Annotated in this window: 56 protein-coding genes (1 of these 56 running past the window's edge); 47 read left to right on the top strand and 9 right to left on the bottom strand. The window is 48.3% G+C overall.

Annotated features, from left to right (window positions below):
• From BUB16_RS16210 to BUB16_RS16190, 5 genes are all read left to right on the top strand, one after another.
• On the top strand, window positions 1-25 hold the final stretch of the coding sequence (locus BUB16_RS16210) for an RNA polymerase sigma-70 factor (RefSeq protein ID WP_084088363.1). 557 nt of this gene lie to the left of the window's left edge; 25 of the gene's 582 nt are visible here — the last part of the coding sequence; its start codon lies off the left edge, out of view; the stop codon is at window positions 23-25.
• Window positions 22-1,023, top strand: a complete 1,002-nt coding sequence (locus BUB16_RS16205) for a FecR family protein (protein ID WP_073066949.1) — start codon at window positions 22-24, stop codon at window positions 1,021-1,023. The genes BUB16_RS16210 and BUB16_RS16205 overlap by 4 nt, the downstream gene beginning before the upstream one ends.
• A gap of 180 nt (window positions 1,024-1,203) precedes the next feature.
• Window positions 1,204-4,008, top strand: coding sequence for a carboxypeptidase-like regulatory domain-containing protein (locus tag BUB16_RS16200; RefSeq protein ID WP_073066947.1), 2,805 nt, complete (start codon window positions 1,204-1,206; stop codon window positions 4,006-4,008).
• Between the two features lie 616 nt (window positions 4,009-4,624).
• Window positions 4,625-6,103: a hypothetical protein gene (locus BUB16_RS16195; RefSeq protein WP_139240344.1), complete on the top strand. Its 1,479-nt coding sequence runs from the start codon at window positions 4,625-4,627 to the stop codon at window positions 6,101-6,103.
• 556 nt (window positions 6,104-6,659) lie between these two features.
• A complete protein-coding gene (locus BUB16_RS16190; RefSeq protein ID WP_139240343.1) occupies window positions 6,660-7,202 on the top strand; it encodes an acyl-CoA thioesterase in 543 nt (180 codons plus the stop codon).
• A 243-nt stretch (window positions 7,203-7,445) separates the two neighbouring features.
• On the opposite strand, the gene BUB16_RS16185 is transcribed toward BUB16_RS16190, so the two are convergent.
• Both BUB16_RS16185 and BUB16_RS16180 read right to left on the bottom strand, forming a co-directional pair.
• Window positions 7,446-8,489 (bottom strand): porin, encoded by a 1,044-nt coding sequence (locus BUB16_RS16185; protein ID WP_073066941.1) that lies wholly within the window; start codon window positions 8,487-8,489, stop codon window positions 7,446-7,448.
• Window positions 8,490-8,660: 171 nt separating this feature from the next.
• Complete coding sequence (locus BUB16_RS16180) at window positions 8,661-9,035, bottom strand: hypothetical protein (RefSeq protein WP_073066938.1); 375 nt, start codon at window positions 9,033-9,035, stop codon at window positions 8,661-8,663.
• Between the two features lie 448 nt (window positions 9,036-9,483).
• On the opposite strand from BUB16_RS16180, the gene BUB16_RS16175 reads away from it, so the two are divergent.
• The 10 genes from BUB16_RS16175 to BUB16_RS16130 all read left to right on the top strand — a co-directional run bounded on the left by BUB16_RS16175 (window position 9,484) and on the right by BUB16_RS16130 (window position 19,267).
• Window positions 9,484-9,933 carry a response regulator gene (locus BUB16_RS16175; protein ID WP_073066934.1) on the top strand — a complete coding sequence of 150 codons (450 nt, stop codon included), beginning with the start codon at window positions 9,484-9,486 and terminating at the stop codon, window positions 9,931-9,933.
• Window positions 9,934-9,947: 14 nt separating this feature from the next.
• On the top strand, window positions 9,948-10,445 hold the full coding sequence (locus BUB16_RS16170; RefSeq protein WP_073066930.1) for a chemotaxis protein CheX: 498 nt from the start codon (window positions 9,948-9,950) through the stop codon (window positions 10,443-10,445).
• Between the two features lie 13 nt (window positions 10,446-10,458).
• A complete protein-coding gene (locus BUB16_RS16165; RefSeq protein WP_073066927.1) occupies window positions 10,459-12,921 on the top strand; it encodes a chemotaxis protein CheA in 2,463 nt (820 codons plus the stop codon).
• Between the two features lie 163 nt (window positions 12,922-13,084).
• Window positions 13,085-13,879, top strand: a complete 795-nt coding sequence (locus BUB16_RS16160) for a CheR family methyltransferase (protein ID WP_073066925.1) — start codon at window positions 13,085-13,087, stop codon at window positions 13,877-13,879.
• 17 nt (window positions 13,880-13,896) lie between these two features.
• Window positions 13,897-14,376, top strand: coding sequence for a chemotaxis protein CheD (locus BUB16_RS16155; protein WP_073066922.1), 480 nt, complete (start codon window positions 13,897-13,899; stop codon window positions 14,374-14,376).
• An 80-nt stretch (window positions 14,377-14,456) separates the two neighbouring features.
• Window positions 14,457-14,996 carry a chemotaxis protein CheX gene (locus BUB16_RS16150; protein WP_073066918.1) on the top strand — a complete coding sequence of 180 codons (540 nt, stop codon included), beginning with the start codon at window positions 14,457-14,459 and terminating at the stop codon, window positions 14,994-14,996.
• Complete coding sequence (locus BUB16_RS16145; RefSeq protein WP_073066915.1) at window positions 14,993-16,042, top strand: protein-glutamate methylesterase/protein-glutamine glutaminase; 1,050 nt, start codon at window positions 14,993-14,995, stop codon at window positions 16,040-16,042. Before BUB16_RS16150 ends, BUB16_RS16145 begins: the two co-directional genes overlap by 4 nt.
• A gap of 29 nt (window positions 16,043-16,071) precedes the next feature.
• On the top strand, window positions 16,072-16,443 hold the full coding sequence (locus BUB16_RS16140) for a response regulator (protein WP_073066913.1): 372 nt from the start codon (window positions 16,072-16,074) through the stop codon (window positions 16,441-16,443).
• Between the two features lie 220 nt (window positions 16,444-16,663).
• Window positions 16,664-17,185, top strand: coding sequence for a chemotaxis protein CheW (locus BUB16_RS16135; RefSeq protein ID WP_073066910.1), 522 nt, complete (start codon window positions 16,664-16,666; stop codon window positions 17,183-17,185).
• Window positions 17,186-17,230: 45 nt separating this feature from the next.
• The gene (locus BUB16_RS16130; RefSeq protein WP_084088361.1) at window positions 17,231-19,267 is read left to right on the top strand and encodes a methyl-accepting chemotaxis protein; all 2,037 of its coding nucleotides are present in this window, start codon (window positions 17,231-17,233) and stop codon (window positions 19,265-19,267) included.
• Window positions 19,268-19,821: 554 nt separating this feature from the next.
• Here BUB16_RS16130 and BUB16_RS16125 read toward each other — a convergent pair.
• The gene (locus tag BUB16_RS16125) at window positions 19,822-20,787 is read right to left on the bottom strand and encodes a sensor histidine kinase (protein ID WP_073066903.1); all 966 of its coding nucleotides are present in this window, start codon (window positions 20,785-20,787) and stop codon (window positions 19,822-19,824) included.
• Between the two features lie 409 nt (window positions 20,788-21,196).
• On the opposite strand from BUB16_RS16125, the gene BUB16_RS16120 reads away from it, so the two are divergent.
• The 21 genes from BUB16_RS16120 (at window position 21,197) to fliR (ending at window position 39,642) form a co-directional block, all read left to right on the top strand.
• Entirely contained in the window at window positions 21,197-21,541 is a 345-nt protein-coding gene (locus BUB16_RS16120; protein WP_084088360.1) for a flagellar basal body rod protein FlgB, read from the top strand.
• Window positions 21,542-21,552: 11 nt separating this feature from the next.
• Complete coding sequence (gene flgC, locus BUB16_RS16115; protein WP_073066900.1) at window positions 21,553-22,050, top strand: flagellar basal body rod protein FlgC; 498 nt, start codon at window positions 21,553-21,555, stop codon at window positions 22,048-22,050.
• A 56-nt stretch (window positions 22,051-22,106) separates the two neighbouring features.
• Window positions 22,107-22,430 carry a flagellar hook-basal body complex protein FliE gene (gene fliE, locus BUB16_RS16110; protein WP_073066895.1) on the top strand — a complete coding sequence of 108 codons (324 nt, stop codon included), beginning with the start codon at window positions 22,107-22,109 and terminating at the stop codon, window positions 22,428-22,430.
• Between the two features lie 9 nt (window positions 22,431-22,439).
• The gene (gene fliF, locus BUB16_RS16105) at window positions 22,440-24,080 is read left to right on the top strand and encodes a flagellar basal-body MS-ring/collar protein FliF (RefSeq protein ID WP_073066891.1); all 1,641 of its coding nucleotides are present in this window, start codon (window positions 22,440-22,442) and stop codon (window positions 24,078-24,080) included.
• Window positions 24,080-25,117: a flagellar motor switch protein FliG gene (fliG, locus tag BUB16_RS16100; RefSeq protein ID WP_073066888.1), complete on the top strand. Its 1,038-nt coding sequence runs from the start codon at window positions 24,080-24,082 to the stop codon at window positions 25,115-25,117. Before fliF ends, fliG begins: the two co-directional genes overlap by 1 nt.
• 7 nt (window positions 25,118-25,124) lie before the next feature.
• Complete coding sequence (locus BUB16_RS16095) at window positions 25,125-25,832, top strand: FliH/SctL family protein (protein WP_073066885.1); 708 nt, start codon at window positions 25,125-25,127, stop codon at window positions 25,830-25,832.
• Window positions 25,829-27,157 carry a FliI/YscN family ATPase gene (locus BUB16_RS16090; RefSeq protein ID WP_084088359.1) on the top strand — a complete coding sequence of 443 codons (1,329 nt, stop codon included), beginning with the start codon at window positions 25,829-25,831 and terminating at the stop codon, window positions 27,155-27,157. The genes BUB16_RS16095 and BUB16_RS16090 overlap by 4 nt, the downstream gene beginning before the upstream one ends.
• Window positions 27,158-27,174: 17 nt before the next feature.
• A complete protein-coding gene (fliJ, locus tag BUB16_RS16085) occupies window positions 27,175-27,609 on the top strand; it encodes a flagellar export protein FliJ (protein WP_073066883.1) in 435 nt (144 codons plus the stop codon).
• Complete coding sequence (locus BUB16_RS16080) at window positions 27,609-28,193, top strand: hypothetical protein (RefSeq protein WP_073066880.1); 585 nt, start codon at window positions 27,609-27,611, stop codon at window positions 28,191-28,193. Before fliJ ends, BUB16_RS16080 begins: the two co-directional genes overlap by 1 nt.
• Window position 28,194: 1 nt before the next feature.
• Window positions 28,195-30,390 carry a hypothetical protein gene (locus BUB16_RS16075; protein WP_073066876.1) on the top strand — a complete coding sequence of 732 codons (2,196 nt, stop codon included), beginning with the start codon at window positions 28,195-28,197 and terminating at the stop codon, window positions 30,388-30,390.
• Between the two features lie 23 nt (window positions 30,391-30,413).
• Window positions 30,414-31,094, top strand: coding sequence for a flagellar hook assembly protein FlgD (locus BUB16_RS16070; protein WP_073066873.1), 681 nt, complete (start codon window positions 30,414-30,416; stop codon window positions 31,092-31,094).
• 127 nt (window positions 31,095-31,221) lie between these two features.
• Entirely contained in the window at window positions 31,222-32,850 is a 1,629-nt protein-coding gene (flgF, locus tag BUB16_RS16065) for a flagellar basal-body rod protein FlgF (protein WP_084088358.1), read from the top strand.
• A gap of 243 nt (window positions 32,851-33,093) precedes the next feature.
• Window positions 33,094-33,978 (top strand): motility protein A, encoded by an 885-nt coding sequence (locus tag BUB16_RS16060; protein ID WP_073066867.1) that lies wholly within the window; start codon window positions 33,094-33,096, stop codon window positions 33,976-33,978.
• Window positions 33,936-34,673: an OmpA/MotB family protein gene (locus BUB16_RS16055; RefSeq protein WP_073066863.1), complete on the top strand. Its 738-nt coding sequence runs from the start codon at window positions 33,936-33,938 to the stop codon at window positions 34,671-34,673. Before BUB16_RS16060 ends, BUB16_RS16055 begins: the two co-directional genes overlap by 43 nt.
• Before the next feature lie 45 nt (window positions 34,674-34,718).
• Complete coding sequence (locus BUB16_RS16050; RefSeq protein ID WP_073066860.1) at window positions 34,719-35,213, top strand: flagellar basal body-associated FliL family protein; 495 nt, start codon at window positions 34,719-34,721, stop codon at window positions 35,211-35,213.
• A gap of 28 nt (window positions 35,214-35,241) precedes the next feature.
• A complete protein-coding gene (locus BUB16_RS16045) occupies window positions 35,242-36,177 on the top strand; it encodes a flagellar motor switch protein FliM (protein WP_073066857.1) in 936 nt (311 codons plus the stop codon).
• A gap of 7 nt (window positions 36,178-36,184) precedes the next feature.
• The gene (gene fliN / locus BUB16_RS16040; RefSeq protein WP_073066853.1) at window positions 36,185-37,195 is read left to right on the top strand and encodes a flagellar motor switch protein FliN; all 1,011 of its coding nucleotides are present in this window, start codon (window positions 36,185-36,187) and stop codon (window positions 37,193-37,195) included.
• Window positions 37,170-37,742, top strand: a complete 573-nt coding sequence (locus BUB16_RS16035) for a flagellar biosynthetic protein FliO (protein ID WP_139240342.1) — start codon at window positions 37,170-37,172, stop codon at window positions 37,740-37,742. The genes fliN and BUB16_RS16035 overlap by 26 nt, the downstream gene beginning before the upstream one ends.
• Window positions 37,739-38,542, top strand: coding sequence for a flagellar type III secretion system pore protein FliP (gene fliP, locus BUB16_RS16030; RefSeq protein ID WP_139240341.1), 804 nt, complete (start codon window positions 37,739-37,741; stop codon window positions 38,540-38,542). The genes BUB16_RS16035 and fliP overlap by 4 nt, the downstream gene beginning before the upstream one ends.
• Window positions 38,543-38,553: 11 nt before the next feature.
• Window positions 38,554-38,826 carry a flagellar biosynthetic protein FliQ gene (locus BUB16_RS16025; RefSeq protein WP_073066843.1) on the top strand — a complete coding sequence of 91 codons (273 nt, stop codon included), beginning with the start codon at window positions 38,554-38,556 and terminating at the stop codon, window positions 38,824-38,826.
• Window positions 38,827-38,862: 36 nt separating this feature from the next.
• Complete coding sequence (gene fliR / locus BUB16_RS16020; protein ID WP_073066842.1) at window positions 38,863-39,642, top strand: flagellar biosynthetic protein FliR; 780 nt, start codon at window positions 38,863-38,865, stop codon at window positions 39,640-39,642.
• 304 nt (window positions 39,643-39,946) lie between these two features.
• On the opposite strand, the gene BUB16_RS16015 is transcribed toward fliR, so the two are convergent.
• From BUB16_RS16015 to flhB, 5 genes are all read right to left on the bottom strand, one after another.
• Window positions 39,947-40,714 (bottom strand): sigma-70 family RNA polymerase sigma factor, encoded by a 768-nt coding sequence (locus BUB16_RS16015; protein WP_084088357.1) that lies wholly within the window; start codon window positions 40,712-40,714, stop codon window positions 39,947-39,949.
• Entirely contained in the window at window positions 40,711-40,944 is a 234-nt protein-coding gene (locus tag BUB16_RS16010) for a hypothetical protein (RefSeq protein WP_139240340.1), read from the bottom strand. Before BUB16_RS16010 ends, BUB16_RS16015 begins: the two co-directional genes overlap by 4 nt.
• A gap of 136 nt (window positions 40,945-41,080) precedes the next feature.
• Entirely contained in the window at window positions 41,081-42,559 is a 1,479-nt protein-coding gene (locus tag BUB16_RS16005; protein ID WP_073066836.1) for a hypothetical protein, read from the bottom strand.
• On the bottom strand, window positions 42,556-44,658 hold the full coding sequence (flhA, locus tag BUB16_RS16000) for a flagellar biosynthesis protein FlhA (RefSeq protein ID WP_073066833.1): 2,103 nt from the start codon (window positions 44,656-44,658) through the stop codon (window positions 42,556-42,558). Before flhA ends, BUB16_RS16005 begins: the two co-directional genes overlap by 4 nt.
• 11 nt (window positions 44,659-44,669) lie before the next feature.
• Window positions 44,670-45,743, bottom strand: coding sequence for a flagellar biosynthesis protein FlhB (flhB, locus tag BUB16_RS15995; protein WP_073067035.1), 1,074 nt, complete (start codon window positions 45,741-45,743; stop codon window positions 44,670-44,672).
• A 61-nt stretch (window positions 45,744-45,804) separates the two neighbouring features.
• On the opposite strand from flhB, the gene BUB16_RS15990 reads away from it, so the two are divergent.
• The 11 genes from BUB16_RS15990 (at window position 45,805) to BUB16_RS15940 (ending at window position 55,039) form a co-directional block, all read left to right on the top strand.
• Window positions 45,805-46,059 (top strand): hypothetical protein, encoded by a 255-nt coding sequence (locus BUB16_RS15990; protein WP_170864434.1) that lies wholly within the window; start codon window positions 45,805-45,807, stop codon window positions 46,057-46,059.
• Between the two features lie 14 nt (window positions 46,060-46,073).
• Complete coding sequence (locus BUB16_RS15985) at window positions 46,074-46,814, top strand: flagellar hook-basal body protein (protein ID WP_170864433.1); 741 nt, start codon at window positions 46,074-46,076, stop codon at window positions 46,812-46,814.
• A 21-nt stretch (window positions 46,815-46,835) separates the two neighbouring features.
• A complete protein-coding gene (flgG, locus tag BUB16_RS15980) occupies window positions 46,836-47,627 on the top strand; it encodes a flagellar basal-body rod protein FlgG (RefSeq protein WP_073066824.1) in 792 nt (263 codons plus the stop codon).
• Between the two features lie 15 nt (window positions 47,628-47,642).
• Complete coding sequence (flgA, locus tag BUB16_RS15975; protein WP_084088355.1) at window positions 47,643-48,431, top strand: flagellar basal body P-ring formation chaperone FlgA; 789 nt, start codon at window positions 47,643-47,645, stop codon at window positions 48,429-48,431.
• Window positions 48,413-49,039 (top strand): flagellar basal body L-ring protein FlgH, encoded by a 627-nt coding sequence (locus BUB16_RS15970; protein WP_073066818.1) that lies wholly within the window; start codon window positions 48,413-48,415, stop codon window positions 49,037-49,039. Before flgA ends, BUB16_RS15970 begins: the two co-directional genes overlap by 19 nt.
• 10 nt (window positions 49,040-49,049) lie before the next feature.
• Window positions 49,050-50,189 carry a flagellar basal body P-ring protein FlgI gene (gene flgI / locus BUB16_RS15965; RefSeq protein WP_073067034.1) on the top strand — a complete coding sequence of 380 codons (1,140 nt, stop codon included), beginning with the start codon at window positions 49,050-49,052 and terminating at the stop codon, window positions 50,187-50,189.
• A 165-nt stretch (window positions 50,190-50,354) separates the two neighbouring features.
• A complete protein-coding gene (locus BUB16_RS15960; RefSeq protein WP_073066815.1) occupies window positions 50,355-50,675 on the top strand; it encodes a hypothetical protein in 321 nt (106 codons plus the stop codon).
• A 34-nt stretch (window positions 50,676-50,709) separates the two neighbouring features.
• Window positions 50,710-51,225, top strand: a complete 516-nt coding sequence (gene flgN / locus BUB16_RS15955; protein ID WP_170864431.1) for a flagellar export chaperone FlgN — start codon at window positions 50,710-50,712, stop codon at window positions 51,223-51,225.
• Between the two features lie 3 nt (window positions 51,226-51,228).
• Window positions 51,229-52,599, top strand: coding sequence for a flagellar hook-associated protein FlgK (gene flgK / locus BUB16_RS15950; protein WP_073066809.1), 1,371 nt, complete (start codon window positions 51,229-51,231; stop codon window positions 52,597-52,599).
• Between the two features lie 7 nt (window positions 52,600-52,606).
• A complete protein-coding gene (flgL, locus tag BUB16_RS15945) occupies window positions 52,607-53,494 on the top strand; it encodes a flagellar hook-associated protein FlgL (protein ID WP_084088353.1) in 888 nt (295 codons plus the stop codon).
• Window positions 53,495-53,686: 192 nt separating this feature from the next.
• A complete protein-coding gene (locus BUB16_RS15940) occupies window positions 53,687-55,039 on the top strand; it encodes a tetratricopeptide repeat protein (RefSeq protein WP_073066803.1) in 1,353 nt (450 codons plus the stop codon).
• 277 nt (window positions 55,040-55,316) lie between these two features.
• On the opposite strand, the gene BUB16_RS15935 is transcribed toward BUB16_RS15940, so the two are convergent.
• Window positions 55,317-56,759, bottom strand: a complete 1,443-nt coding sequence (locus BUB16_RS15935; RefSeq protein ID WP_073066800.1) for a sigma-54-dependent transcriptional regulator — start codon at window positions 56,757-56,759, stop codon at window positions 55,317-55,319.
• Between the last annotated feature and the right edge of the window lie 912 nt (window positions 56,760-57,671).

The following is a 57,671-nucleotide window of genomic DNA, read 5'->3' as shown; positions in this document are numbered from 1 at the left end:
GCAGGTAAACGACAAAAAGTTATGAGTGATACATCCGAAAATAATAATGATACTTCAGACCGACGAGATTTTTTCTTGCAATTTTCACCGGACCGAAGAGATCGCATAAAGGAAATTTGGGATCTGGCCGGACAGGCTGAGCCGCAATCTCCGGGTACTGACCTTACCGGTGACGAAGTGGAAGAGGCATTGTCAGAGGTACAGCAGCGTATCGGTGAGAGCCGTCAACCCCCCTCTCCCTCTGTTTCCACTGATAAGAATCATAGCACAAACAGAGAACCTTCTTCTTCGTCATCGGCCTCCTCCCAATGGCGATTGTGGCTGGCCGCTGCTGTTGTTTTGCTGGTGTTTGGAGCGGGGCTTCTGCTAACGCCGAAAACCGTTACAGCACCGCGGGGAGAAATAGCAAGCGTTACCTTGCCCGACGGGTCTACCGTTGAACTGAATAGCGGTAGTCAAATCAGCTACAGCCACTTTTTTAGCTATACAAACAGAACGATCGATCTGGAAGGCGAAGCTTTTTTCTCGGTATCGGAGGGTGAGGATCCTTTTATTGTCCGGGGGAATAAAGCCATCGTTCGCGTGACAGGCACTGAATTCAATGTTCGTTCCTGGAGTGAGGAGTTATTGCAGGAGACCGAAGTGACGGTTGCGGAGGGAACGGTGGACTTTTACCCGGCGGAGCTGCCGGAACAGTCTGTGACGGTCGGGCAGGGGGAACTGAGCCGGTGGGCCGTGAAAATGGAACAACCCACAGCGCCCGAAACCGTTTCCATAGATAAAATGCTCGGATGGCGTCAACAGAAACTGATGTTCAACGAAAAGCCCCTGCTGGTGATTTTTCAGGAGCTGGAGCGGCGCTTTGACGTGAACATTCAGCTTTATGATACCACAATGGCCAGCGAAACGCTGACGGCCTTTTATGCCCGCCCGGAGAATGTGGAATCGGTCATCAAAGACATTTGCCGGGTCAAGGGATTGCGATATGCCGAAACAGCCAATGGATACAGCGTATATAAATAAGAAGACCGTTAGCCGGCATGTTTCACCCCGAATACGAGTATCCGGGTTGCGAAATTGGTCGGTATATGACGTTGAATCCTTTCGGATGCCGGTGAACGAGAATGCAGGTTGGTTGCCCCTGATATGTTCACGTAAAAGCAAAATAGTATAGTTCAACTCATAAAATCGGAGAAGGAAAATATGCGATATAAGCTAACGCGCAGGATATGCGGTCTGCTACTGCCGCTCCTGGTTCTGTCTGCTGCCTCCCTGAAGGTACAGGCGCAGGAACACCCATCAGAACAGTATTCCTTCACCTTCCGGGGCGCCTCGCTGTCCCAAGCCCTGGAAGCGGTAGCTGAGAAAACCGAAACTGATATGGTTTACGATCCTGCGATCGTAGAGGGCATCAGCGTCTATAGCCGGGTAGAGGATCAGACGGTCCCGCAGATACTGCGTGATGTCCTGGGAGCAACTTCACTCGATTTTATCACACTTTCGTCGGGCACGATTGTGATTGTACGAAAAGTGAGTGATGATCCTTCCTACGGCTCCTACTCCGGTAAAATTGTAGACAGCTACACCGGCGAACCGCTCCCGGGCGCTACGGTCAGGCTGGCGAATGCTTCGGGGGGGACCAGTACCGGGAAAAGCGGCCGGTTTGTGCTCGATAACCTGGTGTCCGGCTCCTATAGTATCATCTTCAGTTATGTGGGGTACGAAGCCGTATATAAAACCATCGAAATCGGTCCCCGGCAGGATTACCGCGAAGAAGTTGAAATGGAGCCCAAGTCGGTCGACTTTCTGCCCATCGTGGTAACGGGACACCTGCCGCAGGTGTCATCTAAAAGCACGGATAACGGGCAGAGTGTAGACCCCGGCAACGAGTGGACGACGACTGGACGTATGGAGGATGCCATCCGGAGCCTGAATCTGTTTTCGGGCGTGCAGTATGGCTCGCCGATGATGGACTTTCACTTGCAGGGGGGACAGCGGGGAGAGCACCGGATTATGCTCGATAATGTGCCCGTATACAATCCGTACAGTTTCGGACAGATGTTTAGTGCTTTTAGTCCTTATGCGATAAGCAAGGTGCAGCTCTATAAAGCGGGCTATGGTACGCCTGAAGGCAGCCAGATAGCCGGATTGATAAACCTGCAGCACGATGTCACGGGCATTGATGACCGGGATCTGACGTTCCAGGCCGATCCGCTGAGTTTAAATCTCCGCGGAAATCTCTATTGGTCGGATGATGAAGAAGAATCATCGTTCAAGGTGATGGGCGCCGCGCGTTCCAACTACTGGAATGTATACCGGGAACCGAACCTCGAAAATACTCTCCGGCGGTGGGACGACCTGGACCCGCTGATGACCAATCTCCTTGTTAATGAGGAAAACGACGCCGCTCTCTATGAACCGTTAGAACATAATTCAGATGTCCGTTTTTATGATGTGCATCTGGCTTCGGAATACGAAATCGATTCATACAAAACGCTTTCATCCTCGTTTTACGTGGGCGAAAATGATGTCAGTACGGATATGCTGCGGCAGGCCCTTCCCTCCAATGATATCCCGGAATACCTCTATGCACAGGATGCCTATCACTGGAACAATTTTATGGGACAGGCCACCTACAGCCAGCTTGTCTCGCCCCGGCTGGATATGAGTACCCAGCTTAGTTTCAGTTCCAACCAGTTTAACCATCGCTACCTGTTGGGTACCAATAGTAATCCAACTATTCCTGTATATAGTGGTTTGTTAAATGCAGCGCCGGCACAGGAGGTGTATGAGGATTTTAAGCGAGCCAGTGAAAATAACCTGGTGCCGAATCAGCGCAGCCGTAACAGTATAAAGCATCTTATATATCGCACGGACGGCACCTATAGCTTTACACCGCAACTTAATTTCGAAGCCGGGGTCCAGTTCGACTATGTCAAATCAGAGGTTAACCTGTCCGACCTGTTTTATCTGCCCACGCTTTCCGACCAGCAGTCATCCCTGTTGAGCAGCTACCTGAAAGGCAACTGGGTGAGCGGGGAATACTGGAAATTTAGCCTGGGCAGCCGGCTGACGTATGTCAATACGGCCGGCCGCTTTTATACCGAGCCCCGTGGAAGTATTCAGTTTGATAAACCCGACTCCGGAATCGGGTACTGGTCGGTCAAGTTTTCGGGGGGCGTCTACCGGCAGTTTATCAACCAGTTTGAAATTACCAACCCGGGTCCCACTTCCCTGGTCCCCTCCTTCACGATCTGGTCGCACGCCAGCTTGTCTGCCATGCCTGAAGCCTGGCATATCAGCAATTCCTTCCACTTCGAGCCGTCCGATCATACCACCCTGAACCTGGAATGGTTTTATAAATGGCAGCCGACGACCTATACGGTTTCTTACGAAAACCTGTTGGAGGACGAGACGATCGATCGTTCGGGGATGGGCGCCTTTGCGCAGACCACGGAAATGGAAAACCTCGGCGTCGGGCTTCGCCTGCACCAGTCGATAGCCAACAGGAAGGGCAAGGTTATCCTGGGCTACGATTTTAACCACAACCGCATCAACCTCGATAACCAGTTCGGTCGCGTTCTGCCGGCTTCCTGGAGCGAACCCCATCGCTTCCAGTTGCGCACCCTCTGGCATATTTTCCCGGAATTAACGGCTGTGGCACAATGGCAAAGCATATTGGGACGATCATGGGGATTCCGTCAGTCCTATTACAATTATCTGCTTTATGAGGGCAGTAATCGTTTTGGGGAGTATGATTTCACCCACCCGGAAGACGACCGGCTTGCGCCCTTCCACCAGTTTGACTTGTCGTTTGTTTACAGCCCCTCCCTCAGTATGATGGATATGGAGCTGCGCCTGGATCTGATTAACCTGCTCGACCGCCGCAATACAATTGACTGGAGACTGCAGCCGATACACGGAGAAGAAGAGGGGGATCAATATGAAATTAAAAAACGGAGCATGCCGGGCTTTCATCCCTCTATTAGTATCCAGTTTAATATGTAAGCGAGACGTCCATTTTTTGTAGCCAAAAAATAGACGAAAAAAGCGCTGGGGAATAGCAAGATCTTGTACTTGATAAACCTTTTCCTCAGGGATGGCTCTTCCACAGGAGTTATTTTTCCCAAAGGATTTCCCGCTATTCCCCAGACCCCGGTTTTTGTTCTATCATGAACTTGCTGGCAGCGCGGCCAGCGGAGCTGAAACTGTTTGAACTAATAAACGTCGCCGCCTGAAAAAACTCAGTGTCCGGCGGCCGTATTGGCTCCGGAGAAAAATATAAACTCGCCCGATACGGTGAGGTTCAGTCAGGCAATAATTTCTCCTTTCCCCGCCCTCGCCGCCACTGCCGCACACTGCTCTCTTCATAAATCCCCGAGCGCGATAGTTACCGGTCCAATGTCAGGTGTATGTATAGTAAATACAAGGTAGTATTATTGCTGGACGGAAATCCCGGGACTCCCGATTGAGCGAATAGTCAGGAGTCAAAGGGGGCCAGGGCATTATTAGGTCAATACCCAGGTATTTTAAAACGGATTAGGGGTAACGTCTTTGTAAGCCCGGGAGCTCCAGGGTTAAGATTAAAATCTGACAATTTAAAGCGGTAAAACAAAGGGTAATTATGCACAGGCATACATTTACGTTGACTATGATGTTTATTTTGGGAGTTCATATTTTTCTGCCGACAGAAGCATCGGCTCAATTGATTAACCTTAAGACGGCTCCTGTTGCTACCGGAGATCAATTCATGGTCCAGCCACCGGTCAATGCCGGAATGGGAGGCCTTTCTATCGCTTTTGATGACACGCTGGGAGATGCACTGGTCAATCCCGCCAAAACGGCGCGGTTGAATGGGATGCAGGTTTATATGAACCCCACCTTTTACCGGATTACGGATGGAAACGGAATGGCTAAAACGCTGTCTGTAGGGGGACTCGCGTCCGGGAACCGGTGGTTCGGCGGACTGGGTGTTGCCATCCAGGATATGGATCGGCCTCATGCCGGCACCAACCGGTTGAAAGACCAGTCTACTAATAATAATTATCTTTGGCTGCAGGGGGGACGGCTGTTAAATGAGGCGACTTCACTGGGCGGACGCCTGTTTTGGGCGGGACTCGGTGCCTCGGAAGGGGTAGATATGCTCTATCCGCGCAGCGATCGCATTAATCAGGATGGCTATATGCTGGATATCCGTCTGGGACTCGATGGCAAGACGGGTAGCCGGGGGCGGTATGAAATACTGACGCTGTTTGCCCGTACTGACATGACGCATGAAGTCATTTACCAAAATTCCTGTGCCATACAACCGGGGCTCTGCAATCCAGCAGCGCTAACCGTTCAAGAACCGTCTTCGAGTGTTGAAAAGAATATGGATAAAACCAATACCTGGGGATTGCATCTCGGGTACGACCAGCCGGTCGAAGAAAGCAACTGGAGGTGGGGCAGTATTCTTACGCTTAACGTAAAGACACATCCCAAAATACCAAACTATGAGCTGATGAATATTCCGCGCGACCCCGGCAATACGTGGGCCCTGAATGCGGGAATGGGTGCCTCGAATACATCCGGGGATAATGTAACGTTCGGGGCGGAGTTCGTTATTGAACCGGTATGGAGTAACACCGGGGTCGAAGCACAGGAGGATATCTGGGATGAGGAAGAAACCGAACTTCTGGTCGAAAAGGGAGACAAGACCATAGAAAATGAATTCGCCTTTGTGAATTCCCTTGTAAAAACGGGGCTGGGATGGAGAGGGAAACACGTTCTGTTGGAGTCCGGTATTATGGCTAAAACGTATCGCTACCAGCTCAAACAAACGGATTATGTAGAGGATTCCTTCCGGGATCAGGAAGAAAACTGGACGGAATGGAGGTTTAGTTTATCAGCCGGCTTGATTTTTGAGAGTGTGGAACTGAAATATACCGGCCTGCTCACCACCGGTACCGGTCAGCCGGGCACCGCTTCAACGGGGGCTGTCGCTGAGGCCTCTCTGGGATTTTCGGCAACGGGCGGAGATTTTGTTTTTGCCCCCGATGGCGAGCTTGCTCTCGAAGACGCCCGGGTCTTTACCCATCAAGTGACGGTTACCATCCCTCTTTAAGGTGTTTTTGGTGCTGTCGGGGTCTTTTCAGGATCTCTTTTGCTAATATAGGTTCCATTTTTTTCAACGATGAAAAAAACGGAACCCAAAAAAAGTCGCCGCCTGAATACATTGTGGCCGGCGTTCCCTTCGTTTGTGCTAAAATCATTTAACTCGTCTCTTGCAGCCCTCAATCAGGAAATGATTTTTTCGCTTCGGCTCAGGTAACTCTTCTCAGCACAATGTATATGACCGAGTGGGATTGGTACCCGATAAAATTGCGGCCTTGAAAAGTCAGCGTATTGGGTGGCGAACGCAAGGCGGAGGAACAGGAAAAATATTTGTCTGAACCCGACGGAGCCGGGTGAGTTTATATTTTTCTCCGGAGCCGCAGCAGACGCCGGGCGCTGAGTTTTCCCAGCCTTGACTTTTTTCGCATCTTTTGGGTCAAGCCAAAAGATGCAAAGGATTTCATTAGGAAAAAAGTACCATGAACAATAACAACAGAATAAAATTGCCCCATAGAATTTGTATCTTATGCGTTGCTTTAATTTTTAATGTATGGCTGACAGGAATAATGACCAATCGATTTGAACAGACGCCCCGCGTTAGTAACGACGCTGATAAAAAAACTGTTTCGGCATCCCGTGCCCGTATGAACGAGCTGGTAATGCCCAACGACACCAATCCTCTCGGTAATCTGATGGGGGGACGCCTGATGCAGTGGATGGATATCTGCTCGGCTATCGCCGCCCAGCGGCATTGCAATCGTAACGTGGTAACCGTGGCAGCCGACAGTATCGAATTCAAGAACGCCATCCAGCTGGGAGAGGTGGTGGTTATTGAGGGGGAAGTAACACGCTCTTTTAATACTTCAATGGAAGTGGCTATGGAAGTTTGGGCCGAGAACCTTCGAACCGGTGAACACCGGCTGTGCACAACCTCCTTTTATACCTTTGTAGCCATAGATGCGGACGGCAAAACGGTGCCCGTTCCTGAGATTATTCCTGAGACTGATTTTGAACAAGAGCGTTACGAACAGGCCGAAAAACGCAGGTCCATGCGCCTGGAGATCTCACGGCAGAACAGGAATGCATATAAAAAAGATAAATCGAAATAGGTAGGTGGGAAGTTAGAGCCGGAAGACGGCGGGATTAGTTCCCCGTTATTTGAGACAATTTCAAAATGTTGCCTGCCAAATACCCTTTCGAGAAGAGCTTCAGCGGTTGTGGTATTACACCTGCAAAGGGAACTCAGTATTTATAGGATAGAAGACGATATAAAGAAAAGCCGCTGCAGTTTTCTTTATATCGAAAACATACAACGGCTTTATGCGCTCCGCTCTCAAAAAAAGGATAGCTTACTAAAAACTGATCTGCATGGCGACCAAAAAGGTTGAATATTCGACCGATTGATCGGTGGGGAGGATATAATTGAGTTTAACCTTTGCAAAAGACGAGGGATAATAATTAAATCCTGCAATCAGCGATTCGGAATCGCCGGTGAGGTTATCCCCGGTAAAGGAATCCCAGCGAAGCAGGAGTCTGCCCTTTGGTGCTACATAGTAGCCAACGGTGGCATAATAACCATAGGGGTTATAATTCTGGGCAGCGGGAGATTCCAGCCAGGAGTAGATGAACTCCCCGTCCAGGAGTATTTTTCCCTGGGTAATACTGAAATACGAAGTCATCAGTTTTTGATCGCCTTCAAAAGTTGACGGAATGTTCCCGTAAGCAGAAGGGACATCTTTCTGCTCTACGGCCACACTGACTCCGACTTTTGCCCGGTTTTTACCATTGTTATTTAAATAGCCTTCCAATCGACCCATATATTGAAGGTAGTCGTCATCATTTTTATTATTGCCATAATTACTGCCGTTAAAGACCCCGGCCGTGTAGCGAAGTAATCCGTTGGGGGTAAATCCATCAATTTGAACACCCACTTGTCGTTTGGTCCCGAGCTGGTTGACAACGGCCGAGCGGTTGACAAATAAGATGGAGCCGGCTCCCGTGTTATACTCGTGGGTGAACGGGGATTTGAAAACTCCTCCTTTAATGGACAGATTGGCGGTAGGTTTATAATACACGTTGGCATCTAATACAGACGGGGTTTTGAGCATGGTGGCCTGAAGATTATATCCAAACCGGCCGTCAAAAATCCCGGATATTTTAAACCGGCCTTTGGAAGCCTTGAATCCATTGTGTCCGGCTGATCGTTCCGGCTGAATGTCAGCAAGTCCCTGTATTAAAAGGCCAAAGGAAAAAGTGTCGGTTTTAAGCTTTTCTTGCAGCTGTTTGTATTCGCTATTTTGCTGTTTTTTTTGCTGGGCAGAGCTCAGGGCGGTGAAGACCAAACAAAATAAAGCAGTGGAAAAAAGGAACTTAAAAATTTTGTGGGTGGTATCCATGTCGATCGGTTACTTATTGTTAAGTTTATATTAAATATTAATGTGATATGTCTGACAGACGCTACGCTGATCATCAAAGTATTTGCTACTCCCTTTCGTTATCGTATGGAATGATACATTCTTAAGGTGTGGTTAAAAAAAAAGCTAAAGGGAGGCGGCCGGCAATATAGGTTAAAGAGTTGAGCTGTGGTTACCGCCTTTGGACATATTGAAAAGGAGCATCTGAAGCCGGTAGTACTGGTTACGCAGCGTATTGAGCTGCAGGTTGTCAAGATCCCGCAAGGAAGGCACGCCAGAAGTGCTGCCGGGTTCTCTTTCCTGGCGAATAGTTGTTTGCAGCATTAACAGTTCCTGATGTCTCAGTATAAAAAAGCGGTTGAACAATTCCCGAAAATCGTGTTGAGGCATAAGGAGTTCCAATTCCGAGGCATTTTTCTCCCGTTGCTTCCGGCTGTCCTCACTCAACGTGGAGTCATCCTCATCCTCCGTATCGGTGAGCTCATCCTTAATAGAGGGGAAGTCTGCACCTGACGGTAAATTAGACATATAATCATGCAGCGGTTGTATGCTATCAGGAGATCCCAATGCGGGGGAAGATGGTATTTTGGATGAGCGTGATAACATATTATGCAGAGACGGTGCAATTACCTTCAGATTATATTGTGCCTGCCCCTTTTATCGGTTCCCAAAGAAAAAGCTTTAGAAAATCATACAAGATATCTTTGGATTGGTTTTCAAAAGATCTCAATTAAATCCAGATTTATCAATGATTTATAGATCATTAAGGACGCAGCCGGGAATAAAGTTCCGGTCCTTTTTGGGATTTAAGAAATAATGAACCTGACCGATAAGAAACCGTAACTAAAGAAATTGGCTTTTAAAATAGTAGCTGTTAGGGCAAAATCGATATTGATAGATCATATTTGCCGGCAGAATGTTACCGAATGGTCAGTTATATATCTAATAACATTACTAATGAAGAATGGAGCAAGCAATGGGTAAAATAAAAGCTATGGTGGTAGACGATTCCAAAATAATGCGAAGTGCTGTAAAAAGAGCGCTGAATCAGTTAATGGTCGCGGATTTTGAATTTGTAGAAGCTATGGATGGTGAAGACGCATTGGGGAAATTTAATAATGAAATAGAAATACTGTTTGTCGATTGGAATATGCCCAATATGACGGGGGTCGAATTTGCAAAAGCCGTACGCGATAAAGGGAATGACCAGATTCCGATTATTATGGTAACAGCGGAAAAATCCATGGGTAAGGTTGACAAGGCCCTGAATGAGGGAGGGGCTAATGAATACGTTACCAAGCCTTTTACGGCCGATAAGATGCATAAGGCTATTAGCGACTATTTCGATGATGACGGTAATCTCATCACCGGCGATGAAGATGACAATGAAAGCAAAAGTTTCTTTAAAGGTATTCTCAATTCTTAAATCATTAAAATAAAATGAATTTAGATAATTTATATGAGCTCAATCAAATTCCCGAAGAGATGATCGGGAAGGTCAGGGAATCGGTCATGAACACGTTCGGTTCAATGACCGGAGAAGTTCCATCCTACATTGAGAATGCGAGCAGTGATGATCCCCTTAACGGGATTGTGGGTAATGTAACGGTCTTTAATTCCGATCATACCCTGTCGTTAATGCTGGCTATTCCCCGGGAAACTGCTGTTTATTTGTCTGAAGTATTTATAGGAATGGAGCTTCCTTTTGAAAGTGATGACATGGGAGATCTTATTGGTGAAATATCAAATATCCTGGCCGGGGATGTAGCGGCCAATGTGGAGAAAGTGGGTTTCCGGGGACAATCTTCACTCCCTACAGCGATGAGAGGAAGTGACCTCATGTTGTTTATGCCCAATAAACCCCCCACTGAAAAAATGAAATTTTCAAGTCCGAATATGGAATTCTGGCTTACCATGGTATTGAGTGAATCCAAATAAAATCGGTATTGTAATGAGTAATGAAAAGCAGCAAATAAAAGAAGACCTTGAAGCGATTATACGGGCATTAGCCGATGTTTGGCCGAATGACAGAGAAAATGTCGCGATTGCGGGAGCAAAGTTTGAAGAATTGATTACGGGCTTTGATAGAGATCTGGGTCAGTTGCAGAAGCTTATTGATATGGCCTGGGAAGGGCTCAAGCATCTTTTTGAGAACGATGACTATTTTACAAGCGTTAAAACCGCTACGCTGCAGGCCATAAATACGATAAGGGAGTATATTGTAAACGACGGGGATATAGATGTTAAGGATTTTGAGAAGGCGTACGACGACCTGTACGATGCGTTGGCGGGTGAGAAAGAGTCGGCCGATACGCTGATTGAGCTGGAGGAAGAAACAGGAGCTGCTTTCGATATCAGTCGAGAGACAAAGACGCTCGACGATTTGGCTTCTTTCATTTTGGGACTGAATGAGGAAATATCCGATGAGGAAGTATCGGAATTAAAAGCCCTGGTGAATATCCTTATCCAGGAATCCGGAGAGAAGGTCGCTTCCGCCCTGGAAAAGGCCCGGCGCATTGCGGAAAATCTGGAGTCGGGAGGGATAGCAAGCCGGGAAAACTGGTTGTCCGATATTTCGATGATTACCGAAGAGGCCATACATATTGCCTCTGAGGACCAATGGCAGGATGATACCGAAGGAGGCGAAATCCCGGGTATTCAGACAACAGAAGAAGAGGAAAGGGCGGGGCAAGCCGATACAGAACCGGAAGATTTTTATATTCCCGGGGATATTGATACGGCTCTGATGGGAGAATTCGTAACGGAGTGTACCGAACTGCTGGATATGGCCGAAGGGGCCTTGCTGGATCTGGAGGATAATCCGGAGGATGAGGAACTGGTTAATAAGGTATTCCGGGCTTTTCATACGATTAAGGGAACCTCCGCATTTATGGGGCTTGAACCGATAACGGAGTTTACCCACCTGCTGGAAACGATGTTGAGCATGGTTCGCGAAGGAGAGATCGCATTCGATACGGCGTGTGCGGATATCTCCCTTGAGGCCATCGATATTATTACCAAAATGCTTGAGGTGATAGAGGCGTCGGAAGAAGGCGACCGTTTGCCCAGACCTATGAATTTTGATCGACTGACTGCCGTCCTCGAACGGGTATCCTCAGAGGGGACTACTCCTGGAGAAGCACTTTCCGCAGAAGGAGGTCTCCTATATGAAGTCCCCGCCGAATTAGATGGAGCACAAGCCGCGGGGACTGCGAATGGGGAAGCTAAAACCAATGGTTCGGCCAAAAGCTCTGCAGATGATTCGCCGTCCGATGCGTCGGTACGGGTAAATGTCAATCGCCTGGATCAGCTGATTGATATGGTGGGGGAGCTGGTTATTGCCCACTCCGTGGTGGCCCAGGACCAAAGTATCCCGGACCACTCTGAACTGCAGAAAAAGATCAATCATACCAGCAAAATTTTACGCGAGCTGCAGGATACCAGTCTCACCCTGCGGATGGTCCCGTTGAATGCGACCTTTCACAAGATGAATCGCCTGATCAGGGATCTCTCCCGGAAGGCAGGCAAATCCGTAACATTGATTACTGCGGGGGGCGATACCGAAATTGACCGTAATATGGTCGATATCATCAATGAGCCGCTGGTCCATATGATCCGGAATGCGATTGATCACGGGATTGAAAAGCCCGGTGACCGGGAGGCAAACGGCAAACCCGGGGAGGCTAATATATGGCTTCGCGCCTCGCAGGAAGGCGGAAAGGTGGTCATTGAAATTGAAGACGACGGACGCGGAATCAACAAGAAAAAAGTGGTGGAAAAAGCGGTGAGCAAGGGTTTGGTAGACGCCGATGCCAATCTTTCGGATAAAGAAATTTACAACCTCATATTTCTTCCCGGTTTTTCCTCTGCAGATGAAGTAACGGACCTGTCGGGACGGGGAGTCGGAATGGATGTCGTTCGGAGGTCCATCCAGGATCTGAAAGGGAAAATCGATATTGAATCGGAAGAAGGGAAGGGAACCAGGATTATTATCGAGCTCCCCTTTACCCTTGCGATTACCGATGGTATGCTGGTCCGGGTCGGAGGACAGCGCTTTATTATTCCTGTTTTGAATATAGACCAGGCATTCCAGGCCCGGGAAAAAGATGTATTTACGGTAATGGGTCAGTCGGAAAAAGTTTCTATTCGGGGCGAAACCGTGCCAATCGTTCGATTGCACCATCACTTCGGCATATCGGACGGGATCGAAACCCTGACCGAGGGAACGTTGCTGGCTATTCGAAATGCCAATAAAAAATATGCCCTGTTGGTCGATGAGGTAGTGGGTCAGCAACAGCTGGTTGGCAAATCTATCAATATGAAATCTGACATGGCCCATGTTTCAGGAGGGGCCATTTTAGGGGACGGTACGGTGGGACTCATACTGGATACGGCGGCACTGATGAGAAATTAACCATAAATGGCGTGATGACCGGTTAGCTGCCGGTCGATGGCGATGACAGAGGCCAAACTATTGGGTTTCTTCATTCGCACGCATCGTGACTGATGTAGAGTGGGTATTGGAGAACTTTGTTTGTTGACGTCCTCCGCGATTTGGAAAGGTGATACGAAAAAAAATGAATATGGAATTACAGCAGTCTGAGTTCGAGCATATACGCCAAAAGATTTATAACTATTGCGGAATCAATCTGCACGAGGGCAAGCAAGCGCTTGTACGGGCACGGGTTATGAAGCGAATCAGAACCCTGGGCTTATCCGGTTTTTCCCAGTATCTGAAGTATTTGGAGAAAGACAAAAGCGGCCGGGAATTTCTTTCTCTGGTGGATGTACTGACTACGAATAAAACCAGTTTTTTCCGGGAAAGCCAGCATTTTGATTTTTTGCGAAATGAGGTAATGCCGGAGATGAAAGGCCGAAGCGTCAAGTGGTGGTCGGCCGGTTGCTCTACTGGTCAGGAACCGGTGAGCTGTGCGATAGCACTGCTGGAACAGAAAATATATAAGAAAAATGTGAAAATTTTAGGTACAGACCTGTCGCGTGATGTTATAAGCATAGCCCGGCAGGCCGTATACCCTGAAAAAACGCTGGGAGGTATCTCAGAGACTCTCAGGAAAAAATATTTTCAGCCGGTGGAGGGAGACCGCTATGTCGTTGACAAGGATGTCAGGGAAATGATTACTTATGGCAGGCTGAATCTTCAAAAACCCTGGCCGATAGACGGCCCCTTTCATGTGATCATGTGCCGTAATGTAATGATTTATTTTAACCGGGAAACCCAGCAACAACTGGTATCCCGTTTTCAGGATATGTTGGAGCCGGGCGGATATCTCTTTTTAGGTCACTCGGAAAGTGTAGCCGGAGCAAATAGTGGATTCCAGAATATTTGTCCCGCCGTATATAGAAAAGTTTAGAAAGATAACGAAACCACATGAAAACCGTTGTAGGCGTTAGTGATTTACGAGTATCCTCCAATAGCCATGAAATTATCATTACGTATGCTCTTGGCAGTTGTTTGGGGATTGCAATGTACGATCCTGCGGAAATGGTAGGTGGGTTGTTGCATGTGATGCTGCCGCTTTCTAAGTCCGATCCCCAAAAAGCCATAGCCAAACCTGCCATGTATGTTGATTCCGGTCTGAATTTACTATTGAATAAGATGTACAGGCTGGGCGCAAAAAAAGGAAATCTTGTTGTTTCGGTGGCCGGGGGAGCCACCATGAAGAGAAGAGCGAAAGACGACTATTTTAAGATAGGCAAGAGAAATTTTACGGTGTTTAGAAAGTTGCTCTGGAAGAATGGATTTATGATTGCCAACCAGGATGTGGGGGGGACCATCTCCCGGACCATGGCAATCAGGATGTCGGACGGGATTGTAACGATTAATAAGAAACCTATAAAGGCTCATTAAGAAAAGGAAAAGTATATAATATTAACATTGATTATATAATAGTTTGGGCTTAATAGTTGTCATATTTAGGCGATAAAAATATGGACAGCTATAAAAGGCCAATAAAGCTGAATACATACAAGGATATGGAAAACATGGTTAAGAGTGACAATTATAAAGACAAAATATACGATATAGTCGTAAACACGTTTGAAGTTACCTGTTATATGTTTCCTCTTGAAGAGTGGGAGGCAGCAGATGAGAAAGAGAGAAACTTCTTTGAAAAGGGAATCCGGTCGGTGGTCGGTTTTAACGGCGCTGCCACGGGAAAAATGATTATTGAACCCTCCTCCGGGGAGTTTTTAACAGCAATGGCTGCGAATATGCTGGGAATTGAAGCCCCCGATGCGGAGGAAAAATCAGGAGCCCTCTGTGAGGTTGCGAATATCATCTGCGGTAATACCGTACCTCTTTTTGCTCATGATGATCAGATCTGTTACATAGAACCTCCGTCTGTTTTGCAAGAGACAGAGAATATGGATGGAGATATAGACGCTATGAAAAAAGAATCGGTTCACGTTTATTTGGATGAAGGTGCCGTGCGGATAACTGTGTATTACACGATGGAGGAAGAGCTATGATTAAAGTATTGGTGGTCGACGACTCGGCGCTGGTGAGACAGCTGTTAAGAAAAGAATTAAACAAACAGAAGGATATAGAGGTGGTAGGCACGGCTTTTAACCCGTACGTGGCGCGGGAAAAAATTGCCAAACTCAATCCGGACGTGTTGACGCTTGACCTTGAAATGCCTCGTATGGACGGACTTTCGTTTCTTTCCAAGCTGATGGAACATCATCCCATGCCGGTGGTGGTGGTCAGTTCGTTAACGCCTAAAAACAGTGAAAATGCATTGACAGCTCTCCGGCTGGGGGCGGTGGATGTGATATGTAAGCCGGGTTCAGCCTATTCAACACAGAATATATCCCGGGAAATTATTCATGCGGTGCGTGCTGCTTCGGTGGCCCGGTTTAATAAGGGTGTCGTCGCCCCGAAACAAACGGGGAAACCGAACGGGCAAAAAATGCCGCAAGCCCGGTTAAAGGAGACCACGAAGAAAATCATAGCCGTCGGGGCGTCTACGGGCGGGACCAAAGCATTGGAGGAGATATTGCCGGCCCTGCCACCTAATCTACCCGGGATGGTGATTGTGCAGCATATGCCGCCGGTTTTTACCCGTAGTTTTGCCGAACGACTGGATACCGTATGCCATGTGAATGTCAAGGAGGCAGAAAATGGAGACTGGATACGCCCCGGGCAGGTATTGATAGCTCCCGGTAATTACCACATGCAGGTAGAAAAACGAGGTGCTAAATATTACAGCAAGGTAAAGCAGGGCCCCCCGGTCCACCACCATCGTCCGAGTGTCGACGTACTGTTCAATTCGGTAGCGGAGTCAGCCGGCATCAATGCAACCGGTGTCATTTTAACCGGTATGGGTTCGGATGGCGCAAAAGGATTGCTGGCTATGAAAGAAAAAGGGGCATTTACGATCGGGCAAAACGAAGGGAGTTGTGTCGTATACGGCATGCCCAAGGTGGCGGATGAACTGGGAGCCGTGGCCCAGGTGCTGCCGCTGTCAAAAATAGCGGATGCTATAATCAGCCGTGCCAGGAAAAAAACGGCTTAACAGTATTTAACGATAAAAAATAGAAACCAATGGCTATAAACATACTTGTTGTCGACGACAGCGCCGTCATGAGGAAAATGATAATAAAGACCATCCGCTTGTGCGGTCTTGATGTGAACCAGATTTATGAAGCCGAAAATGGCAGGGAAGGGCTTCTGGTATTGGACAGGGGAGAGGTGGACTTTCTATTTATTGATATTAATATGCCGGTTATGGATGGTATGGAAATGCTGAGCAGAGTAAGGCAGCAGGAAGCGACAAAAAAATTGCCCGTGCTGATCGTTTCCACGGAAAGCAACAAGGGCCGTATTGAAGAGATCGACAGACAAGGCGCGGGTTTTGTCCACAAGCCCTTTACACCTGAAAATCTCAGGAAAAAAATGCTGGATATAACAAGCTAAGTAAAAGCCGGTTCCCTCCATGGTTCATGAAAAGAAAATGTTACCGTTGCTTTAAAAAGTTTAAGAAAGCGGTGTTTCCACCGATAATAGCGTATAGGTTGGCACACTGGGGCATTAATCGAATACGAGAGCAGTCCATTCGAAAAAGGAGCGATGCCTGTACAGATCCTGAAGTCCCACAGCGTGTTAATTGGCTACAAAAATAAAAAAAAAGGTTCTTATGAGTGATACAGCAGTTAAAGAAGAAAAAAAACAGAATGAGGGTCCCGATATAGAAGGCGGAAAATTTTTGACCTTTTTTCTGGGTCAGGAAGAATATGCTATCGAGATTTTAAAAGTCCAGGAAATAATCGGATTGATGAATATTACCCCGGTTCCGAAAATGCCCTCTTATATAAGGGGAGTGCTGAACTTGCGGGGGAAAATAGTTCCGGTTATGAATCTGCGGACACGGTTCGGGCTCAACAAGGTTGATGACACCGACGAAACCTGTATTATCGTCATTCAGGATGATGGATACCTGATGGGTATTCTGGTGGACAAGGTTTCAGAAGTCGTGGATATAGAAACAGAGGATATCGAAGAGGTCCCTACCGTGGGCGTGGATGATCAGGGTAAATATTTGGCCGGTCTCGGCAAGCTTCAGGATTCGGTGAAAATGATTATCGAAGTCCATGAAGTTTTGTTTGACGTGCCTCAGAAGGTGCTGGAGACATCCATGAGAGAAGAAGCAAATAAATAAACTTGACCAATTAATATAAATAGATAAATAGAACAGAATAGCGTTATGAATTTAATAAATAAACTAACAAGTGGTCTGGGTTCATCCGTCAAAAAAAGCGACTGGACGATCGCGAAACGAATCATGAGTTTAACAACCGGAGCCGTAACCATTACGCTTCTCCTCGGTGCCGTGGCAATCTACGCTTTTAATATAATAGATGGCTATGCAGCAGAACTGGATGAGGTTAATTTGCCGGAGTGGGGCAGCTCGCAGGCGTTGGATCAGGCGGTAAGGGATGCCAACACTGAATATTTAAAATATAGTCAATTAAATGATCATGAAATATTTGAACAAGCAATTGCCCGCTTCGATAAAATAAACGGCGAAATCCAGGAATTGCAGGTGCTTACGGATAACTATGATCTTCCTGTATTGGAAGAAAAAATTCCCGGGCTTAAGCAAGAAGTGACTCGTTTTCGAACAAGTATTGAAAATTTTCAGCAGGCTTCCCAAACATTGGAGATAAAAAAAACCGAGGTTAAAGATACGTCGGATGAGCTTATTGCAATATTGAATAACTACCTGGACGATCCGAATGCAACACAGTCCCTTGATGTTGCAACTCTCCGAATGAAAATAGTTGACAATCAGCGTCTGATCGGACTGGCATTGGCAGAAAATAATGAAACGTATTGGCAAGGAATTAAAGAAAATTATGCTAATTTGCGTCAAGAGTTGGTATCTCTGCGTAATGGCATGGCTACTGGATCCGCGGGCCGCGGTTTTCTTGATGAGGCTTTGACTGTTCAGGGTCGAAATATGGAAGATGTTGAGCAGATGGAACAAACTCACACCTCATTGTTAAATGCGGTAGAAAATACAACTACAGCTTTCCAGGCTCTTACAAATGATGTTATGATGGTTGCTGAAGCGGCTGAGAACAGTGCCCGCGAAAAAGCAACGCTAACAGCCTCAACCTCTTCTCAGTATATTTGGATTATAAGTATAGGCGCCTTGGTGGCTGTACTGGGAGCTCTGTTCTTTGGCCTTTACGTAGGTCGGACCATAAATGCTGCCCTTAATAGTATGATCGATCGGCTCAGCAGCGGTGCAAGCCAGGTAGATGCTTCAGCGGGACAGCTCTCTGGTGCCAGCCAGGACCTGGCGGAGAGCTCCAGCGAGCAGGCGGCAGGCCTGGAGGAGACGACCTCGGCCCTCGAGGAGATCTCCTCGCAGGTGACCCAGTCGGCCGAGAACTCCGGGGAGGCCGAGGCTGCGATGCGGGAAGCCAAGCCGATGGTGGAAGAAGGCGTGGAGGCGATGGAGCGCATGAAAGGGGCGATGGAAGAGATCAAGGACTCCTCCGATCAGACCTCCAGGATTATTGAAACGATCGATGACATCGCCTTTCAGACCAACCTGCTGGCCCTGAATGCCGCCGTGGAGGCGGCGCGCGCCGGAGAGGCGGGCAAGGGGTTTGCGGTGGTGGCCGAGGAGGTACGGAATCTGGCCCAGCGCAGCGCCGAAGCGGCCCAGAATACCTCGGCGCTGATCGAAAGTTCCCAGGAGAGTTCGAAGCGGGGGGCCAAGGTGGCGGACGAAGTGGCCGAAAACCTGCAGAAGATTAAGGACAGCGTCAATAACGTCAATACGCTGGTGGTGGAAATCGCGGCGGCGGCCAAGGAGCAGGCGACCGGGGTGCAGGAGATCAACTCCGCGGTCTCGGAAATGGACGAGGCGGTGCAGGGCAATGCGTCGACCTCCGAAGAGGCGGCCAGCTCGGCCGAGGAGTTGTCCTCGCAGGCCTCCGAGCTCAACAACATTGTTGATGAGCTAACCTCGCTGGTGGGCGGAGTTGACGGGCAGGGGAGCCGGAAGCAGAGCTATTCCTGGAACGGGGGATCCAACAACGCCCACGGGTCGAACGGGCACAGCGGGAATGGAAATGGAAACGGTTATGCCCGGAAGAGCAAGAGTAACGGGCAGGGGTCGGCGCCGGGACAGTACCAGCAGAAGAGCCCGTCCAACGGCCACCATGGCAACGGGGGGGCGCAGCTGATCCCCTTTGGTGAGGATGAAGACGATTTCAGCGGGTTTTAAAGGGAGCGGTAACGTGCGTAGGCTGTCGGGGATACCCGGGCGGCAAATCTTATAAACTGCAGATGTTCGAAGGGTGTCCTCCGGAATAAGGGGCACCCTTTTTTGCAGGCAGCTTTAGTACCCCATGGTTGCCGGCTGGTTTTGAAGATCCCCCTGACAAAATAAGCAAGGAAGCCCGCGATCGAGAGAGAGGCTGAAGGAGCGGGAAATGACCGGGCCGGTGCCCTTATTCCGGTCCCGGGGAAGCTATTGGAAGATGAATTATTTCAGCACCGCTGGCAGGTAATGCCTGTGGTCCGGCTCCTGTGAAGCACCGGCAAACGATATCTGCATAATATATTAAGAGCCGTGTCGAACCTGCGGGGGATGAGGTCGGTGTAATGAGACTGTTTTCCTCATTGTCAGCGTAGTCACAGTCCTGCTATCAGGGGTTTCGTGAGCCGAAGTAGACCTTGTATAAAGTTTCGATCTTTCGTGATACAGGCCTATATGGTTTGTACATATAAAGAATTATTACGATCAGCTAAAGAATGAGAGGGGATATACAAATACGACTACAATAGTGAGCTGGAGGTGGAAGGATCCGACGGCGGGAGACAAAAAGTAAAAGATACCCCTCGAAATGGGTTGTTATCCGTCAGGAAGATGGTCCCCTTATATCGTTTGGCATAGAGTATGGCCATGGTTAAACCGATCCCCAGTTTTGTAGCTTTGCCGGTCACAAAGGGAAAAAACAGCTGTCGGGCAATGGATTTCGGAATGAGGTTCCCGTCATGAGAAATTTTTACCGCCTGGTCGGAGGGAAGCTCGATCGTAATGTTATTTCCATCTTTGGCAGGAGCGTGATCAACTGCATTATCAATAAGTTCCGTCAGGATCCGTCTCAGATCGGCCGGACTACAACGCAAAAGCTGCTCGTTCTCTGCTGAGTACAAAAATGTGATTCTTTGTTGGATTTCCGGTGGGTATTCCGAAATAATTTCTTTTATGATGGGTACCGTTTCAGCAGAATAATTATTGACTTCAATTTCTTTAAGGGATATTTCCTGCAGAGACTCCAGGTCATCGAGCAGGTCAAACAGGTTTTCAATACCCGCATTGATTTTCCTGAGATATTTTGCACTGGATGTATTCCCCAATTGTCCTTCTGCCATATGAGCATAGCCCTGCATACCCGTGAGGGGAGAACGAATGCGATGCAGTAAAAAGCCGATCATATTTTTTAAAGAGTGCAGCGTCTCGTTATCGGGGATCTCCTCTCGGTGTTGCAGGGTTATTTTGATATGGGGTGTCCCTTCCCAGATCAGGGTCTCCTGTTGGAGGGTGTACCACAGCCCATTGAAGTAAGCCGGTGATATAGCATTGCCAACATCCTTTACAACATAAATGATCTGTTCAAGATTCTTGCCAATAGGATTATAACGGTCGCAACCCGTAATTGCCGCTTCGTTGACATCACGGATTATTCTGTTGTTCATCTCTATTATAAAGGCGGGATCCGAACCTGCGTGTTTATTCATTAATTCTGGTAACTCGATAATATTGCCCCCAATCTGGTATAATAAAAAAAGTTGGACAGTAATCCCACAAAGACCTCTCGCTTTAATTCAAACGGGAGAGAGATATGGGATAGTATATTATCAGTTCTTTCGAATCATACTTAAATGGCTTATGGAAATAATAGATAATGAGGAAAAAATTACCTCCGGGCGGTTAATTATGCAGTTGATTTACCAAAACCCGTTTCCTCAGAAGGGTTTTAATTATTGTTTTGAGCAGTGAGACGGTCTGGCATAGCTATTGCCTGTAACATAAACCGGATGCTTGTCAGGTGTTGAGGAAACGGAGTAAATACACCTGATTTGTAAAATACCCTGCCTGTAACAGGCGGCTGATAATAAACTTTTGATAATCAATAAAACGATAAGCATGCATATCATAGACAGCAGTCACAGTCAATTACTGGCTAAAGCTATGGACAGCTACACGTTGCGCCAGCGGGTATCTTCATCGAACATTGCTAATATCGACACGCCGGGGTACAAAAAGCATGAGGTTCAATTTGAAAATGAACTCCAAAAAGTGCGGGAATCCGAAGGCGTGTCAGGCATGCAAAAGGTCAATCCCAGTATTAAAGAAACCGGCGAAGATGTGGTATTGGAGAATGAGCTGATAGAGATGGCTGACACCCAAATGCGGGTTCAGCTTGTTACACGCTCGCTGCGTCACCATTTTGATATGCTGAGAACCGGTATAACCAGTACTAATCGCTAACAACGACCCATATGATACCAGATAGAATATCATCGGCTTTTCAAACGGCAGCACAGGGACTTTCCGTTCAACGGGAACGGATTAATGTTGCTTCCCAAAATATTGCTAACGCTAACACGACGGCATCCGGGGGAGCAGGAAATGTTTATAAGCCCCAGTCGGTGCGTACTTCGGCACCTGGTCCGGCTAACTTTAAACAGACGCTGGCCGAGAGCATGTCCTCCCTGAAGCGTACGCGGCAGCAGCACTTTGCTACCGTAGAACGCCCGTCCACAGGCGGGAGGAGCGCCAACCTGGGTCCCTCTTATGAGATAACCCAGCAGGATAGTTTCCGTTATGAATACGATCCGAATCATCCCGATGCCAATGAAGAGGGAATGGTTCGGTATCCGGATATAGATATGGTTCGGGAAATGACTGAAATGGTCAGTGCAAACAAGCTGTACGAAGCGAATTTAAGCAGTATTGAAGCAGAGAAGGAAATTATGAAACGATCGCTCCAAATTTAGCGCAAATAAAAAGCTCCAGCCATTCGGAATCAAGAATTAAAACAAGTTAGACCGAGATGATTAATCCCATAGAATTAGGCACTGTTGTTCAGCAAACCGACAATATAGAGTTGTCGCCCCAGCGCCGGGAGATTGCAACAGGAGGGGAAGAAGGAGATAAACAATCGTTCGCCGATGCGTTGTCGAATGCCATCAACAGCGTCGATGAGACTATGAAAACGTCAGACCAGCAGGTACAGGACTTTATAGCCGGCGAGTCGGACAATGTGCATGATGTCATGATATCCATGCAGCGGGCACAAATGAGTTTTGAAATGATGGTGGAGATTCGCAATAAGGCCGTAGAGACCTACCAGGAAATAAGCCGTATGCAAATTTAGGAAGGTTAGATGAATAGTTTTACCGAAAGGTTCAAGGAATTTGTAGCACCGCTCAGTACGGCACAGCGTACCATGTTTGCCGGCCTGGCAATAGCTATTATTTTAATTGTGGGGGGACTCTTTTACTGGTCCCTGCGGCCGAGCTATACCCTTCTTTTTGGTTCTATCGAAAGCGAAACGGCCCAGGAAATCATTCAGGAGTTGGATGAACGCGCGGTCGATTATAAGCTTGAAAACAACGGGCGGTCTATCTATGTGGAGGGAAACCGGGTGGATCAGCTTCGCATAGAGCTGGCTCCGATCGGTGCTCCCAAGTCTGATATGAAAGGCTATGAACTGTTTGATACAAAAACCCTGGGCATGACCGACTACATGCAGCAGCTGAATAACCGGCGGGCCCTCGAGGGAGAGCTCTCGCGTTCGGTCAATAGCTTGCAGCAGGTCGAATCTTCCAGAATTCATTTGGTACTGCCCGAGCGATCTCCTTTTGAACAAACCTCCGTTTCCGCATCGGCATCGGTGCTGCTTGTACTCCAACGCGGCGAAAACCTGGAAAAAAAGCATGTAGATGGTATAACCTCTCTTATTGCGGGGAGTGTGGAAGGGCTGGATGCCCAGGGGGTTACGGTGATTGACCAGGCGGGAAACCGGTTGACGGATAACAAGGATGAAGGGACCAGTTTTGCCTCGGGAGATATGCAGCTGAAGCTTGAGCAAAAAACCGAAAACTATCTGACGGAACGCGGTCAATCAATGCTGGACCGGGTACTGGGACCCGGAAACAGCATTCTAAGGGTTTCGGTGGAACAAAACTTTGACAGCCTGGTCCGCGAATCCAATGAAGTGGACCCGGAAAGCAGAACCCTGATATCGGAGCAGCAAAGTGAAGAAACCCATACCCGGGAGGGATCGGAGCTGGTACCGATGGATGAGTTTACGCCCGTAGACGACCGGGGAGAAACGGCGGTAACCTCAACCACCGAAGATGAGGTCACCTCGCGCACCCGCAACTATGAGGTCACTGAGATAAAAGAAGTCTACAAAAAGGCGCAGGGCAATATAAGTAAAATAAGTGCTTCAGTACTGCTCAATCAAAAGCAGGTGCTTCAGGAAAATGAAGAAGGACAGGAAGTGTGGATGAATGAGCCCTATTCCGAAGAAGAGATTGAAGAATTCCAGGAGGTACTGGGATCTGCTCTGGGCGTGCAGCCGGAACGTGGCGATCGAATTACCATCAAACAGGTTGAGTTTTGGAATCCGGACGATATGGGTCCGAGAGGCAACCTATTCGAAGAACCCTGGCCGTGGAGCCGTATCTTCCGATGGGGCATCATTTTAGCAGCATTGGGGGCCATTATAGCCCTGCTTAACAGCCTCCGGAAACAAACAATCAGCGGGGAACAAGGATTGCTGGTGGGTTCTCCTTTCGGCAAGAATAAGCAGGTATATATGAGTAGCGGAGATGATGATCAGATCAGCGGAATGAGCAAGGATGAATTTAAGAAATATATTGAAGAACAGGACGAAGACCAGCCGGCCCTGGAGGAACGAAAATATAATCTGGAAGAAATTGTAAACCTGGTTGAGTTAAAGCCCACCAAGGCTGCCAGGGTGGTACGGGCCATGTTAGTTTCAAATGAGGATGATTGATGAAAGACACCCCTGACAAGACAACTATTGATAACGCAAGCAATCTCACGGGAGAGCAGAAGGCTGCCATATTCATTATGAATATAGGAGCTGAAACAGCCGGCAGGCTGATGGATCACCTGAAACCGAAGGAGGTCGAGGCTATTACGCTGGCTGTAGCTAATATGAATAATATTAAGCCCCATGTCGTGGATGCTGTTATGGGTGAATACTACCGCATTATGTCCAACGATGCATTTGTGCTGGAAGGCGGGGTTGACTATGCAAACCAGCTCCTGGATGTGCTGGGAGAGAATGTGGACAAGGACAAGGTTCGTCAAAAGCTCAGGGCAAGTTCAGAATCCACTGCTTTTGACGAATTCCAGGAAAGCAAAATGACTCAGATCACCAATTTCCTGGAGAAGGAGCATCCACAGGTTGCCGCTCTGATCTTTTCGCAGCTGGAGGAAAAAAAGACGGCCGAAATACTCAGCCACCTGAATGAGGACATAAGGGGCGAGATCATTTACCGCCTTTCGTCCATGGAGAAGATATCCACGGAAGTGATTAAGGAAATTGAAGAGGTTATTAAGGAGCAGATGGGTGGGATGTACACCATCGGTGACCGCCTTAAAAGCGGGACGGCTGCCGTGGCTCAGATTCTTAATGAAGCGGAAATATCGGTTGAGCGCCATATACTCGGAATCATCCAGGAACGGGATGCCCAAATGGCGGATGAGATTAAGCAGCAAATGTTCCTTTTCGAGGATATCCTGCATTTCAATGATCGTACCGTTCAGACCATTATCAATGAGATGGAGAAAAGCGATCTCGTGATGGGACTTAAAGGCGTTGATGATAACGTGAAGAATAAGTTTTTGGACAATATGTCTGAACGGGCAGCGGGTATGCTGCAGGAAGACATGGATGCCCTGGGACCTGTTCCGCTGAAGGATGTGAAGGAAGCCCAGCAGCGTATTATCCGCAAGATTAAGGAGCTCGAAGAAGAGGGACAGATAACCACGCGTAAGATGTCTGAAGAAGAGATTGTCGAATAACATAGTTATGGAAGAGCCAAAAATCTTACACGACGAACAGCTTAGCTGGTACGAGGAAGAGGATCGACGCCTTGATTACCAGGTAGCATTTGAAAACCAGGATTATACAGAGAACAAAGGAGCGGCGAAAAAAGCAGAGAGAACCGGAAATAAAGAGGATACTGATGTAAAAAAGCTGCTGCGGGAGCGGGACCGTATGTGGAAGAAAAGGCTTCAAAAAGCAAGGGAGGCCGCTTTTCGGGAGGGACTTGAAAAAGGAAAGAAGGAAGGTATTTCCGAGGCCCGGGAGGAAATTAATGAAAAGATTAAAGGAGTAGAGCATATCCTTGATCACGCTCACCTGGAATGGAAGCGCCGGCAAGAGGCCATTAATCCGGGACTCCTCGATCTGGTATTTGAACTGGTGGAAAAAATTGTGGGACTGCCGGTCGAAAACCCGGAAATTCGAAACAAGCTGGACGAAGAGCTTTCGAATCTTCTGCACGAAGCAGATACCAGTGTGAAACCGGTTATATGGATTTGTGAAAGCGACTATGAGTATGTCGAAGGACTTGTCAATACCTACGCCCCGGAAGTAACCGTCAGTATTCGCAGTTCTGACAAGTACAATCCCGGTGAATTTGCATTTGACACCGAAAAGGAGACCGTCGTCTACAACTTTAAAGAAATGCTTCGTGATTTCAGAGAAACGATCTCGCTGCCGTCCTGGAGATGAGTTCGCTTACCGACATATCGACCCACCTGAATGAAATACGCCAGCAGATGAAGCGCTACCGGCGGACAAGCATACGGTATGGGAAGGTCTCCTCTATTGTAGGGACTATTATACAGTGTACGGGACTGCATGCCAGCGTCGGTGAAGTGTATGGTATTGAAACGATAATGGACACGGTCGTACCGGCCGAGGTGGTGGGACTGAAAGAAGGACAGGCCCTTCTGATGCCCTATGACCGGATCAAAGGGATGAGAGCGGGATGCAGGGTCGAATATCTCGGGCAGTCGCTCACCATAAACGTCGGCAATGAGATGCTTGGACGGGTGATTGATGCCAACGGGGACCCCATCGACCAGGAGGGACCGCTCCTGTGCAGTAATCAGCAGCATGTGCACAACGATCCTCCCTCTCCCGTTGAGCGGCAGCCCATTAATGAGATCATGTATACCGGCGTGCGGGCCATTGACGCCCTTAACACCATCGGTAAAGGTCAGCGTATCGGGTTGTTTGCGGGTTCGGGCGTGGGCAAAAGTGTCCTCCTCGGAATGATCGCCCGCCATTCGGATGCCGATGTCAATGTCATAGCTCTGATCGGGGAACGGGGACGTGAGGTCCAGGAGTTTTTGGACGATATCCTAGACGACGAACTGATGTCCCGCTCAGTGGTGGTAGCGGAGACTTCGGATAAATCGGCGATGAGCAGAATTAAAGCTGCCTATACGGCTACGGCCGTTGCAGAATATTTCCGCGACAGAGGAAAAAATGTCCTTTTGATGATGGATTCCGTCACCCGCGTGGCCATGGCTCAAAGAGAAGTGGGACTGGCTACCGGAGAACCACCGACCACCAAGGGGTACACGCCAAGTGTGTTTTCCATGCTTCCGAAATTCCTGGAAAGAGTGGGCAAGACAACCAAGGGGAGCATTACCGGTATTTATACCGTACTGGTCGACAATGATGACATGAATGAGCCTATTGCGGACGCGGTACGATCCATTTTAGACGGTCATATCGTCCTTTCAAGGCGTTTGGCGCATAAAAATCACTACCCGGCGATTGATGTGCCGGGTAGCATATCCCGGGTGATGCCGAATGTCGTAACACCCGAACAGCGAAATCTCGCAGGTGAGGTGCGCGACCTGATAGCAACCTACAGGGAAGCGGAAAACCTGATTAATATCGGGGCTTATGTGGAAGGTTCAAATCCAAAAATTGATAAGGCCGTGGAAAAACGACCGGATTTGGAATCATTTTTGATACAAGATATACATGAAGTCGATTTCAGGGAGAATCTCTGGAAATCGCTCGAACAGATTGTTAAATGAAGAACAGGCGATGAGTTATGAAATTTAAATTTTCACTTGAATCGGTGTTAAAAGTGCGGGAGCATGAGGAGAAGCTTCAAAAACAAAAGCTTGCGCAAAAACTCTCCGAGAAGAAGAAACTCCACAATCAAATGGCCGATCTGGAGGAGAAATTAAAAGGGCATTTGGAAAAAGCGGACCGGGAGGAATTTGAAAACCTCCACAGGTTAAGGCGACACACGGCCCATGTGCATGAAGTGCATCAGAAGATGAAAAAGGTGAACGGGAGTCTGAAAGCTGTTGAAAATGCGGTTGATATGGAGCGCGATAAGCTGGCGGCCGTCCACAAAGAGCGGCACATTATGGAAAAGGTGAAAGAGGATGAGCGGGAAAACTTTATAGAGAAACTGTCGCGGCAGGAGCAAAAGGTAATGGATGAAATTGCCGGTCAAAGTTTTAGCCAAATAGGGTAATGAATACGAAGAAACTGTTAAAAATACTCGGATTTATCATAGGGCCGTTGATCCCCTTGACGATCGCTATGTATTTTCTTTTTCCCTATCTCAATGAAGAAAAGTACGAGGAGATAGCAAAAACGGATGATTATGCTGACGTTATCGCGGATGATGAGATGATAGATGCGATTGGGGCTGATTTTGAAACGATTAAAGAACAGGTAGTAGCTTTCCGGAAGGATAACCGGAATCTGCAGATGACCCTTGATTCCCTCCGTATGGTCAATGATTCATTGAAAAAGGCACTGGCTTCAACGAAAAGTGAGATGGAGAAGCTGTCAGGAACGCAAGGGCAAAATGAAGATCCTGAAACGGAGGCGGCCCTTGCCGAAACTACAAGAGAAGAAGAGGAGGAAGAATTTAAGGAGAATATTAAAAGTTTTTTAAGTCTCGATGATGAAAATTTAGCTCCCATCATAAACCAACTGAGTGATGATCAGCTTGTTCGTCTCTATAAAGGGGGGAGCTCACTGCACAGAAAGAAATTATTGCGTACGCTTGAATCCAAGCGCGCAGCCCAGTTAATGACGGAGGTTATGTAATATGATAGGAAAAATAGTTTCCAAGTCGGCTCATAGCGAAGAGGCAGCTGTCTTTAAAAAGGATACCGGAAGTAGAAAAGGGGGAGCAGTACCTGTTTTTAAATCTTTGATGGATACCCTGCAGGGAGACCATATTTCCGACGGCAATTCGAAAAGTATGGCAGAGGGAATGCTTTCTGAAAAAGAAATAGAATCGTTGGCAAATGAAGGGAAGGATTCGGAAGCGGTACATATAAAAGCCGGAAATATTCATTGCTTATTATCGGAGGGAGATCCGAAAAGTGAAGAGGTCATAGCCCGGCTCAGGGAGCTGCTGAAGCAGGTCAAACAGGAAGGACAGGGACAGGCAGCGGGAGCGCTTATTCCTCCCGCCAGCGCCGGAGAAGCAGCGGGCGGCATGGAAAAGAAGGACCGGAACGCCCCATTGGGTACGGGCCTTCGCGAGCTGCTCACGCAGCACTTGTCCGATGAAGAGGCCGGCCGGCCGGAGGGGGCAGTTGAATCGGGACAGTCAGGAAGTGTGAGCGCAAAGATAGCCCGCGTACTGTCGGAAGGAAATGTGAAAGAGGAAGAGACTGAAGCCCGGCTCAGGGAGCTGCTGAAGCAGGTCAGACTGGAAGGACAGGGACAGGCAGCGGGAGCGCTTATTCCTCCCGCCAGCGCCGGAGAAGCAGCGGATGGCATGGAAAAGAAGGACCGGAACGCCCCATTGGGTACGGGCCTTCGCGAGCTGCTCACGCAGCACTTGTCCGATGAAGAGGCCGGCCGGCCGGAGGGGGCAGTTGAATCGGGACAGTCAGGAAGTGTGAGCGCAAAAATAGCCCGCATACTGTCGGAAGGAAATGTGAAAGAGGAAGAGACTGAAGCCCGGCTCAGGGAGCTGCTGAAGCAGGTCAGACTGGAAGGAGAAGGGAAGTCAGGAAGTGTGAGCGCTAAGATAGCCCGCATACTGTCGGAGGGAAACATGAAAGATGAAGAAGTTAAAACCCACCTCAGAAACCTGCTGAACCAACTGCATCAGAAAGAACAGGGACCGGAGGTACAACCCCCGCAAGCCGGAGAAGCCGCGGAGCAGGCACAGGCAGAAGGAAAGAATACGGTTGAAGGTGAAGCTCCTGACCGGTCCGCAGAGCATAAAACAGACCTGCTGTTTCGGGGAAGAAGTGATGACAAAGAGACGGCCGTTCGTGACAATAGCCAGGGGGCCTTTTCAGACAAAGCATCTGAGGATAGGTCATCAGGGGATCGATTGGAAAAAAACAGGGCCGGAAATAGAGGTAGCAATTCTGAACGTTCAGCGGCGACCGGCCGAAACGGTCGACCGGAAGGTTCGAATCAACCGAAGAAAATAACAGATACCTTTTTTCTGAATAACCCTCCAGGGGGAGCCTCTGAAAAAGGGCTTGAGATGAAAGGTGCACAGCTGCGAAAATCCCTGCAGAAAGAAGATCGAAATTCCTCTGAAGGAGGGACCGGCCGCTCCGGCGGTCGTATAGAAGGGGAAAGAAGATCGCTTTTTGGGCGCTCTTCACCTTTCGCCGGTGCAGGCCGAAATAACGTAGCAACAGCCGGAGTCAGCGGGACCGAAAACAGCACCGACAGCATACCTCCTTCTACTGGCGAGCAGGAACTCATGTGGAAAGAATACTCGGCTGAATCCGCCGATATGAAGGATGACAAAGAAACAGGTCAGTCGATGGTTGGCTCGTCCTCCCTTAAATTGGGACAGGTTCCGATTGCAAACGCCGCGCTGCGTACAAAAGTATTGCCGGCATTAACCCGGAATGCGATTGCAGCAGCTTCTGAGGCCAGGAAGACTCCCGAGCAATGGCAAAAGCACAATTTTGTTCTGGATGATGGTAAGAAGATGCAGCTTTCGGTCCGGGAGGTCCAGGGCGTTCTTCAGGTGAAGATGGGATCGATGAATCTCGATTTAAGCAAACTGCTCCAGCAGCATCTGCAACAGATTCGGGAGCATTTAAAGCAGGAATTTGGTGCTGAGATTGATCTGCAGTTGGATCACCCCGACCAGGAAGGTCCCGCTTCCCATTTTTCCGGGCGCTCCCCGGGAAGGAACGGAAGAGATGAAAACCCCCTGAGATCCGGGGGGGGTGAGACCAGGACCGACGAGGCAGGAAAAGCCAAGTTAAAGGCGGTCCGTAGTTTCGGATACAATGAAATGGAATGGATAGCATAATTACGCAATAAGAGGTAAAATATATGGATATAAGTCAGATAGGCGCACAAGCACAAACGCAAATGAATGGTACGGAGTCTGCGGACAATAACAAGCTTGGACAGGATAAATTTCTACAGCTGCTGGTTGCCCAGATGAAAAACCAGGATCCCATTAACCCGATGGACGGAAAAGAATTCGCATCACAGTTGGCCCAGTTTAATTCTGTGGAACAGCTGATCGGAGTAAACGACGGGTTGTCTTCACTGCAAGACAGCCAGGAGATGATGCGTACCGAGATGACCAATTCCATGGCGGCGGCCCTGACCGGAAAGCACGTGCGGGCATTGAGTAACCAGGTTAATCTGGAAGCCGGCGGAAGTGTGGATATCAATTATGAATTGAATAACCCGGCCGATGAGGTGGAATTTATTGTCAGGGATGGATCCGGAAGTGCTGTACGTAGTGAAACGCTCAGTAATGTTTCTTCAGGAGAAAACAGCTGGACCTGGAACGGGAAAAGCAATGACGGCCTATCGGTGGCCGGGGGACAATATAGCGTTGAGGTTAATGCGTCTAACGGGGATGAAAATGTACAATCCCGAATGTTCAGCGAAGGCACTGCTAACAGGGTACGATTCACCGGAGATGGCGTTCATATATCTATTGACGGTTTGGAAGTGCCCATAGGTAACATTGAAACGGTGGGAACCGGTAATCTTTAATAGAAAATCGCAAATGAGCCTGTGTTCCTTTTACCGGGAAATGCAGGAAAGGAATATTCAATATAACAAAGCGGACAGCAGCACATAGACTGTCTTCATTCATTTAATAAATAATACGGAGTACATTATGTCTTTAATTAAGTCTTTAAATGCAGGAGTAAGTGGTTTGAAGAGCTTTCAAACCAAGATGGATACCATCGGTAATAATATTGCCAACGTGGATACGACCGGATTTAAATCTTCCCGGGTCACGTTTTCAGAACTGATGAACGAGAATATTGGCGGAAACGGCGGCGGCGAATCGGCCCCTTCGTTAAGCAATCAGGTGGGGCTTGGCGTACGGGTAGCATCAGTCGACCGTGATTTTAGTCAGGGTACGATTGAAAATACCGGGAAAACCACGGACCTGGCTATTGAGGGGGACGGATATTTTATGATAAATGACGGTACGCAGGATCTTATGACCCGAGCCGGTAACTTTACCTTTAATCAAAACGGCAACCTGGTTGACCAGTCAGGCAACCATGTGCAGGGTTATAATGCCAATCAGTCCGGAAATATTATTGGCGGCGGAACGACGGAAAATATTCAGGTGGACTTTGAGAACGCGCTGGCTCCCAGGCAGACGGATGAGGTTAACCTGGCCGGTAACATGAATGCCAACACCAGCATCCGGCAAATAGTATCGGCCCAAAGTGCATTTACCGATGGCAGTGGAAATATAGCAGCTTCCGGCACCGATATAAATGATCTGAGTCAGACTGCCTCACCTCTGGCAGCCGGAGATACTGTGGAAATGGAAATTACGACCAATGACGGCACGGGCACCGAAACGGCTACCTTTACCTATGGAGCCGGAAATGACGGCACCACCCTTGGCGAAATGGCAGATAGCTTTAACAGCGGCCTGACAGAAGGAGAAGTAAGTCTGGTCGACGGAATGCTTATGCTCCGTTCCGGTGAATTGGGCAGCAGCGATTTTGATGTTGCTTCCCTGGAAGTGGCTACGGGCAGCGGAGACATTAATTTCCCCGGCTTTGATGTAACACAACAGGGGGAAACCAATAAGCAAACCATGAGTACGACCGTATATGACGACCTCGGAAAAGGTCATACGCTTATGCTTGATTTTACCCAGGTTGCTGAAAATGAATGGTCATACCAGGCTAAGTTTGCCGACGGGGAACCCATTAATAATGGGGAGACAGGGACTGTTACGTTTGATGAAATGGGACAGGTTGACTCAGGCGGCAACTTTTCTATTGATTTTGAGCCGGGTAACGGAGCAGAGGCCACCTCTTTTGAAGTTGAGCTCGGGGATTCTTCCCAGGGGACCTCTTTTACCCAGTATTCAGGAGCCAATACAGCTAAAGTGGTAAACCAGGATGGCTATACCCAGGGCTCTCTGGTGGATATCAATATCGACGGAGACGGGCGGGTCCAGGGCGTGTACGACAATGGTCAAAATAAAAACCTCGCGCAGCTGGCTCTTGGTGAAGTGCAAAACGAAGATGGCCTGGAAATGGTGGGAGGCGGACTTTTCCGGGCTACTTCTGCCGCAGGAGAGGTTTTTATCGATACCGCTGACAGCCTGGCGGACAGCAGCATTAATGCGGGCTCTCTGGAGGGGTCGAATGTAGATCTCGCCCAGGAATTTACTGAGATGATTACTTCACAGCGGGCCTACCAGTCAAGCGCCCGGGTCATCAGCACCTCCGATGAGATGCTCACAGAGGCCGTAAACCTGAAGCGATAAGTCTTAACCTGATTTAGCTGAATTATCTCGATAATCGCTTCGTTCTTGCAGAGATCTGTATAAGATCCGTCGTAAGAGCGAAGCGTTTTTTATATGGCTCACATTGTTAAAATAACGCAAGTCCGATTTAAAACTAATCCAACTCCCCCGTTACCTTCAGACTTCGTCATTGTCCAAAAGCCGGAGATATTGGGAGATAAAACTTACGGTTAAGTTTTTAATTCGGAAGTCGATAACAATCACATGTTGGACAGATCGACAAATATCGGCTTAATTCTGGGTTTCTCTTTAATTATCATGGCCATCGTGCTGCAGGGCAGCATCATGATATTCGCCAGCGGCTCCTCTTTTTTGATTGTAAGCGGTGGGGTGGTAGCAGCTACGATGGTTAATTACAGTTTTGAGGATATTAAGGGTAGTTTTGTGACGATACGCAGGATGATGGGGGCCCAGGCGGTAGACCTTCGCACTGATATGGAATTGATGCGGATGTTCTCCCGCAAGGTACGTCTCGAAGGATTGCTGTCCATTGATGAGGACATAAGAAATATCAAGGATGACTTTCTGCAGAACGGCATGCAGCTGGCGGTGGATGGTTTCAAAGAGGAAAGCCTGGATAATATACTGCAGGACGAAATACAAAGTAAGGAACGCCAGATGGAAATTTCTGTGAAGGTGCTGGATTCAATGGCTGAATATGCCCCGGCCTTCGGCATGATCGGCACGGTCATCGGTATGGTGCTTATGCTTCAGAATATTTCGGATCCCGAGTCGCTGGGAGCGGGGCTGTCGGTGGCATTGCTTACCACCCTGTACGGGACCATACTGGCAAATATGCTGTTGGGTCCCCTGGCGGGAAAGCTGGAATACCTGAGCGAATTGGATTTGAACAGAAAGCAGATGTTTCGTGTGGGCATACTTTCCATAGTGGAGGGAGAAAATCCCCGCATTATGGAAAAGAAAATGCTTATACATGTGGATCCCAAAAGCCGCGCAGAGTACAAGAAATTTCATGAAGAACTACCGATTAGAAATGACAGAGAACAAAAACTCTATGAACAGTGGATTGAATATCAGAATAAGGAATGGGAGATTCTAAACGAAAATCTGGCAATGGAAACTGGTTAGTCACCTACAGCGATCTGGTAACACTACTGTTGGTGTTTTTTGTATTGCTGTATGTTTTGACGCCCGGAATAGACCAGTCCACCTTCAACGATTTTATTTCTCATTTTCAGTCATCCACAAGCGTTATTTTTGAAAACGAGGAGGCCAGTAAGCAATCCGATAATGATACGTTAAGGAAAGAATGGCACGAGGTGAACCAGTTTTTGGAGCAGGAAGGGCTATCTTCGGAAGTAGACATCGAAAAGACGGAAGAAGGCGTCAAGGTAACCCTGCGCGACTCCCTTACCTTCGATAGCGGGTCTGCCATGTTATTGCCCGGAGCCAGAAAGGTGTTGAGAAAAATCGGAAGTACGCTGAGCAGGGAGGTATGGAACGTAGTGGTACAGGGACATACGGACAACGTGCCCATTGCCAGCACCTCCGGTTACCGGTCTAACTGGCATCTCGGGGCGGCCCGGGCGGTTTCGGTGGTCCTGTTTCTCAATAAAAATTCCCGGCTGCAACCCAGAAGGTTTGAAGCCAGCAGTTTCGGTGAGTATAAGCCGGTGGCCACCAACGAAACGTCCGGTGGAAGACGTCAAAATCGCAGGGTTGAGATTTATGTGAACTATAAGCAGGAGGAAGAGACTCCATTGATAGATTTTAAGACTAAGAATATGAATGATAGCCTGGAAACGGTCACCATGGGACACTAAAGGACTATTTAGTACCGGGTTAATAAACGAACTGATGAATGAATTATGGATAAAAGTACGAGCGAAACAGATTCCGACAGCGAAAAAAAAGGTCGGTTCAAGGCGTTAAAATTTCAACGATTAGGAAAATATTTCCTGTTGGTGCTGGTACTGGGAGTTCAGGCTTTCATCGCATATACGATCGTGGAAAAAAATTATGAGTCGGTTTATAACTATGCCAATAGCTTTTTTCCCGAGGAAAGAGGCCAGTATGAGCTGGAACAGATTATTGTCAATCCGGCTGATACGAATGGTCACCGGTACTTGTTGGTGGAATTATCCCTTGAATTGAGGGATAAAGAGGATGAGCAGTTGATCGAGTCCAATCTTTCAAAGATCAGAAACAGCTTGATTGAATACTTGTCCAGCCTGCCCGTGACGGATCTACAGGGGAGAGATCGAAAAGAAAACTTAAGGTTAGAGCTGGTAAAAATAATTAATAGTACGATTGATCAGCGTTCGGTACGCAATTTGTATTATTCTAAATATGTGATGCAATGATGAAAAACAACCGAACGGAAAACAGTATATGGAATCTAAGCGGCGAGAGCAGAAGCTTGGAACGGAAAAATATGTAGAGTCCTACGATTTCAGGCACCCGAAGTTATTCAGTAAGGAGATTATGCGAAATCTTCGAACGCTCCACGATATGTTTGCCCGGAGCCTGGGTCGGGTTTTGGGCAGTGCATTACGCCATAAAGTGGATGTGCTTCTCTACGGAATAGACCAGCTCTCTGTAAGTAAGTTTATTAATAGTATTCAAAGTCCCAGCGTAATCTACCTGTCGTCGATAGACGAGTTCAGCGGCAATGTCATTATGGTGATGCCTCCGGGCTTTTGTATACATATCATAGAGCGCCAAAGCGGGGGATACGGCGGCGACCTTTCCGAACCGAGAAGCCTTACGACCATTGAGGAGAAAATTATTTCCCGCGTTGTCAAAGGGATTAATCATGAGCTCATTGTCGCCTGGGAGCCCTATATGGATTTTAATATTACTTCCACCACCTACGAGAGCAAGCCTGAAAATATTCACCTGTCCTCTGTCGATCCTACAATCGTCGTTAAACTTTTAATTGATTTTGGTGACAAGCAGGCCAGTATACAGATCTCCTACCCGTATAGCATGCTCAAGCAGGCCATGAATAATTCTGTTCTTACAAAGGGCAAGAAGACGGAGAAAGAAAAGCTGTCTGAGGAGGCCTATGAATCCTACAAACGAACATTATCTGATGCAGACGTGTGCATCAAGCCGCTGCTGGGCACCACAAGACTGACCATTAAAGATATTATTGACCTTGAAGAGGGGGATGTAATTCCGCTGAACCAGCGTACCGACCAGCCGTTGAAAGTCAAGGTTAACAATGCGCTTAAGATGTCGGCGTATCCCGGGGTGGTACGGGGCCGAAGAGCGGTCAAGATTTTTGATGTGGTCGAAGAAATAAACGAAAAAGAAGTTATATAATTGAACTATGGATAACCTGAAAGAAGTATTTACACAATATCTGCCAACAATAGAGGAGTTTTTGACCTCGATCCTGCTTGAAGAAACAAGCATTGAAATAGCGATGTCCGAGATCCCGGAGGACCATACATCGCCTGTGGAGCATCTGGATGAAACGGATATCATTTTATTTGCAAGAGACGAAGCTTATAATGCCGATGTGATGATTGTCCTGGATCCGGAATGGTACGGGTTGCTCTCAAGCATCATGCTTGGAATCGAGGAAAAGGAAAAGAATGAGAAGACGATCGAACTGTTGGAGGAATTTTCCGACGATCTTCGGGACGTACTGCTCAAGGAGCTAAAGGACAATGGGATAACACCCCAATTGAATGAGGTTCAGGTTTTATCCAAAACGGAGATGCAGGAGCTGCTCGGCCACGAGAAGTACTACTGGATCCAGATGGGAATAGACGGACTGGCGGATAACAAAGTGCGGGCGGAATTCCTGCTGGGTGATCCGGATACGATTATCGAACGGGAGCCTGAAGAGGGTGAGGAGGAACCGGAGAACGAAACGCAACATGCTCAGGAGGGTTCTTCAGCACCCGGGACGATAAATCCGATTGTAGAAACGGGAGAGGAGCCGTCATCGGATGAGGAAGGAGACCGGGGGGAGGGAAAAAAAGGAAAGAAGGAAAAAGTTATTTCGGCCCGGCATATCGAGTTTGCCGAATTTGGTGAGGAGAAAGAGCAGACGAATGGAGAAACCCATAATATGGATCTGCTTAAAGATGTGGAGCTGGATGTTTCGGTCGAGCTGGGAAGGATAGAATTGCCCCTGGGAAAGGTTTTGCAGCTGTCCAAAGGGTCAGTTGTCGAACTGACGAAGTTAGCCGGAGAGCCGGTCGATATACTGGTTAACGGCAATCGTATCGCCCTTGGTGAGGTCGTCGTCATTGACGAGCATTTTGGCGTTCGCATTTCCAGCCTGGTAACTACCAAAAAACGTCTTGCTAAAATTAGTAATGGATCTTAGAGACAAGCTATCTTCACTTTCGGTTAGTCCCCCCAGGATTTTAAAAATTGTGATCGGCCTTTCGGTCGTTTTGCTTCTGATGTGGTTGTTTACCCTCTCCCAAATTGATCATACGGGAGAAAACACAGGCGGCAGGGAAGTTTTTCAGCAGGAACAAGCCGCGGACAGCCTGTCAGCAGACAGCGCAGCGTCTGAAGCCGGTGATGCGGATCGTTATGGAGGGTCTTCCGATATGTTTTCCAACGGATTGATCACCTTTTTTGTACTGGTTATCATCCTGGCGGCGATCTGGTTTTGGATCGACCGGTCCGAAGGCGCTGTTCCGCCTGCGAAAGGCCGGGAGATCGACAGCCACACCCTGGGCGAGGGGGGACAGTTGAAAATTATCCGCATGAACAGCGAAGTATGGGTGCTGGGGGTCACCTCCGCTTCGGTGAATCTGCTGCACCGGTACGCGGAGGATGAGTGGAAAGAGACGAAAGACGCGTATCAAACAGCCGATACAGGTACATATACGTTTGGCAGCCTATTCAGAAGCAAATTATGATGAAGAACTGCGTGTCTACAAAATACCCCTGGAAAAAAACAGCGTTTCTCGGAACAGTATTTACGCTTTTTCTGCCAGCCGCTCTGTTGGCAAATTCCATTTCAATGCCTTCGTTTTTTAGTTTCCCGGCCCTGTTTCAGGCTTCTCCGATAGATCTGGGGGGAGACATAGAGGACCTTTCGGTCGCTATACAGGCGTTGATCCTGGTTACGGTTCTTTCTTTTGGATCGGCCTTCATTACCATGATGACCAGCTTTACGCGTATTGTCGTCGTGTTTTTCTTTTTGAGAATGGGTCTCGGTACCCAGCAATCACCGCCGAATAAAGTATTGATCGGACTGGCGCTCTTCCTGACGATTTTTATCATGATGCCCACCTTCGAAACGGTGAATGAAACAGCTGTTCAGCCGTATTTGAACGAGGAAATTACGCAGATGGAGGCCCTGAGCGAGGCCTCCCTGCCCCTCAAGGAATTTATGGTACGGCAGACGCGGGAGAAAGACCTGCTCTTTTTCATGGATATGGCAGAGGTGGAAACCGTTTCGGGGGTTGAGGAGGTACCGTTCTATGTGGTCGTTCCCTCTTTTGTGATGAGCGAATTGCGGATTGCTTTCCAGATTGGGTTTATGATTTATCTGCCGTTTGTCGTCGTCGATATTGTCGTTTCAGCCGTATTGCTGTCGATGGGAATCATGTTTTTGCCTCCGGTATTGGTATCGCTTCCATTCAAGATTTTGATTTTTGTACTGACGGATGGCTGGTATATGCTGGTGCAGTCTCTTGTAGAAAGTTTTAATTAAATAGTTAGAAAATGAATGTAGAAACAGCTTTACACTGGCTGCAGGAAATGCTTACGGCGGTAGTCGTGCTCTCTGCCCCGCCTCTGATAGGAGCGCTGGTCATAGGATTGGCTGTGGCTATTTTTCAGGCCGCAACCTCTATTCAGGAATTGACGCTCAGCTATGTACCTAAAATGGTGGTGGTTGCGCTTATTCTGTTCTTTTCCTTCGGTTTTATGTTACAATACGCCATCGGGTTTATGGAGAGTATTTTCGAAATCATCCCTCAACTTACCAATTCATAGGGCCTGCCGGCTATCAAAAAGAAGAGAAAGGATTGAATGTCATTACTTTCTGCAGAATACATCCTGGCGGCTTTCCTTATCTTTGTGCGGGTAAGTAGTTTGGTAATGACCGCTCCCTTTTTTAATTCCGCTGCGTTCCCCGCCCGGGTTAAATTATTTTTTGCCCTGATTGTCAGCTTTATGCTCTCCTTTATCATTCCGGCGGAAAGCGTTCTGGTACCTCTCCAGGCGGGACTCCCTTTCTTGGCGACGGCGATCATACTCGAAGTTTTGGTGGGGGTGGCGCTGGGACTTGTGGGACAACTTATCTTTGCGGGTATTGAGATGGCGGGAACCCTGATAAGCCTCAAGATTACGCTAAGCTTTGCTCAGATCGTGAATACGATGACGCAGCAGAAAAGTGATGTCGTTGCCAACCTGTTCAGCATGTTCGCTGTCCTGATATTCCTCTCCATGGAGGGGGACAAAGTGTATCTGAGCGGCCTGGTAAAAAGCTTTGAATTGATCCCCATAAACCAGGCTGAATTGCAGCAGGCCGGCCCTTTTATGCTCGAAATAGCAAAATACCTGTTTGTGATTGCGGTCCAGCTCGCGGCCCCCTTCCTTATTGTGCTCTTTTTGCTGGATCTGACGCTTGCCATTTTTGCCCGGGTCATGCCACAGGCCAATATCCTGTTTATTGCCATTCCCATCAAACTGCTGCTGGGCTTCCTGCTGTTATCCTGGATTCTTCCCTATATGCCTGATGCCGCCAGCATAATTTTTGAGCGCATGTACGACTACCTCGTGGAGCTTGTGGGAATTATGATGCCGTAAGGTACCCCCCCCCCCTTCCCCTCATAGCCGTAGCGAATCTGCCGCTCTGCTTTATTTCTACCTGGTTTGGGAGAAGCAAGGCCGTGCCGTTCACTGGCTTCTTCTTTGCTGTATTATAAGTTAAGATCTATGGGACCAGGTACTATCTTTGTTGCTATGGCGGTACGATAACGTAAACCTGGGTTATTGATCAAAATCATAGACAGAGTAAGGGGCCGGAGGGGAAGAGCTCAGCCAGGAAAGGCAGGTACGGTTGCTATCAGGAAAGAATAGAGAAAAAGGAGAAAAGAGATGGTTCCGTTTTTTAACCGTTTAACACTTTTTCACGGGACAATTTTTGTTTCAGCTGAATTAGAATCTTCCCGATAATTTGTGATATCCGCGCCTCTGAGAGTTCCAGCAGTAAGGCTACTTCGTTCATCGTCATGTCTTCATAAAAGTAAAGCGTGAGTATCAGACGATTCTTTTCCTCAAGCTCCCCGATCTTTTCTTTAAGAATGCCCATCTGTTCTTTATCCACAAGCTCCTCATCCGGCAACGCAGCATCCGGATCCTCATGAATTTCATAAAAAGTGCCGGAATCATCATTATTGAAAGATGTATCCAGGGAAAGCGCATTGCGGGTCTGTACGTTGGACAAAAGCTGCCGGTAGTCTGTTATATCCATATCGAGTTCGCGGGCAATCTCTTCGTCCGACGGATCTCTCCCCAGCTCTTGCGATAGTTTATCAATTGCCTGGTTTACCTCTCCATAATCCTTGCGTTTTTTACGGGGAAGCTGGTCGATTTTACGCAGGTAATCGATGATATTGCCTCTGATCCTGTAATAGACAAAGGTATTGAACTTGGTATTCCGGCTGCAGTCATAGGAGTCCATAGCCTGCAGGAGCCCGCTTATCCCCGCACTTTCAATATCTTCCTGCTGCGTTAAGGGTTGATCAGGGATGTTTATTTTGCCGATAATACTGCGAATCAGCGGCATAGATTTGCTGATAATGGCGTTGCGCAGTCCATCCGACGGATTTTCACAGTATAGCTCAGCAAGTTCCTGGAGTGTCTTGTTAACCATCATTGTTCTTCGCTGTTATTCGAGGGATTGTTGTCTTCGGTTTGGGCGCCGGTATTAGAAACGGTTTTGTTGTCCTGGATAATATTCAGGAGAAATATCGAAAGATATACAAGCGAGAATAAAATAAGAAAGACAAGCAAGCTTCTGTAAAGAGCGATATTAATACTCTCGCCGGAGATCATCAATAACAGGAATTGTATAAGTGAGATAACGGTAACTAAACGTAATAACATAGTATTTCCCCAATTGGGTTAACGTGTTTTGTTTTGAAAACGGGATTTATAAATGATCATCATAACATATGTATTCAGCTGTAATAGCATTTGTTTCAAATTTATTGTTTCAACGTAGCATAATACCTTGCCTGTGTCAGTTGAGCAGATTTTCTGCAAAGCGTTCCGGATCAAAGATATCAAAATCATCGGGGATCGTTTCTCCGCTGCTGATAAAACGCAGGCTGTAGTCTGTCTGCGCGATCAGCTGGACGGTCTGTCCCCACCTGTCGGATTTGTCAATGTGAGTAAGTGCAAGGTGATCGGACTCTGTCCGGGCGGCCAGCGGATCATGGAAAGCGACCCCGTTGACGGCTGTATTAACTACATAATGTGTCTCGGAGCTGTAGGCCGACTTCAGCTGATCTTTGACCTCCATCAACTGTTTGAAGCTATTTTCCTCTATTTTTTCCACGGAGGGTGTATCAATAAGGATATGGTCAAACTGCTTCCATTCTTTGATCATGGCATCAGCCGTAGTTCCCGCTCTGAGCCGGTAGTAGGGGAGATCACGATCCCTGCAAAAGGGTGCTAAAATGGTATAATACGGGTGGTTTGTTCCTGCCGGGGGTTCCAGGGAGGCAACGGCTATTTTTTTGTCTGCCATTAAACGGGGGTGTTGGCTTAGTTTCATGATAAGGTGCGTTTTGCCCGTGCCCGATCGGCCCATAAAAAATAACAGTTTTCCCCCCGAACGCGCTTTGGCTTTTGTGATCACTTCACAAATGATGTTCGAAAGCTTTGAGTTAAACAGCTTCTGCTGTTCCCCGGGATGAATTCCCTGGTTTGATAGGGTATGAAACCAATCGGAAATAAGTCGCTTGGGTACGCCTTTATGCAGAAGTTTATGGTAAGCCGGATGGGAAGCATGGCTGAGATCAGCCGAAGACAAGGTAAGGTGCATCAGCGATTCTAACCGGTCCAGCCGCCGGAGCAGGGGGGATTCCTTTTCCCCGGCCCCGGGTCCGGAAGACTCTTTCGGCCGGCTATTGCTGGCCAGGCCGGGCCTCGTTTTAGCAACATTTCGAAATGGCTGTCCGTCCCGTGCGCCGGATTCCTCTTTTTTCTTACTCCCAGTGCTCCTGTTATTTCGAACAGCCGTGTTATCATTCGCTGCCGAACCGGCGGCGCGTCCCGGTCCCCGCAGGTCTTTTCTGCTGTATACCTGTTTAGTGGCAGGGTTGTCGGGCGGATTTTTGGCTCTGCTGGATTTTTCGGAGGGCAAGGCCCCGACGGCCGGTTCCTTCCATCCGTTGATTTCATTGATGTCAGAAGCCGTCTGCCGGGCCGCATACGCCCGTATGGCCGTTAATTTTGATTCAACGGCGGCCGATTTCTTTTGATCGCCCTGCTCAGAGCGTTCGAACGTCACCCCACCCCCGGGTTTTGCAGCGGCCGATAAGAGCCGTTCCCCTTCCTCGCCGTTCTCGCGGTCGCGGCCGGGACGGTCTTCTTCATTTTTATCGTCCGTATCTTGCAGAATGCCTTTAAGCGTTGACAGATCGTTCCCATACATCTGCATGGCGCTTTGTTTGGCTGCTTCGATTGTTTTGTCTAAGAATTTATGCAGTATCATACGGAGGCATGTTCATTTAATTCTGCTTGTTGAAGGCTTAGCCTGTCAAATGTTTTAAACTGTACATCCTGGCTGATATCATTATACGACAGTACATTTATTTCCGGCAAAATTGGTGCCAAAAATTCGAAAAGCGTGTGCCGCAAGACCGGTGAGGTCAGCAATACAGGGTCGTACCCCTGGCGAATCATGCGTTCAAATGTTTCGGAAGCATTTTTGTACACCACTTCAACGATACCGGGATCGAGTCCCAGGGTGTTGGAATTCAGGTTGCCCTGCTGGGCCTGTTCGATTAGGCGCGATTCGAGGTTGGAATCCATCATGACCACCACCAGCTCATCACTTCCGCCCACAAACTTCCGGGTGATAATTTCCGAAAGCGCTGCCCTGCAGTATTCTGTGAGCACATCCGTATTGTTGGTCTGTTTGCAGTGATCGGCCAGCGTTTCAAGGATGGTAACCAGGTTATTGATGGGAATGCGTTCCCGCAGCAGGCGTTTAAGTACTTTTTGTATTTCACCTATCTGCATGCCTTCCGGTACAAGTTCTTCAATCAACGCCGGGGATTGCTCTTCAATATTGTCAATCAGCCGTTTGACCATCTGGCGGTCGATGAGCTTGTGGGCATTCTTTTTCAAAACTTCCATCAGATGAGTGGTGATGACCGCTCCCGCCTCAATGACAGAAAGACCAAATTTTTCCGCCTGGGATTTATTTTTTCCGCTTACCCAGATGGCATCCATGCCGAAGGTGGGATCTTTGGTCTCTATCCCCTGGATATTGGCATCCAGGTCGGAGGGCAGGAGGGCCAGGTGATAGTCGGGCAGGAGTTCGCCCTGTCCCTGTTGAATGCCCCGCATCTTAATAATATAGTGGTTGGCGTCGAGCTGAACGTTATCGCGTACCCTCACCGAAGGAATGATAATGCCGAGCTCGGTGGCCAGCTGTTTTCTGAGGGAAGTAATACGGTCGAGCAGGTCACCGCCCTGTTGTTCTTCCACCATCGATATGAGGCTGTACCCGATTTCGAGCTCGAGCGTATCGAGCAGCAGGTAATCCTCAACACGATCCTCTTTTTTGTCCGGCAGTTCTTGCTGCTGTTTGGCTTCTTCTCTTTGCTCCTGTTCTTCATCCTCGTTTCGCTTGTAGGCCAGGAAGAGGAAAAGCGCTCCCATGCTCCCGAAGGGGATGAAGGGCATGCCGGGCATGATACCCAAAAAGAGAACGAATGAGGCGCCGAGCACCAGCGTTTTGGGATTGCCAAGCAGCTGTGAGGTGAGCTCCTTGCTTAAATTGCCTTCCGAGGCGGCGCGTGATACGATAATACCTGCAGCGGTGGAGATGAGGAGGGCCGGGATCTGCGATACCAGTCCATCGCCTATAGTCATCAGGGTATACACCCTGGCGGCCTCTGTAAGATCCATACCGTTTTGCATGGTCCCTATCACAAGTCCGCCAATAATGTTGATAAAAGTTATCAGGAGTCCCGCAATAACGTCACCGCGGACAAACTTGCTGGCCCCGTCCATGGCCCCGTAGAAATCGGCTTCCCGCGCAATTTCTTCCCGTCTTTCCTTCGCCTCCTGGTCGGTAATGAGCCCGGCACTGAGGTCGGCGTCAATAGACATCTGCTTGCCGGGCATGGCATCGAGGGTAAAACGGGCGGCCACCTCGGCAATACGGGTGGCTCCCTTGGTAATAACCACAAAGTTGATAATGATAAGTACGGCAAAAATAATGATCCCGATCACATAGTTGCCCTGAACGATAAATCCGCCGAAGGATTCGATAATGGAACCCGCGTAGCCTTCGCTTAGGATGAGACGCGTGGTACCGATATTAAGCGAAAGCCGGAAGAGGGTCAGGATAAGCAGCATGCCCGGGAAAACCGCAAACTCAAGGGGCTTGAGCGTATAAAAGGCCACCAGCAGTACGATGATTGAAAGCGAAATGTTAAGCGCCAGGAAAAAATCCATCAGTCCGGCGGGAAAAGGGAGAATCATGATCGACAGGATCATGATGATACTGGAAGAGATCAGGACATCCGTCTGGAAAAACCGGTCCCTGAGCTTAGCGGTATTGATATCGGATAATGCCATGGTTGATGCTGCTAAATATTGTGTTTGTTTTTGAGTTTGTAGACATACGCCAGAATTTCGGCGACGGCCCTGAACAGATCCTCCGGGATGAATTCATCCACTTCGGCCGAAGCAAAAAGAGCCTGGGCCACCGGTTTATTTTCCACGATGGGAATATCATATTCTCTGGCCAGTTTTTTTATTTTCTGGGCTCGCAACCGCTGGCCTTTCGCCATCACGACAGGGGCATTGGTTTCATCGGGATCGTACTGCAGGGCAATAGCGTAGTGGACGGGATTGGTGACGACCACATCCGAATCGAGGACGGCGTGATCAAGCCGCTTCTTTCGAAGAGACATCCCCAGCTGTTTACGCTTGCCTTTCATTTTCGGGTCGCCTTCGCTTTGTTTATGCTCATCCTTTACTTCCTGTTTGCTCATTTTCAGATCCTGTTTGTGCTGGTACTGCTGGTAAGCGGCGTCGGCAATAGACATGACCAGGAGTGCTGCCAGGACCTTGGTGACAAACAGCAGGATATGAGAGCCCGATTCGCTGATATTGTATTCCAGCGGCATGATAGCAAAAGAGACGAAGTGCTCGATATTGTCCTGGATGGTAGAATAGACGATCACGCCCATGACCAGCAGTTTAAAGAGTCCCTTGGCAAGTTCGACCAGTCCACGCTTTGAAAAGACCCGTTTGATGCCGTTGACAGGATTAATTTTACTTCCCTTGGGCTGTATGGCCTTAAAGGAGAAGGCCGCCTTGGTTTGAACAAGATTGACAAAAAGAGCAGTGGCAAGCAGGATCATAAACAGCGGGAGCATGAGCTGGTAGGCATGGGTTGAGGCCACTTTAAGATACATGATTGCCTGGTTTTGATTGTCAATAGGCATCGCTGAATTCAGGAAGAAAATTTCAAAGACAGCTTCCGCATGCTGGTACATAAAGCTGCCCATCCCGATGAAGGTAAACAGGGAGACAAGCATCAGCATGACCGAAGAAATTTCTTTGCTGACGCTGACATTCCCTTCCTCGCGGGCTTTCTCCAGCTTCCGCGGTGTGGGATCCTCTGTTTTTTCCTGAGCTGAGTTTTGGTCTGCCATAGAGGATAGATAAAACAAATACAGTACCACTTCCCTGGAGGTCGATTTATCACTATTACGGATGATTATTTTCGGGAAAAGGGAGAAAACATCCACGGAAGCGGAAAACATTTCCATTTTGACCGGCCTCTTTTTGCGGGAGGTGGTACGGGCGGGGAAGACAGAGGAGCAGGCTGCGATGCTTTGGAGACAGCGATACAGCGGAAGGAAAGAGGAGTCCCGGCCGGCGGTTAAGGCAGCAAATAATGAAGTGGCACAGAATTTGAAGGTACTACTACACAAGCCGGCGGGACCCGGCGCACGAAAACACAAATGAGATATGAACTTACCATGTTAGAACGATTAGAAGCGCAGATGCAGGCGATGCAAATGCTGTCGAAGACCCAGGAGGTTACGGCCGACAACCTTGCCAATATCAATACGCCGGGGTTTAAGGGTAACAAGGTCTTTTACCAGATGGTGAAGGAACAGGTGGACGGCCGGGAAGTCAGCCGGACGATCCCGAGGCAGCATCTCGATATGTCGCAGGGCGTGCTGGAGGCTACGAACAATGAGTTTGACTTTGCTATCAAAGGCGAGGGATTCTTTATGGTCGAGGGACAGAACGGGGAGCGGCAGCTGACGCGCGACGGACGGTTCCATATTGATCCGGACGGATTTCTGGTTGACGGAAACGGCAGCAAGGTTATCGGGAACGGGGGACCTATTAATATGCCCGATCTCATCAGGGCCACCGAAGCCAACAATGGCGGGGGCGGCATGGAAGTAGCGACCGACGGGACTATTCGTATCAACGATGAAGTATATGACCAGATACGGACGGTCGGAGTGGAAGATCCATCTCAGCTGGAACGCCAGGGGAGCAACTATTTCAAGGCAACCGAAGAGATGCTTACGGAAGATCACTCCAGCAGCATCATGCAGGGCTATTTTGAAAAGGGGAATGTCAATCCCCTGAATGAAATGGTCGACATGATGCAGACCGTAAAGACCTTTGAGTCGCAGCAGCGGGCTATCAGAACGACCGATGAAATGCTGGGACAGGCTACATCCAAACTTGGACAATTTTAATATTAATAAAATATCACACTTATGTTTAGAGCTTTAAATACGGCCGCACTCGGGATGAGTGCACAGCAGAAGTCCGTTGACAACATCGCCAATAATCTGGCTAACGTGGGCACGACGGGATTTAAACGCAGCACGATTGCCTTTCAGGATCTGTTTTATGAAAACGTAGCGGTTTCCAAACCCGGAGCCGCGGCAAACAGGCTGTCCAATGACAGCCCGGACCTGCAAATCGGTCACGGTGCGCGCGCGGTCTCCACAATCCGAAATTATATGCAGGGGTCGATGAGCGAGACGGCCAATCCCCTGGATATGGGAATCAGCGGCGATGGCTTTTTCCAGGTGGAGATGCCTGATGGGACCATCGGGTATACCCGTGACGGCAATTTTAGCCGCGATTCGAGCGGTATGCTGGTAACGAATTCCGGATTGCCGCTGGCCGACCTTATTGAAGTACCCATGGAGGCCAAGGCGGTCGAAGTGTCCCAGGATGGCACGGTAACGGCCCTGATGGGGGATAACCAGGAGATCGAACTGGGACAGATAGAGCTGGCCAAGTTTTCAAATCCCGGCGGACTCGAAGCCAGGGGCAATAATTTGTTTATGGAAACTCAGGCCTCGGGCATGCCCTTTATTGACCGTCCGGGTGCAGAGGGGTTCGGGGTCGTGCGCCAGGGATACCTCGAGGATTCCAATGTGGATGTCGTAACCGAAATGGTGCAGCTCATTGAAGCGCAGCGGGCGTATGAGACCAACTCCAAGATGGTTCAGTCTGCCGAAGACATGATGTCGGTCACCAATTCCATTAAACGATAAGCCGGGGATCAGCCAATGACCTTCAAAACGATATGTATGATGTCGGCCCTGATCGCCGGTACCGGCGGTATTCCGGGAGGATATGCGACGGCGGCGGGACCGGGATTCCCGGCCGGTGATGGATTCCCCGCTTATGCCGCAGGTACGATCCTGTCCGGTGCGGATAAAGCGACGGATGCGAAGGAGGTCATCCTGAAAAAAGCTCGTGCGAAAATTGCCCGTCATTTTTCATCGGGGGACTACCGGTTTGAGGTTACGGCACGATGGATACCGAGAAACCTGATGGCCCGGGAGGCGGAGAATATTGTGGCTGTGGAGCTTAAGGGACAGGTGCAGCGCTATACCGACTTTGACGTTGTTTACCGGGATCGCGGCCGCCGCGATAAGGCAAGCATTCAGCTGGCCGTGGATATTGAAAAAAAGCTTCCCGTGGTTATCCGGCGCATTTCGAGGGGAGAAGAGATCAGGGAAGGAGACCTCGAAGAGCAGTGGGTGTCACTCGGGCGCAACAAGGGCGATCTGATGGAAGAGGCAGGTATGATAAGCGGCAACAAACTCCGCAGAACGTTGTTGTCGGGACAGCCGGTACGGCGTTCATATCTCGTACGGGAATATATTATCGATGCCGGTGACCGGGTGAAGCTTATTATTGAGAAGCGGGGAGTTCGCGTTCAGCTTATGGGAGAGGCACGTGAAAATGGAGCCGAAGGGGATATCATCAGTATTTACAGCAACGAAACGAGAAAAAAATATAAGGGCGAAGTAATACGTCCGGGTATAACAAAATGGAAACAAACGCTTTGACAATCAGACATACGGTATTGGTATTCGTTTTAACCCTTGTGGCAGCTGTTCCGGTATGGGGACAATCGATGTACGAGGACAATTCGGCCAGCCAGGTCGGGGACATCATAACGGTTATCCTTCAGGAAAACATAACGGGAAGCACCAGCTCGGATGCCCAGAACAGCTCCAATGCAGCCGCTGCGGCGGAGGGCTCTGCCTCGAGCAATTTTATGCCGTTTCAGCCCACCTTCGGGACCGGTGCGCAGGTCAATTACGATTCCGATGAACGGGTGGAAACCAACCAGGGACAACTCCTTGAGGGCGTCATGAGCGTGGAGGTAACGGAGGTCACCCCCAGTGGAAACCTCGTTATCGAAGGCAGCCGGTCTACCGAAATAAATGGGGAGCGCCACAGGATGGATCTGACCGGCGTAGTACGTCCCCGTGATATCAACGGGCGAAATCAGATCGTGTCGTACCGGGTGGCCAACGCCCGGATTAATTATGAGAAAGACGGCGACATACGAGGCGTAACCAAGAAGGAAGGATTTTTCAAAAGAGTAGCGCTTGCCGGAGTGGGCATTGTCGTCGGTGCGGCTGTTGTTCTTAAAAGTATGAATCAGTAATGAAATGACCATGACGAATAATAAAAAATATGGATGGCAGCTTTTTTGTCTGGCTCTGCTGGTATCAGTACTGGCGACGGCTGAGGCAGAGGCTCAAAGCCGTTTAAACAGACTGGTAAAGGTACAGGACGCCTCAGCTAAGAAGATTGTAGGCTATGGACTGGTAACCGGCCTGGATCGTTCGGGAGACCGGACGATAAGCAGGAGGGGGGCCGAGTTTACGGTGCAGTCTATTGCCAATATGCTTGATAATTTTGGCATACGAGTAGATCCCGAGCGGCTTCGCACCCGGAATGTAGCCGCTGTTATGGTTACGGCGGTCATCGGACCCTATCACGGGAAAGGAAGTGATATTGATATTACGGTGTCTTCCATGGGTGATGCAAGCAGCCTGGAGGGCGGCGTGCTGCTGGAAACCCCTTTGCTGGACCCTACGACGAAGGAAGTATATGCAGAGGCGCAGGGACCGCTCGTAACCGGCGGTATTAAAGAGGAGGTGGGCAGTACGCGCCTGTCAAGGAACGGCTCTCTGACGGCTACGATCCCGGGGGGGGGCATTGTGCAGCAAGATAATGATTTTCAGCTCGATCCCGATCAGCCGCTGGGTTTGGTACTGGATGACCCGGGCTACGTTAATGCGCGCCGGATAGCAGAGGAGATTAATAGCAGTTTTGACGAAGAAATCGCATCCGTATTCAATCCGGGTATGGTACAGGTGGAATGGCCGGCAGCGTTTCAGACACAGGGGACGCGAAACGTGTTTGTCAGCACGATCATGGAGCAGGAGGTAGAGCTCGATAAGCCTGCAAGAATTATAATCAATGAACGGACCGGTACCATTGTGACGGGTGGAGATGTGACGATCGACAATGCGCTGGTGTCGCACGGCAGCGTACAGGTGAGGACGCAGGTAACGCCTTTTGTAAGTCAGCCTCCGCCGTTCAGCGGCGGGGATACGCAGGTATTTGCGGTACCCGATGTCGGTATCAGCGAAGAGTCAGCACAGAATATCGTTCTGGAGCCGAATACGAATGTGCAGCAGCTGGGCGAATCCCTGAATTCACTGGGACTGAGCTCCCGGGATATCATTTCGATTTTCCAGGCGCTGGATCGTGCCGGCGCCCTGCAGGGGGAATTAATAGTGATGTAAAGCGCTCTTGCACACGCATGGAAATGCCTCTTGTATGGGAGGTCTTGATAAAAAACTGGCTTCCTTTAGCGGCTGCCGCCGGGATCCGGAATGCAGCACGGGCCGGGCAGGTCTCGCGAAGGTCCAGTCTAAAAAAATCAATAACAACCTAACCTACCAGTATATATGAATATGAATGTGAATATTAATGCAATAGCGCATACGCTACAGGGGGATACGGATATGGGGATGAGCAAATCCCGCAGCGATGAAATAAAAAAGGAGGAAATAGCTACTGATTTCGAGGAGATCTTTGCCCGCAAATTAGTCAGCGAACTCACTAAAGATTCGTTCAAAATGGACGATAACAATGGTGTTCTGGGTCAGTCTAACAATATGTATCGCCGGCATATAACGGAAACGCTTGCCAATGAAATAGCAAAACAGCGGAAGCTGGGGATGGCCGATCTGATTACCGAGCACTGGAAGCAGCGAACATCGTTTTAATTAAATGATAACCGGCAGTAAAGATCCGAATAACATGCAATCAGAAAATGAAATCAACGAGTCGTTCAGGCAGATAGAACAAAAGGTGGAAAGCCTGCAGGGTTTGGCCCGGCAAATGAAGGAGACCCTGGATAAACAGACCGAAGCCATTATTTCGGCTGATGAGGAAAAGCTTACAATATATACGGAAGCATATACCGATTTAAAGGGACGGTATAATCAGCAGGAGCAAAAATTTATCGATCAGCTGCACCACCTGTTGGAACCGGCCGGGGTATCGTCTCATGAGGTCCGGTTGGAACAGCTGAAAGGCATTTTTCCTAATGCTTCCTCAACGATTGACAAGTGGAAAGAGCAGCTTCGCCGGCAAGCACGGGAGCTCAAGCGGAAAAATGAACGGGTTGTTGAGCTGCTGGACTTTGCGTTAAACCGGAATGCTGAGCTTATGTATGCTATTTACAGCCTGAATAACCGTAAGAGTACGCATTATGGCTCGGGCGGACAGAAAGAAGAAATTTCATCCGGAATGACCGTTAACAAAGAAGCATGACCCATGAGATCACTATTTGAAATTGCAAAAAGCGGCCTGCAGAGTGCGCAGCATTCTATGTCGGTGACATCAAACAATATTGTCAATGCCGACACGCCGGGCTATAGCCGCCAGCGCGTGGAAAAATCTCCGGACGGCATGCAGATGGACGGATATCACGCCGGACTCGGAGTAAATATTGACGATGTAAGCCGGCTGCGGGATGGGATGAACGATGTGCTGCTTAACAAAAAGAAGCAGGATATGGGATACCTGGAAAAGAAGGCTGAGCTTTACGAAAAGTTAGAGGCCTCCGTGGTATCCGACTACGGGGAGGATCTGGACAGCCAGGTGGGGGGACTTTTTGATAACTTCTCGGAGCTGGCGAGTAACCCGCAGGATGTGAGCGTCCGCAATAACCTTATCAATGAATCGCAGCAGCTTACCAGCAAACTGCGGGAAATGAGCCGAAGCACGGATGAGACAAGCAACCTGGTACAAAATTTTGCCGGAAAAACGCTGGATTCGATTAATAGCCTGCTGGGTACTATTAATGAATTGAATTACTCGATTAAGCAGAGCGAAGCCAAGGGCCAGCCCGACCACAGCAGTTTGGATATCCGTGTTGCCAAACTAAATGAACTTTCCGAGCTGGTCGACTTTGAAAGCCAGGTTACCGACACGGGCGCGGTTCAAATTGAGATCGGAGGCCGGAAAGTACTGGATGAAGACCAGGCCTACCATCTGAAGGCCGAGGTCGATGACGTGAATAAAAAGTTCAGGTTGAGGCTTGAGAATGGCTATGTTGTTGAGCCCGACGGAGGAAAGATAGGGGCCGAAATAGAGATGTACCAGGAAGGGATTCCCGAAATGAAAGAGAAGCTGAATAATATAGCATCGACGATCGTATCAGAAGTTAACAATATCCACAGCAGCGGGTACGGACTTGAAGACAATACGCAGCGTGCGTTCTTTAACCCTGCCGGGACCACAGCAGAAGATATTGAACTCAACCAGGCCCTTATTGATAATCCCAACCATATCGGGGCTTCTGATACGGCAGGAGAAGCGGGAAACGGGGAAGTGGCTTCCCGGATAGCCGATCTCAGAAATGAAAAAATTATCGGAGATGCGGGTGATAACCAGCGGCTGTCGGAATATACGGTTGGTTTTATCAGTAAGCCGGGCGAGGAGTTGAGCAGGCTCAATTCCACAATAGAAGCCAGGGATTCTGAAATCCAGATGCTTAAAAGCCAGCAGGAACAGACAGCCGGCGTTAATATTGATGAAGAACTGAGTCGTATGATCAAGTTTCAGAATTCGTACCAGGGAGCGGCTAAAGTGATGAATTCCGCCCAGCAAATGTATGACACCTTAATCAGTATAGTCAGATAAAAATATTATGATGCGTATAACTCAAAAGTCGATGTTTGCCAGCTTCATGCGGGATGTCAATAAGAACCGCGGGGAGATGGCAGAAATTCAGTCGGATCTTTCAAGCGGCCGGGAAGTGCGGAGGCCGTCTCAGGATCCTGTTTCTTTTCAGAGTAGCAGAATCATTGAAGGAAATATTGAAAAAAATAACCAGTTTCAGAGCAATATTAACAGTGGATTGCGCCAGGGGCGGCTTGCCCAGGAGGCAATGGACGGGGTCATAGATGCCCTCATCCAGGTTAAGGATATTATGGTTAAAGGCGCGTCCGACACGGTCGGGGAGAGCGAGCGGGAGGCGATGGCGGATGAAATTTCCGGCATCAGAAATCAAATTGTGGATAGTATGAATGCTCAGTATGGCGATCGCTATCTTTTTGCGGGTACCAACAGCGGAGTAAAACCTTTTGAAGTGACTGCTGGTGTGGTTACCAGTAACAGCAATGATAAAGCCCCGCATATTGTAGCCGCTGACGGGGTAGAAATTGACATCAGCATTACCGGACAGGAGATGACCGGTACCGATGCCGGGGACCTGTTTGATATTATCGGAAATATTGAAGATGCGTTGCGGAATAACGACGACCAGGCCCTGAATGATTTGCTTCCTGACAGTGACGAAGCCATAGAACATGTGACCGATCTGACTTCAAAGCTGGGGGATAATATCAATCGAATGGATTTTATGTTTGAGCAGTATGAGTCTACAAAAATTACCCAGGAGTCGGATGTTAGCGAGCTGGTGGATACCAACTACGCGGAAGCTTTTTCCCGGCTGCAGAGAAACCAGGTGGCCTACGAGTCGGCTATGGCGGCTCACAGCAAGATGTTTAAAAATGTGCTGCTCAATTATATTTGATCATCATATAAGAAATATATGACAGGGGATTAACCATTGAAAAATAACCCGGTGGCACGGCAATAACGGATAAAGATGTTTTTTTCAGGGCTTTTATTCACATGCCGTTTTCAGAGGATCTGTTATCCGGTAACAAATAAATTTAAAGGTAGTTGCTTACGCCTTTTTGCTAAATAGCAAAGCAAAGATACTATGAATATTAAACTTATACCCGCCACTGCAAAACCGGAAGAAGTGATAGACTGGGTCGAATTGGTCCTGTTTTTGTCTGATGACAGCTACCTGGACAAGCGAAAAATACGTGACTGGTCTCAAAAGTTTAACAGCATTACCGTTGCGGGCAAGGGTGAGCACCCGCCCACCCAACTGCCGGACGGCGTTGCCTGGTACAGCTACTCCGGGGACAGCAGGCGATCCGAGGTATGGAACCACCTGGTTGGAGCGGCGCATAAAGAGTGGGTCTTGTTTGTAGAAGATGATGAACAGATACGCTTCAGTGATTTTCCAAGTCGTACATTCATCGATTCAAATACCTGGTGTCCCGCCTTAATACGGCAGAAACGGAAGGAGCACACCCGGCAATTTTATCACATGCGGCTGGTACATACGCCGGTTGAGGGAACCGTCGTATTTGAAGGGCAAAGTATACCGGACTGTACCCGTTACATCAGGGAAAGGGAGATCGAATTATGTAACCGTCCGGTTCTTATTGAAAGGGAAAGTAGTCCCATAGCTCATGTCGATATTGAGGAAGAACTTTCTGTAAAATCGTATTCTCCCAAATTATACTTGGTACAGGGGGCGCGTTATTACCGGGAGAGAAAATATGTGCGGGCTGCGGCCCAGTATCGCCAGTTGCTTAAAAAGGAAAAACTTCTGCCATTTGACCGGTTGGCTGCTGTTAACGGGTTAGCGAGCTGCATGGCGGAACAGCATAAATGGTCGAAAGCGATGACGCTCACAGAGGAATCCCTCAAGGCTGAATCAATACAGGCACTGCCTTATTTCATTCAGTTTAAAATTCATGAATTGCAAAAGGAATGGGGAAACGCGCATACCGCACTGCGCCGGTATTATGAGCAGCAGTCTTTGTATTCCCGGTCCAGCTTCGATAAGGTTATGAATGAAGAATCGATTCTCGTACATCTTTCCGATGTTGCACTCAGAGCAGGTGACCGGCATATGGCTTCCGACTATTTTGAAGAGTTATTTACGTACAAGAGGGAAGAAGTGGACAGGGTTTTATTATACAAAGTGCTGGTCTTGTCCATTGAATTGTCAAATTATGAGCGATCCGTTCATTTATTTAACCGTATGTTCAAGGATGTGTTTCCTGATAAGTTTGATGAAAAACAAAAAGAGAAGCTCAATGATATCATGACAATGTTTATGAATCAGGAGTGGTATCCATTTGTGGCAAATGTGTATAGCAAGATGTGCAATGCTTTTCCGGGTGACGAAGTTTTCAAAAGGCGTTTAATCGTATCACTGACCAAAACAAATCGGCTGGACAAGGCCCGGACGATGGTCTCTAATATTATATAGACCCGTATTTCTCACAACGGGTTGTGGTATGTTGTTGTAACCTTATGATACAGATAAACTTGTGCTGTTTTTTGCAAAACCGTTCTTTTGCTCAATGTCGGCGTTATCAGTCGGTTGAAATCCTCACATATGGGCTATATGCTGTGCTTTCAACCTCCCTCTGGCCTTGACCTTGAACAAAATCCCTGATTTGAAAAGGCCTCATACAGTACTTCAAGAGCAAACAGAAAGTAGAAAATATTACGTTTTAAGTATAAGGTAGAAGAGAGTAGAGGATCTAAGCAGAAGCGTTCTCTTCCGAATTATCCGAGGAGGCTTTTTTAATTTTGTTCCGGATGGTCCGGTCGGTGATGCCCAGTATCTTGGCGGCTTCCTTTTGATTCCCCTGGGTGTGCTCAAGTGCCTTTTTGATCAGCTGGAGTTCCATGTCTTCAATGGAAATAAGCGGTAAGTCGGTGAGAACTTCTTCGCTCACTTCGAGGTCCACTTTTGAAAACATATTTTTTTCGATATGATCCAGTGTAATAACCTCACTGTCTCCCGATAGTATGACACCCCGATGGATTTTATTTTCCAGTTCACGCACATTGCCGCTCCATTTCTTATTCATAAGAAATTCCAGAAGATCATCGGACAGCTCCTTTGAATCCAGGCCGTATTTATCCGTATAACGGCTAACAAAGTGGTCTGCCAACAGCGGAATGTCTTCTTTTCGATTTCGCAGGGGTGGAATAGAAATAGGAAAGACATTCAGCCGGTAATAGAGGTCCCGCCTGAACTGATCATCGGCAATAGCCTGTGCAATATTGCGGTTGGAGGTAGCGATAATCCGGACATCACACGTTACAGGTTTTTGGCTTCCCACCCGGTTAAATTCATTTTCCTGTAAGACCCGCAGGAGCTTTGCCTGTATATGGATATCGACCTCGGTGATTTCATCCAGCAGCAGAGTGCCCCCGTCCGCCTCTTCAAAAGCACCTTTTTTATCGGAGATGGCGCCTGTGAAAGCTCCTTCCACGTGACCAAAAAGCGTGCTTTCGACCAGTTCGCGGGGAAGATTGGCGCAATTTATTTTTATATAAGGGGCGTCCGACCGGTTACTGTGCACGTGAATGAGATTGGCAAATACTTCCTTGCCGGTACCGCTTTCACCCTGGATCATCACCGGCGCCGTAGTGGAGGCGATCTGGGGAAGAATGTTCATCAGTTTTTTGACTTGTGGGTTCTCCCCTATGAATCTTTTCTCAGCCCTCTGAACGACATCATCCCCATTGTTATCCGCCGCGTTGTTACCACTGCCGGATTGTTTTTTGTTCCGGGCAAAAGCTTCTATTTTGTGCCGGTTGTCAAAGGAAGTGCCCGATTCAAAATAACGGTCAATACGAAAAATGATCTCCTTGGCCTTAAAGGGTTTTGTAATGTAATCGAATGCTCCCTTCTGAAGGGCCCGGACGGCATGGTTGATATTCCCGAACCCGGTCATCATGATAACACCGGTTTCCGCATGATTATTCAACACATGCGAGAGAACCTCATCTCCGGTCATGTCATCCATTTTTACGTCGGTCAGGACAAGATCCACGTCATGATCTTGAAGAAAGCTCATCCCTTTGGCAGGCGACAGAAAAGTCGTTGTCTCATACCCGTGTATGGATAAATTCTCTTTGAGGAACTCAAGCAGCATTTCGTCATCCTCAAGGATAAGAACATGCTTTTTCATAGAATAAGATGATACGGTTAATTCGATGTTAGCAGAGAAAACAACTACTTAATCTGCTGCGTTGGTTAGCTTCGAGATCGATATAAGTTATATATAAGCATTAAAAGACTTTCTGATTAAAAACTCAAAGAAATACGATTTAAAATAACCATATTTTTTAAAATACAAGTGTATTTTAACCCGGCTCATCATCTTTTGTATACACAATCCTTTAGATTTTCTTACTATGAATTAGGGATATGGCAGACCTGAATTAAGGGTATTCTTGTCGTACCATCGTTGATCCTCCTGTTTCGTTGGCGCGAAGAAATGGACAGTTCAGAACGCTTATTCTTTACCCAATGCCCCCATCCTGCGTGTTTGACGTTTGGCTCATATAACAATTGATTTCTGCAATTATTGAAGCGATAAGATCGTAGCTGTAAATGAGCGTGAATATTTAAACATACAAAATCGGTGGTACAAACTGATATTATTTTTTGATTAAGATAGAGTTGGCCTTCAGATGAGTATAAGGCCGGAGGTGCCCGGGCCGGGAGCGGTTTTATAGACGGGTAGGAATCGGCAGGGCAGAATAAGTAATTTATTTCATGCTATGTAAGAGACGATACGTAAAGGCAAGGAACAGCATAATTGAGGCTCGGGATGAGTCGGGAAGTGCCTGCCTTCATGTTAGCTGCCAAGAGGGAGTCTGCCTGACTCCCGCCGCGATCCTCTAAATCAGGCTAAACTCTTTCGGGAGCAGGAACAGGTGATTGCTCTTCCCAGGCCCGCAGGAATAAGTATCCGCATTAGAACAAAAGCTGCGATGAGTTATTTGTAATAGCCACGACTTGATCTGACAGTCAGCCGTTAGAAGTTGGTTTTAGTTGTCAGGTTAATCTCATCTGAGTTTGGCTCTTCCAGAGCTGG

The organism is Fodinibius roseus (assembly GCF_900129315.1).
In the GTDB taxonomy this organism is placed as follows: domain Bacteria; phylum Bacteroidota; class Rhodothermia; order Balneolales; family Balneolaceae; genus Fodinibius; species Fodinibius roseus.
Note: the sequence above shows the minus strand (reverse complement) of the source record. Positions and strands in the feature narration are given on the sequence as shown.

What these genes read in the sequence shown, in the direction of transcription:
- BUB16_RS16045 (WP_073066857.1), top strand. Translation starts at nt 35,242, where the DNA reads ATGGAATCTAAGCGGCGAGAGCAGAAGCTTGGAACGGAAAAATATGTA.
- BUB16_RS16080 (WP_073066880.1), top strand. Translation starts at nt 27,609, where the DNA reads ATGAATACGAAGAAACTGTTAAAAATACTCGGATTTATCATAGGGCCG.
- flgA (WP_084088355.1), top strand. Translation starts at nt 47,643, where the DNA reads ATGACCTTCAAAACGATATGTATGATGTCGGCCCTGATCGCCGGTACC.
- flgG (WP_073066824.1), top strand. Translation starts at nt 46,836, where the DNA reads ATGTTTAGAGCTTTAAATACGGCCGCACTCGGGATGAGTGCACAGCAG.
- BUB16_RS16185 (WP_073066941.1), bottom strand. Translation starts at nt 8,489, where the DNA reads ATGGATACCACCCACAAAATTTTTAAGTTCCTTTTTTCCACTGCTTTA.
- BUB16_RS15990 (WP_170864434.1), top strand. Translation starts at nt 45,805, where the DNA reads ATGATTATTTTCGGGAAAAGGGAGAAAACATCCACGGAAGCGGAAAAC.
- flhA (WP_073066833.1), bottom strand. Translation starts at nt 44,658, where the DNA reads ATGGCATTATCCGATATCAATACCGCTAAGCTCAGGGACCGGTTTTTC.
- BUB16_RS16015 (WP_084088357.1), bottom strand. Translation starts at nt 40,714, where the DNA reads ATGATGGTTAACAAGACACTCCAGGAACTTGCTGAGCTATACTGTGAA.
- flgI (WP_073067034.1), top strand. Translation starts at nt 49,050, where the DNA reads ATGACGAATAATAAAAAATATGGATGGCAGCTTTTTTGTCTGGCTCTG.
- fliE (WP_073066895.1), top strand. Translation starts at nt 22,107, where the DNA reads ATGATTAATCCCATAGAATTAGGCACTGTTGTTCAGCAAACCGACAAT.
- BUB16_RS16165 (WP_073066927.1), top strand. Translation starts at nt 10,459, where the DNA reads ATGAGTAATGAAAAGCAGCAAATAAAAGAAGACCTTGAAGCGATTATA.
- fliN (WP_073066853.1), top strand. Translation starts at nt 36,185, where the DNA reads ATGGATAACCTGAAAGAAGTATTTACACAATATCTGCCAACAATAGAG.
- BUB16_RS15940 (WP_073066803.1), top strand. Translation starts at nt 53,687, where the DNA reads ATGAATATTAAACTTATACCCGCCACTGCAAAACCGGAAGAAGTGATA.
- BUB16_RS16150 (WP_073066918.1), top strand. Translation starts at nt 14,457, where the DNA reads ATGGACAGCTATAAAAGGCCAATAAAGCTGAATACATACAAGGATATG.
- BUB16_RS16095 (WP_073066885.1), top strand. Translation starts at nt 25,125, where the DNA reads ATGGAAGAGCCAAAAATCTTACACGACGAACAGCTTAGCTGGTACGAG.
- BUB16_RS16070 (WP_073066873.1), top strand. Translation starts at nt 30,414, where the DNA reads ATGGATATAAGTCAGATAGGCGCACAAGCACAAACGCAAATGAATGGT.
- BUB16_RS15970 (WP_073066818.1), top strand. Translation starts at nt 48,413, where the DNA reads ATGGAAACAAACGCTTTGACAATCAGACATACGGTATTGGTATTCGTT.
- flgL (WP_084088353.1), top strand. Translation starts at nt 52,607, where the DNA reads ATGATGCGTATAACTCAAAAGTCGATGTTTGCCAGCTTCATGCGGGAT.
- fliP (WP_139240341.1), top strand. Translation starts at nt 37,739, where the DNA reads ATGATGAAGAACTGCGTGTCTACAAAATACCCCTGGAAAAAAACAGCG.
- BUB16_RS16120 (WP_084088360.1), top strand. Translation starts at nt 21,197, where the DNA reads ATGCATATCATAGACAGCAGTCACAGTCAATTACTGGCTAAAGCTATG.
- BUB16_RS16005 (WP_073066836.1), bottom strand. Translation starts at nt 42,559, where the DNA reads ATGATACTGCATAAATTCTTAGACAAAACAATCGAAGCAGCCAAACAA.
- BUB16_RS16190 (WP_139240343.1), top strand. Translation starts at nt 6,660, where the DNA reads ATGACCAATCGATTTGAACAGACGCCCCGCGTTAGTAACGACGCTGAT.
- flgC (WP_073066900.1), top strand. Translation starts at nt 21,553, where the DNA reads ATGATACCAGATAGAATATCATCGGCTTTTCAAACGGCAGCACAGGGA.
- BUB16_RS15985 (WP_170864433.1), top strand. Translation starts at nt 46,074, where the DNA reads ATGTTAGAACGATTAGAAGCGCAGATGCAGGCGATGCAAATGCTGTCG.
- flhB (WP_073067035.1), bottom strand. Translation starts at nt 45,743, where the DNA reads ATGGCAGACCAAAACTCAGCTCAGGAAAAAACAGAGGATCCCACACCG.
- flgF (WP_084088358.1), top strand. Translation starts at nt 31,222, where the DNA reads ATGTCTTTAATTAAGTCTTTAAATGCAGGAGTAAGTGGTTTGAAGAGC.
- BUB16_RS16200 (WP_073066947.1), top strand. Translation starts at nt 1,204, where the DNA reads ATGCGATATAAGCTAACGCGCAGGATATGCGGTCTGCTACTGCCGCTC.
- BUB16_RS16170 (WP_073066930.1), top strand. Translation starts at nt 9,948, where the DNA reads ATGAATTTAGATAATTTATATGAGCTCAATCAAATTCCCGAAGAGATG.
- BUB16_RS16195 (WP_139240344.1), top strand. Translation starts at nt 4,625, where the DNA reads ATGCACAGGCATACATTTACGTTGACTATGATGTTTATTTTGGGAGTT.
- BUB16_RS16140 (WP_073066913.1), top strand. Translation starts at nt 16,072, where the DNA reads ATGGCTATAAACATACTTGTTGTCGACGACAGCGCCGTCATGAGGAAA.
- BUB16_RS16180 (WP_073066938.1), bottom strand. Translation starts at nt 9,035, where the DNA reads ATGTCTAATTTACCGTCAGGTGCAGACTTCCCCTCTATTAAGGATGAG.
- BUB16_RS16090 (WP_084088359.1), top strand. Translation starts at nt 25,829, where the DNA reads ATGAGTTCGCTTACCGACATATCGACCCACCTGAATGAAATACGCCAG.
- BUB16_RS16205 (WP_073066949.1), top strand. Translation starts at nt 22, where the DNA reads ATGAGTGATACATCCGAAAATAATAATGATACTTCAGACCGACGAGAT.
- BUB16_RS16055 (WP_073066863.1), top strand. Translation starts at nt 33,936, where the DNA reads ATGGGAGATTCTAAACGAAAATCTGGCAATGGAAACTGGTTAGTCACC.
- BUB16_RS16125 (WP_073066903.1), bottom strand. Translation starts at nt 20,787, where the DNA reads ATGAATAAACACGCAGGTTCGGATCCCGCCTTTATAATAGAGATGAAC.
- fliJ (WP_073066883.1), top strand. Translation starts at nt 27,175, where the DNA reads ATGAAATTTAAATTTTCACTTGAATCGGTGTTAAAAGTGCGGGAGCAT.
- BUB16_RS16160 (WP_073066925.1), top strand. Translation starts at nt 13,085, where the DNA reads ATGAATATGGAATTACAGCAGTCTGAGTTCGAGCATATACGCCAAAAG.
- fliF (WP_073066891.1), top strand. Translation starts at nt 22,440, where the DNA reads ATGAATAGTTTTACCGAAAGGTTCAAGGAATTTGTAGCACCGCTCAGT.
- BUB16_RS16130 (WP_084088361.1), top strand. Translation starts at nt 17,231, where the DNA reads ATGAATTTAATAAATAAACTAACAAGTGGTCTGGGTTCATCCGTCAAA.
- BUB16_RS16060 (WP_073066867.1), top strand. Translation starts at nt 33,094, where the DNA reads ATGTTGGACAGATCGACAAATATCGGCTTAATTCTGGGTTTCTCTTTA.
- BUB16_RS16175 (WP_073066934.1), top strand. Translation starts at nt 9,484, where the DNA reads ATGGGTAAAATAAAAGCTATGGTGGTAGACGATTCCAAAATAATGCGA.
- flgK (WP_073066809.1), top strand. Translation starts at nt 51,229, where the DNA reads ATGAGATCACTATTTGAAATTGCAAAAAGCGGCCTGCAGAGTGCGCAG.
- BUB16_RS16050 (WP_073066860.1), top strand. Translation starts at nt 34,719, where the DNA reads ATGGATAAAAGTACGAGCGAAACAGATTCCGACAGCGAAAAAAAAGGT.
- fliG (WP_073066888.1), top strand. Translation starts at nt 24,080, where the DNA reads ATGAAAGACACCCCTGACAAGACAACTATTGATAACGCAAGCAATCTC.
- BUB16_RS16075 (WP_073066876.1), top strand. Translation starts at nt 28,195, where the DNA reads ATGATAGGAAAAATAGTTTCCAAGTCGGCTCATAGCGAAGAGGCAGCT.
- fliR (WP_073066842.1), top strand. Translation starts at nt 38,863, where the DNA reads ATGTCATTACTTTCTGCAGAATACATCCTGGCGGCTTTCCTTATCTTT.
- flgN (WP_170864431.1), top strand. Translation starts at nt 50,710, where the DNA reads ATGCAATCAGAAAATGAAATCAACGAGTCGTTCAGGCAGATAGAACAA.
- BUB16_RS15960 (WP_073066815.1), top strand. Translation starts at nt 50,355, where the DNA reads ATGAATATGAATGTGAATATTAATGCAATAGCGCATACGCTACAGGGG.
- BUB16_RS16010 (WP_139240340.1), bottom strand. Translation starts at nt 40,944, where the DNA reads ATGTTATTACGTTTAGTTACCGTTATCTCACTTATACAATTCCTGTTA.
- BUB16_RS16155 (WP_073066922.1), top strand. Translation starts at nt 13,897, where the DNA reads ATGAAAACCGTTGTAGGCGTTAGTGATTTACGAGTATCCTCCAATAGC.
- BUB16_RS16145 (WP_073066915.1), top strand. Translation starts at nt 14,993, where the DNA reads ATGATTAAAGTATTGGTGGTCGACGACTCGGCGCTGGTGAGACAGCTG.
- BUB16_RS16025 (WP_073066843.1), top strand. Translation starts at nt 38,554, where the DNA reads ATGAATGTAGAAACAGCTTTACACTGGCTGCAGGAAATGCTTACGGCG.
- BUB16_RS16135 (WP_073066910.1), top strand. Translation starts at nt 16,664, where the DNA reads ATGAGTGATACAGCAGTTAAAGAAGAAAAAAAACAGAATGAGGGTCCC.
- BUB16_RS15935 (WP_073066800.1), bottom strand. Translation starts at nt 56,759, where the DNA reads ATGAAAAAGCATGTTCTTATCCTTGAGGATGACGAAATGCTGCTTGAG.